Origin of the sequence: Isoptericola sp. NPDC057653, from assembly GCF_042799955.1 — a bacterium.
Taxonomy (GTDB): Bacteria; Actinomycetota; Actinomycetes; order Actinomycetales; family Cellulomonadaceae; genus Isoptericola.
In genome coordinates this window covers 171,229-228,899 of record NZ_JBHVHP010000002.1, presented here as the reverse complement: position 1 = coordinate 228,899, position 57,671 = coordinate 171,229, and the positions used below count along the sequence as shown (strand labels likewise).

Here is a 57,671-nt window from a genome sequence, read left to right as displayed (position 1 = left end):
GGGCGAGCGAGCAGGCGATCATCGCGACGGTGTGCGCGACCATCTCGATCGCGACGCGGCGGTCGGTGGCGACCACCGGGAGCATCGGCACGCCGGCGTTCGCGTAGTCCTTCTTGAACTTCACGGACAGCGGCCAGTAGTGCGGCGGCGTCCAGAAGAAGATCACGCCGAACAGCGCGACGGCGGCCCAGCTCAGCGACTCCGTGACGGCGGCCCAGCCGATGAAGACGGGCATGCAGCCCGCGATGCCGCCCCACACGATGTTCTGCGGCGTGCGCCGCTTGAGGATCATCGTGTAGCCGACCACGTAGATGGCGATGGCGGCGAACGTGAGCCACGCGGACGCCGGGTTGACCAGCAGCGCGAACCAGAGCAGGGACACGGCCCCGAGCACGGTGGCGAACACGAGCGCGGCGCGCGGCGTGATCTCCCCCGTGGCCAGCGGGCGCCGCTTGGTCCGGTTCATCACCTGGTCGATGTCACGGTCCAGGTAGCAGTTGAAGACGTTGGCCGACGCGGCCGCGAGGGTGCCGCCGACCAGTGTCTTGACCACCAGCCACAGCGACGGGAGCCCGCCCTGGGCGAGGATCATCGTGGGCAGCGTGGTGACGAGCAGCAGCTCGATGATGCGCGGCTTGGTCAGCGCGACATAGGCGGCGACGCGGTCGCGCCACCCCTTGCTCGGACCCGCGGGAGCGCCGCGGCGCTCCGCCCGGACGGCATCGGCACGCTCCCGCTCCGCCCGCACCGCGGCACGGGTGGGCGTCGAGGGATGGGGCGTCGTGGTGCTCGTGGTGCTCACGCGCGTGCTTGTCCGTTCTCGGCTGGGGGTCCGGGGAGCTCGGGCGGCGTGGGTCTGCCGCCGCCTCATCGTACGCCGAGGTCACCGGCGGGGCGGCCCGGGCCGGACCCGGGGCGCTGTGAGAAATGCCCGGCTCGTCGTCATGTCCCCGCGCCCTCCCCCGGCGTCCGCCCGCGCGCCCCGCTGTCCACGCGCGCCCACCTGATGGGACGGAGCGGCTCGGGACGGGCGGGGCGGGAATGCTCGGCGCTAGGGTGGTGCTGCACAACGGTGAACAGCGGACCGCCCACCCGGTCGGACCCTCGCCACCGTGCCCCGCCGTCGCACGCAGGACCCGTGCGGTGTCCGACGCGACGGCGCCCCGTACCGGCAGAGCAGCAGCAATCACCCGGGGGCTCGCTCCGGGCAGGAAAGAGGCACATCTGTGAACGCGTTCGACCCCGTCGTCGCCCCGCTCGAGTGGAACTCGCTCGACGACCGCGCGGTGAAGACCATCAAGGCGCTGGCCGCGGACGCCGTCGAGAAGGTCGGCAACGGCCACCCCGGCACCGCGATCTCCCTGGCACCCGCCGCGTACCTGCTCTTCGGCAAGACGATGCGGCACGACCCGTCCGACCCGCACTGGGTCGGCCGTGACCGGTTCGTCCTCTCCGCGGGCCACTCCTCGCTCACGCTGTACCTGCAGCTGTTCCTCTCCGGCTACGGCATGGAGCTCGGCGACCTCGAGGCGCTGCGCACCTGGGGCTCCCAGACCCCCGGCCACCCGGAGTACCGCCACACCGCCGGCGTCGAGATCACGACCGGTCCGCTCGGCCAGGGCCTCGCCTCCGCCGTCGGCATGGCGTTCGCGGCCCGCCGCGAGCGGGGCCTGCTCGACCCCGACGCCGCCCCCGGCGAGTCGCCGTTCGACCACCACGTGTACGTCATCGCCTCCGACGGCGACCTGCAGGAGGGCGTCACCTCCGAGGCCTCGTCGCTCGCCGGCACGCAGAAGCTCGGCAACCTCGTGGTGATCTGGGACGACAACAAGATCTCCATCGAGGACGACACCGACATCGCGTTCACCGAGGACACGCTGGCCCGCTACGCCGCCTACGGCTGGCACACGCAGCGCGTCGACTGGACGCAGGGCGGCACCGGCTACGCGGAGGACGTCGACGCGCTCGCCGCGGCGATCGCCGCCGCCAAGGCCGAGACCGACCGGCCGTCGTTCATCGCGCTGCGCACCATCATCGGCTGGCCCTCGCCCACCAAGCAGAACACCGGTGGCATCCACGGGTCCGCCATGGGCGCCGACGAGGTCGCCGGCCTCAAGGTCGCGCTCGGCCTGGACCCCGAGGCCACGTTCGCGGTGGACGACGAGGTGCTCGAGTACACGCGCGCCGTCGCCGGCCGCCAGGGCGACCAGCGCGCCGCCTGGGACCGCTCGTACGAGGCGTGGCGCACCGCCACCCCGGAGCGTGCCGCGCTGCTCGACCGCCTCGTCGCCCACGAGCTGCCCGCCGGCTGGACCGACGAGCTGCCCGTCTTCGAGGCCTCCGAGAAGGGCGTCGCCACCCGCGCCGCCTCCGGCAAGGTGCTCACCGCGCTCAAGGACGTGCTGCCCGAGCTGTGGGGCGGCTCCGCCGACCTCGCGGGCTCGAACAACACGACGATGGACGGCGAGCCGTCGTTCATCCCGGTCGAGCACGCGACCAAGAAGTTCCCGGGCAACCCGTACGGCCGCACGCTGCACTTCGGGATCCGCGAGCACGGCATGGGCTCGATCCTCAACGGCATCGTGCTGCACGGCCTCACCCGCCCCTACGGCGGCACGTTCCTCCAGTTCGCCGACTACATGCGCGCCTCGGTGCGCCTCGCGGCCCTCATGGAGATCCCCACGACCTTCGTGTGGACCCACGACTCGATCGGCCTCGGCGAGGACGGGCCGACGCACCAGCCGGTCGAGCACCTCGCGGCGCTGCGCGCCATCCCCGGCCTCGACGTCGTGCGCCCCGCGGACGCGAACGAGACCGCCTGGGCCTGGCGAGGGATCCTCGAGAACACGGCGAACCCGGCCGGCATCGTCCTCACCCGCCAGAACGTGCCCACGTTCCCCCGCGGCGCCGAGGGCTTCGCCGGCGCCGAAGGCACCCTCAAGGGCGCCTACACGCTGCTGGACACCGACGGCACCCCCGACGTGATCCTCGTCGGCACGGGCTCCGAGGTGCAGCTCGCCGTGCAGGCCCGCGAGCAGCTCGCGGCCGAGGGCGTGGCCGCCCGCGTCGTGTCCATGCCGAGCCGCGAGTGGTTCGACAAGCAGGACGCCGCGTACCGCGAGTCGGTGCTGCCGGCCGCGGTGAAGGCCCGCGTCTCGGTCGAGGCGGGCATCGCGCAGGGCTGGCGCGACGTGGTCGGCGACGCCGGCCGCAGCGTCTCGCTCGAGCACTACGGGGCGTCGGCGGACTACCAGACGCTCTACCGCGAGTTCGGGATCACCGCGGAGGCCGTCGCGGCCGCCGCGCGGGAGTCGCTCGCCGCCGTGCGCGGCGCTGGCGACGCCGCCTGAGCCCTCGTAGATTCCCCGGTGGGGCGCCGCGCGCCGGCGCCCCACCCGGCTCCCGTCGACACACCGCCGGCGGGGGCCTCCGACCTCGGAAGGACGTCCGATGACGCAGAGCACCGTCCCCGCACCGATCACCGACCTGACCGGAGCCGGGGTGTCCATCTGGCTCGACGACCTCTCGCGGGAGCGACTGCGCAGCGGCAACCTCGCGGCCCTCGTCGCCGAGCGCGGCGTCGTCGGCGTCACGACCAACCCGACCATCTTCGCCAAGGCGCTCTCGAGCGGGGACGCCTACGACGCCCAGCTGGCCGAGCTCGCGGGCAGCGACGTGGACGCCGCGGTCGAGACCATCACGACCGACGACGTGCGCGCGGCCGCCGACCTGCTGCGCCCCGTCTACGACGCCACGGACGGCGTGGACGGCCGCGTGTCGATCGAGGTGGACCCCCGCCTCGCGTACGACGCCGACAAAACCGTCGTGGTCGCGGAGCGCCTGTGGCGCACCGTGGACCGGCCGAACGTCTTCATCAAGATCCCCGCCACGGTCCCCGGGCTCGACGCGATCTCGCGCACCCTCGCCCAGGGGATCAGCGTCAACGTGACCCTCATCTTCTCCATCGAGCGCTACCGGTCCGTGATGGAGGCGTTCGCGATCGGCCTCGAGCAGGCCCGCGCCGACGGCATCGACCTCGGCCCGATCGGTTCCGTGGCCTCCTTCTTCGTCTCGCGCGTGGACTCCTCGGTCGACGCGGCGCTCGAGAAGATCGGCTCCCCGGAGGCGCTCGACCTGCGCGGGCAGGCCGCCGTCGCCAACGCGCGCCTCGCGTTCGAGGCGTACGAGCAGTTCGTCGGCACCGACGAGTGGCGCTCGCTCGTCGCGTCCGGCGCCCACCCGCAGCGGCCCCTGTGGGCCTCGACCGGCGTGAAGAACCCGGAGTACCCCGACACGCTCTACGTCTCCGAGCTGGTCACCGACGGCGTCGTCAACACGATGCCCGAGCCCACGCTCCAGGCGTTCGCCGACCACGGCACCGTCACGGGCGACACGGTCCGCGGCACCGCGGGCGCCGCGCGGCGCACCGTCGAGGCCATCGAGTCGCTCGGCGTCTCGCTGCGCGAGGTCACCGACCACCTCGAGACCGACGGGGTCCGCAAGTTCGAGGACTCCTGGACCGAGCTCCTGGACACCGCCACCGCCGGCCTCAAGGCCCAGGGCGCCTGACCTCCGCCCCGGCCCGGGGCGCGCGCCGCGCCCCGGGCCCGCACCATCCCCCGCCCGCACGACGAAGAACGGTGCCCACCTCGTGAGACCGGCCAAGATCACCGCCGAGCACAACCCGCTCCGCGACCCGCTCGACCTGCGCCTCCCCCGCATCGCCGGCCCCTGCGGGCTCGTGATCTTCGGGGTCACCGGCGACCTGTCGCGCAAGAAGCTCATGCCCGCCGTCTACGACCTGGCGAACCGCGGCCTCCTGCCGCCCGGCTTCGCGCTGACGGGCTTCGCCCGCCGCGACTGGGAGGACCAGGACTTCGCGCAGGTCGTGCACGACGCGGTCAAGGAGCACGCCCGCACCCCGTTCCGCGAGGCCACGTGGCGCCAGCTCGCCGAGGGCATCCGGTTCGTGCAGGGCTCGTTCGACGACGAGGACGCCTTCGAGCGGCTGCGCCAGACGGTGGAGCAGCTCGACGCCGAGCGCGGCACCGGCGGCAACCACGCCTTCTACCTGTCCGTGCCGCCCAGCGCCTTCCCGGTCGTGTGCCGGCAGCTGTCGGAGTCCGGCCTGTCGAAGTCGTCCGCGGACGCCTGGCGCCGCGTCGTCATCGAGAAGCCGTTCGGGCACGACCTGGAGAGCGCCCGCGAGCTCGACGCGGTCGTCTCCCAGGTCTTCGACCCCGAGTCGGTCTTCCGCATCGACCACTACCTGGGCAAGGAGACGGTCCAGAACCTCCTGGCCCTGCGGTTCGCGAACCAGATGTTCGAGCCGCTGTGGAACAACAACTACGTCGACCACGTGCAGATCACGATGGCCGAGGACATCGGCATCGGCGGCCGCGCCAGCTACTACGACGGCATCGGCGCCGCCCGCGACGTCATCCAGAACCACCTGATGCAGCTCCTGGCGCTGGTCGCCATGGAGGAGCCGGTGAACTTCGACGCCGAGGCCCTGCGGTCGGAGAAGATCAAGGCGCTGTCGTCCGTGCGCCTGCCCCGCGACCTCGGCCGCCACACCGCGCGCGGCCAGTACGCCGCCGCCTGGCAGGGCGGCGAGAAGGTCGTCGGCTTCCTCGAGGAGGAGGGGTTCAACCCCGACTCCACGACGGAGACGTTCGCGGCGGTCAAGCTCGAGATCGACAACCGCCGCTGGGCGGGCGTGCCGTTCTACCTGCGCACGGGCAAGCGGCTGGGCCGGCGCGTGACGGAGGTCGCCGTCGTCTTCAAGAAGGCGCCGCACCTGCCGTTCGAGTCGTCGCTGACCTCCGACCTCGGCAGCAACGCCCTGGTCATCCGCGTGCAGCCGGACGAGGGCGTCACGCTGCGGTTCGGCGCCAAGGTGCCGGGCACCGCGATGGAGGTGCGCGACGTGACGATGGACTTCGGCTACGGCCACTCGTTCACCGAGTCGTCGCCGGAGGCCTACGAGCGGCTCATCCTCGACGTGCTGCTCGGCGACCCGCCGCTGTTCCCGACCCGCGAGGAGGTCGAGCTCTCCTGGAAGATCCTCGACCCGATCACGTCCTACTGGGCCGGCAAGGGCAAGCCCGAGTCCTACCCGTCGGGCACCTGGGGCCCGCCGTCGGCGGACGCGATGATGGCCCGCGACGGCCGGTCGTGGCGGCGGCCGTGACGGCCCGCCCGGCCCGTCCCCCGCACGACGCCGCCCGCGCCGCGGCGAGCCGCACCCGCCTGTGCCGCTTCCACCCAGGAGACCCCCGATGATCATCGACATGCCGGACACGACCACCAACGCGGTCGGCAAGCGGCTCGCCCACCTGCGGGACGAGGGCGGCGCCGTGGCGCTCGGCCGCGTCCTGACCCTCGTCGTGGTCGCCGAGGAGGCCGACATCGAGGACTCGGTGCGCGCGGCGAACCAGGCCAGCCACGAGCACCCGTGCCGCGTCGTCGTGATCGCCCCGCTCGCCCAGCGCGGCTCGAGCGCCCCGCGGCTCGACGCCGAGATCCGGGTCGGCGGCGACGCGGGCGCCTCCGAGGTCGTCGTCCTGCGGGCCGCCGGCCCGATGCTCGAGCACCCCGACACCCTCGTCATGCCGCTGCTGCTGCCCGACGCGCCGATCGTGGTGTGGTGGCCGACCGGCGGCCCGGACGACCCGTCGGCCGACCCGATGGGCGCGATGGCGCAGCGCCGCATCACCGACACCACCACCGCGGCCGACCCGGTCGCCATGCTCCACCGCCTGGCGGGCACGTTCAGCCCCGGCGACACCGACCTGGCCTGGGCCCGCGTCACCCTGTGGCGCGGCCTCATCGCCGCGGCCGTCGAGCAGCCCCCGTACGAGCCCGTCACGGCGGTGAGCGTCGAGGGCCAGGAGCAGCACACCTCCCTGGACCTGCTGGCCGCCTGGCTCGGCCAGCGGCTGCGCTGCCCCGCCACCGTGGTGCGCACCGACAGCGACGACGCCATCACGCGCGTCACGCTGGAGCGCAAGAGCGGGCCGATCGTGCTCGACCGGCCGGACGGCCGCGTCGTGTCGATCACGCAGCCCGAGAAGCCCGAGCGGCGGATGGCCCTGCCGATCCGCGCCCTGAGCGAGGCACTCATCGAGGAGCTGCGGCGCCTCGACCCCGACGAGCTGTACGGGGAGGTGCTCACCAAGGGCATCACGCGCGTCGAGACCGTCACGGCGACGTCGAAGGCGAAGGCGTGAGCACGCCCGGCGCCGCACCGCTCGTCGTCGTCCACCCGGACGCCGACGTCCTCGCCGAGGCCACCGCCGCGCGGCTGCTGACGCGCCTCCTCGACGCCCAGTCCGTGCGCACCCCGGTGCACGCCGTCCTCACCGGCGGCACCGTGGGCATCAAGACCCTCGCCGCCGTCGCGGCGAGCCCGCTGTCCGCGGCCGTGGACTGGTCGGGCGTGCACCTGTGGTGGGGCGACGAGCGGTTCCTGCCCGACGGCGACCCGGACCGCAACGAGACCCAGGCCCGGTCCGCCCTCGTGGACGCGCTGGTCGCCGGCTCCGGCCTGCCCGCCGAGCACGTGCACGCGATGCCGGCGCCCGGCGCCGTCGTCGACGGGACCACGATCGGGACGCCCGAGGAGTCCGCCGCGGCCTACGCGGCGGAGCTGGCGCGCTTCGCTCCGCCCGCCGGCGAGGACGACACCCCGGCCGTGCCGGAGTTCGACGTCCTCCTGCTCGGCATGGGGCCGGACGGGCACGTCGCGTCCCTGTTCCCCGGCCACGAGGGCCTCGGGGCCCGCGGCGCCACGGTCGGGGTGCACGCCTCCCCCAAGCCGCCGCCGGAGCGCGTCTCGCTCACGTTCGACGCCCTGCGCCGTGCGCGCGAGGTGTGGGTCGTGGCGGCGGGCGCGGAGAAGGCGGCCCAGGCCGCGGCCGCGCTGGCGGGCGGCCCCGTGACGGACGTCCCGGCCGCCGGCGCGCGAGGCACCGAGCGCACGCTGTGGCTGCTCGACGCCGCGGCGGCGGCGCCGTCCTCCTGAGGCCGCACGCCCGGTCGGGAGACGCACGACGACGGCCCCCTCGCTCTTCGGCGAGGGGGCCGTCGTCGTCCTGGGGACGAGGGGGTCAGCTGGCCGACCGGCGGCGGGCGGCCAGCAGGCGTCCGGGGGTCTCGTCGTCGAACTCGGCGAAGAACTGACCCACCCGCTCGGTCAGCTCGTTCATGCCGTCGCACGCGAAGAGCGTGGGCTGGTAGTGGGAGATGTCGTACTCGACGGTGCCCATCGAGTAGAAGTCGAGCGGCAGGATGGTCGCGCCGCGGAACTCCTCGATCTCGCCGTAGGACGACAGCAGGCCCGCGCCGTAGGCGCGCAGCTCGCCCTCCTCGTACATGACGCCGAACTCGATCGTGAACCAGAAGACGTCCGCGACGAACTGCAGCCCTTCCGCGGTCTCGCACCGCCGCGCCGCCTCGCCGGCCCGCCGTTTCACGTCGGCGATCGCCGGGTTCGCGAGCAGGTTCCCGTGACCCACCACCTCGTGGATGATGTCGGGCTCCGGGGTGTACAGCGGCTGCGAGCCGTGCCGCAGGTACTGCGTGGAGTGGAAGACGCCGTCGGCGAGCGAGCCGTAGAACTGGTCCAGCGGCACGAGACCGGCGGCGGGGTGCAGGCGGAAGCCGCTCAGCGGCTCCAGGCCCGCGCTGACCTCGTCGAGCTGCGGCACGCGGTCGGTGGGCAGACCGAGGGCCTCCTTGCCCTCGAGGTAGCCGCGGATCGCCAGCCGCTCGTGCTTGGGCGCGAGCTCGGTGCACACGGTGCGCCAGATCTCGTTCTCCGCGGGGGTGTAGTCGACCTGAGGCACGGGATCGCCGGGTGACCAGCGCAGCGCGGGGCCGGCGATGGCCTCGCGACGGCGGCGGTACTCCGGGTCGTTCGCGCCGGGGTGGTCGTCCGTGAGGTGCACCGTGACGCCGTTCTCGTCCTCGGTGACGGGGGCGTAGAGCTGTCCTTCCTCGAACATGCCGAAAGACTACGCCCCGTCTCGACAGGTGGACATCCCCCGGTGCCCCGAGGCATCGCCCCGGGGCACCGGTCGAGGTGTCAGCTCGCCTGGCGCAGGGTGGTGCGGCGCGCTCGCAGCGTCGCGAGCGCCTCCTCCAGGAGGGCCGCACCGTCCTCCTCGGACCGGCGTTCCTTCACGTACGCGAGGTGCGTCTTGTACGGCTCGTTGCGCACCGGCGACGGCGGGTTCGCCGCATCCAGGCCGGCGGGGAAGCCGCACCGCGGGCAGTCCCAGAACTCCGGGGCCTCCACGTCGTCGTTCGCCGAGAAGCTCGGCGTCGTCTCGTGCCCGTTCGCGCACCAGTACGACACCCGCACCCGGGGTGCCGCATCGCCGCGCTCGGACTCTCCCAGGGGCCCCGCGCCTACGCGCGAGCCCCGGATCGCATGACCGGCATTAGCCACGTCCTGTCGTCCTCACCTTCGACTCAGTGGGCGTTCGCCCACGGACGATCTTCGTGAACCGTGGTCCGGTGCGTCGTCGCCCGGGCCCGTGCCCCCCGCACCGGCCGGGGCCGGTGACGGTCGTGCCGTGCTGTCAGCTGACCTTCGTGATGAGGCCGAGCAGCACGATCACGACGAACCAGACGAGCGCAAAGCTCACCGTGATCCGGTTGAGGTTGCGCTCGGCGACACCGGAGCTGCCGGCAGCGCTCGAGATCCCCCCGCCGAACATGTCGGACAGACCGCCACCCTTGCCCTTGTGCATCAGGATCAGCAGGGTCAGGAAGGCGCTGGTGATGACCAGGAGAACCTGAAGGATGATCTGCAAAGCGTCCACGGTGTCCTCGGCTGTCCTTCGTTCGTCGTCCGTCCCGCGGGACGGGTTCGGTGCCAGGACGTCGTCCCGGCCGGGTCAAGAGTAAGTGACGGACGCCTCTCGAAGCGAACACCGATGTCTCCATCTGGTGACGATCCCGAGAGGCGTCCGTCCGACGGGCCGGGCCCGCCGTCGTGCGTGTCGTGTCAGCCGACGTGCGACTGGTACCGAGCGATCTTGGCGAACTCGACCGGGTCGAGGCTCGCGCCGCCCACGAGGGCGCCGTCCACGTCCGGCTGCGACATGATCTGCGCGACGTTGCCCGACTTCACGGAACCGCCGTACAGGACGCGCACGCCCGCGGCGAGCTCGGCGTCGTACAGCTCCGCGAGGCGTCCGCGGATCGCGCCGCAGACCTCCTGCGCGTCCTCCGGGGTGGCGACCTCGCCCGTGCCGATGGCCCACACGGGCTCGTAGGCGATGACCACCTGCGCGGCCTGCTCGGCGGTCACGTCGGCGAGCGCGGCGTCGACCTGCGCCAGGGTGTAAGAGACCTGCTCGCCCGCCTTGCGGACGTCCAGGCCCTCCCCCACGCAGAGGATCGGCACGAGGCCGTGCTCGAAGGCGGCGCGCACCTTGGCGTTGACGACGGCGTCGTCCTCGGCGTGGTACTCGCGGCGCTCGGAGTGGCCGACGGCCACGTAGGTGCAGCCGAGGCGGGCGAGCATCGGGCCCGAGATCTCACCGGTGTACGCGCCGGACGCGTGCGTCGACAGGTCCTGGGCGCCGTAGCGCACCTCGAGCTTGTCGGCGTCGACGAGGGTCTGCACCGAGCGCAGGTCCGTGAACGGGGCCAGGACGGCCACCTCGACGGCCTCGTAGTCGTGCTTCGCGTCATTGAGCGTCCACGCGAGCTTCTGCACCGCGGCGATCGCCTCGGTGTGGTCCAGGTTCATCTTCCAGTTGCCCGCCATCAGGGGCGTGCGGGTGGTGGCCACGATGGGCTCCTTGTTCTCTCGTGCGGAAGGGTCGTGAGGGTCAGGCGCCGAGGACCGCGAGCCCCGGGAGCTCCTTGCCCTCGAGGAGCTCGAGGCTCGCGCCGCCGCCCGTGGAGATGTGGCTGAATCCGTCCTCGTCGAACCCGAGCACGCGCACGGCCGCGGCGGAGTCCCCGCCCCCCACGATGGAGAAGGCGCCCGCGGCGGTCGCGTCGACGATGCCCTGCGCGACGGCGCGGGTCCCGGCGGCGAAGGCGGCGAACTCGAACACGCCCATGGGGCCGTTCCAGACGATGGTCCTCGCGTCCGCGAGGCGGGCCGCGAACAGCGCGCCGGACTCCGGGCCGATGTCGAGGCCCATGGTCCCGTCAGGGATCTGGTCGGCCGGCACCGTCCGGTGCGCGGCGTCGGCGGCGAACGAGTCCGCGGCCACGATGTCCGTGGGCAGCACGATCTCGACGCCGCGCTCGGCGGCCTGCGCCAGGTAGCCCTTCACGGTGTCCACCTGGTCCGCCTCGAGCAGCGAGGAGCCCACGGAGTGGCCCTGCGCCGCGAGGAACGTGAAGACCATGCCGCCCCCGATGAGCAGGCGGTCGGCCTTGGTGAGGAGGTTCTCGATGACACCGAGCTTGTCGGAGACCTTCGAGCCGCCGAGGACCACGGCGTACGGGCGCTGCGGGTCGGTCGTGGCGCGCGAGAGCGACTCGACCTCCTTGAGCACCAGGTCGCCGGCGGCCGCGGGGAGCACCTTGGCCACGTCGTAGACCGAGGCCTGCTTGCGGTGCACGACGCCGAAGCCGTCGGAGACGAACGCGTCGGCCAGCGCGGCCAGCTCGCCGGCCAGCTCCTCGCGCTCGGCGTCGACCTTCGACGTCTCCCGGGCGTCGAACCGCACGTTCTCCAGCAGCGCGACCTGGCCGTCGGCCAGCGCGGCGACCGTCTCCTGGGCCGAGGGGCCGGTCACGTCGGTCGCGAGGGAGACGTCCTGGCCGAGCAGCTCGCCGAGGCGGGCGGCCACGGGCGCGAGCGAGTAGGCGGGGTTCGGCTCGCCCTTGGGGCGGCCGAGGTGGGCCGTCACGACGACGCGGGCGCCGGCGTCGACCAGGCGGCGCAGGGTCGGCAGCGCGGCCTTGATGCGGCCGTCGTCCGTGATGGTGGTGCCGTCGAGCGGCACGTTGAAGTCCGAGCGGACGAGGACGCGCTTGCCGCGCAGCTCGCCCAGGGAGTCGATGGTCTTCATGAGGCACACCTGTCCGTCAGGGCCCGGTGCGTGCCGTGCGGCCGTCGGGCGGCCGTGCGTCCCGGGCGGGGGGTGATCTGTTCCGTACATGACGACGTCCGCGTGCGCGGCCGGGGTTCGGCGCGCACGCGGACGTCGTGACTCACGCTCGAGCGATGTCGGGCGCCGGAGTCGTCAGAGCTTCTCGCCGACGTGAACGGTCAGCGCGACGAGCGAGTTGGAGTAGCCCCACTCGTTGTCGTACCAGGAGACGACCTTGACCTGGTTGCCGATCACCTTGGTGAGCTTCGAGTCGAAGATGCTCGTGTGCGGGTTGGTGACGATGTCCGAGGAGACGATCTCGTCCTCGACGTACTCGAGGGTGCCCTTGAGCGGGCCCTCGGCGGCGGCCTTGACCGCGGCGTTGACCTCGTCGACCGTGACCTCGCGCGGCGCCTCGAAGGTGAGGTCCGTGGCCGAGCCGGTGATGACCGGGACGCGGAGGGCGTAGCCGTCCAGCTTGCCCTTCAGCTCCGGGAGCACCAGCGCGACGGCCTTGGCGGCACCCGTCGTGGTGGGCACGATGTTCTGCGCGGCGGCGCGGGCGCGACGGAGGTCCTTGTGCGGGCCGTCCTGCAGGTTCTGGTCACCCGTGTACGCGTGGATCGTGGTCATGAGGCCACGCTCGATGCCGATCGAGTCGTTGAGGGCCTTGGCCAGCGGCGCGAGGCAGTTCGTGGTGCACGACGCGTTCGAGATGATGTGGTGCGCGGCCGGGTCGTACTGGTCGTTGTTCACACCCATGACGAAGGTCGCGTCCTCGTTCTTCGCCGGGGCGGAGATGATGACCTTCTTGGCGCCGGCGTCGATGTGCGCCTTGGCCTTGGTGGCGTCCGTGAAGAAACCGGTGGACTCGATGACGATGTCCGCGCCCAGCTCGCCCCAGGGCAGGTTGGCGGGGTCGCGCTCGGCGAGCGCACGGATCTTGTGGCCGTCGACGATGATGTTGTCGTCGTCGAAGTCGACCGACTTCGGGAAGCGGCCCAGCACCGTGTCGTACTTCAGCAGGTGGGCCAGAGTCTTGTTGTCGGTCAGGTCGTTGACGCCGACGACCTCGATGTCCGCACCCGACTCCACGAGAGCGCGGTAGAAGTTCCGTCCGATCCGACCGAAGCCGTTGATCCCGACGCGGATGGTCACGATTGCCCTCCTCAGGGCGCGCCGGTGGGGGTCCGGCGCACACGGTTGATGCCGACTTCCGCGCGCCACGACGGGCGCGCTGATGATTCACGCCGCGACCCTGGGACTGGGACCCCCGACGTCTTCCTCCGGGCGGTCAGCCTTGGGTCACGTCGTCGTCACCTGACGTCATGAGCCTATACCCGAATCGGCGGTACCGCCGACCCTCGCGACTGCCGTGAGACGTGTGGTCTGACCATATGGACAGGGCGTGCGCCGTGGGCCCGCGGAGCGGCGGGCACGGTCCGCGCCGCCCCCGCCCCCCGCCCTCAGAGGTCGAGCAGGTCCGGGCTCAGCCCGGCCTCCGTGTCGGGGATGCCCACCTCGATCGCGCGCTTGTCGGCCGTCGACAGCAGCCGGCGGATCCGGCCAGCCACGGCGTCCTTCGACAGCGGCGGGTCCGCCAGCTGGCCCAGCTCCTCGAGGGAGGCCTGCTTGTGCGCCAGGCGCAGCTCCCCCGCCTGCCGCAGGTGGTCCGGCACCTCCTCGCCGAGGATCTCGAACGCCCGCTGCACGCGGGCGCCCGCCGCCACCGCCGCCCGGGCCGACCGGCGCAGGTTCGCGTCGTCGAAGTTCGCCAGGCGGTTCGCGGTGCCGCGCACCTCGCGCCGCGCGCGTCGTTCCTCCCAGACCTCCCGGGTCCTGACGGCGCCCATCCGGCGCAGGATCTCGCCGATCGCCTCCCCGTCGCGCACCACCACGCGGTCCACGCCGCGCACCTCGCGCGACTTCGCCTGCACGCCGAGCCGGCGGGCGGCGCCGACCAGCGCCAGTGCCGCCTCCGGCCCCGGGCACGTGACCTCCAGCGCCATCGAGCGGCCGGGCTCCGTCAGCGAGCCGTGCGCGAGGAAGGCCCCCCGCCACACGGCCTCCGCCTCGGCGACACCCGCCGACACGACCTCGGGCGCGAGGCCGCGCACCGGGCGCCCGCGCGAGTCCAGCAGCCCGGTCTGACGGGCGAGCGACTCGCCGTCGCGCACCACGCGCACCACGTAGCGGTTGTTCTTCCGCAGGCCGCCGGCCTGCACCACGATGAGGTCGCTGGTGTGCCCGTACAGCTCGGTGATCGACTGCCGCAGCCGCGCCGCGGCCGCCTCGTCGTCCAGCTCCGCCTCGATGACCACGCGGCCCGAGATGATGTGCAGCCCGCCCGAGAACCGCAGCGTCGCCGAGACCTCGGCCTTGCGGCACGACGTCCGGGTCACCTTGATCCGCGTGAGCTCGTCCTTCACCTCTGCCGTGAGCGCCATGGCGTCATCCTGCCACGCGCGGCAAGCACTCTCGGCGCCGGAGGAAGGCGTCAGACGTCGCCGTAGATCCCCTCGAACACGTCGCGGTAGGCAGCGGCCAGACGCAGCGGGTCGTGCCGCGCGCTGCCGTCCCCGCGGCGTACCTGGCGCATGAGCAGCTCCGCCCCCATGATGCGCGCGGCGTCGGCCAGCTCGTCGACGTCCTCCACCGCGGACGGGTCCGCGAGGACCGCGTCCACCCGCAGCCCCGGGGCGTGCCGGTGCAGCGCCTCGAGGTGGCCCGTCGCCGTCAGCCCCTGCGTCTCGCCGAGCTCCGCGGCCAGGTTCAGGGTCACGCAGATGCGCGCGTCCGTCTCGTGCAGCGCCCGGGCGAGCTCGGGGACCAGCAGGTGCACCAGCACCGACGAGTACCAGGACCCCGGTCCCAGCACGATCCAGTCGGCCGACCGCACGGCCTCGACCGCCTCCGGGCACGCCGGGGGGTCCGCGGGGACCAGCCGCAGCTGCTCGATACGGCCCTCCGTCAAGGCCACGCGCGACTGCCCGACGACGGTCTCCAGGCGATCGGCCCCGGCGACGCCGTCGCGCCGCACGTCCGCCTCGACGACCAGGGGCACCGACGCCATGGGCAGCACCCGCCCGCGCGCACCCAGCAGCTTGCCGACCCAGTCCAGCCCGGTCACCGTGTCGCCCAGCAGCTCCCACAGCGCCACGATCATGAGGTTGCCCATGGCGTGCTTGTCGAGGCTCCCGCCCGACACGAACCGGTGCTGCAGCAGGTCGCTCCAGGTGCGCCCCCACTCCGAGTCGTCGCACAGCGCCGCGAGCGCCATGCGCAGGTCGCCCGGCGGGAGCACGTCCAGCTCGTCGCGGAGCCGGCCCGAGGAGCCGCCGTCGTCCGCCACCGTCACGACCGCGGTGAGCCGGTCGGACATCAGCCGCAGCGCCGAGAGGCTCGCGTACAGCCCGTGCCCGCCGCCCAGCGCGGTGACCGCGGGCGCGCCCATGCTCAGGGCCGGCGTCGTCACTCCTTCCCCAGGTCGCGCGCCGTGAGGGTGACGCGCTGCCCGGCGTCGCGCAGCCGCTGGGCGATCTCGCCCGCGATCGCGACCGACCGGTGCTTGCCCCCGGTGCAGCCGACGGCGATCGTCACGTACCGCTTCTCCTCCGCGAGGTACCCGGCCAGCACGGGCTCGAGCGCGGCGACGTACCGGTCCACGAACTCCCGCGCGCCGGGCCGGGCCAGGACGTACTCGCGCACGGGCGCGTCGCGGCCCGTGAGGTGCCGCAGCTCGGTGATCCAGTAGGGGTTCGCCAGGAAGCGCACGTCCACCACGTGGTCGGCGTCCAGCGGGATGCCGTACTTGAAACCGAAGGCGAGCACGTTCACGCGCAGCGCGTCCGGGGCGCCGTCCGCCACCGCGGCCCGCACCTCGCGGGCGAGGTCGTGCACCGACAGCTCGGACGTGTCGATGACCACGTCCGCGCGCTCCTCGATCGAGGCCAGCCGGCGGCGCTCCTCGGCGATGCCGTCCAGGATCCTTCCCTCCCCCTGCAGGGGGTGCGGCCGCCGGACGCTCTCGTACCGGCGCACCAGCGTCTCGTCCCGCGCGTCGAGGAACAGGATGCGGTAGTTCACGCCCGCCTCGCGCAGGTGCAGCAGCGCGCGGGTGAGCTCGGCGAAGTACTCGCGGCCGCGGACGTCGACGACGACGGCGAGCCGCTCGACCGACGAGCCGGCGCGCGTCATGAGGTCCACGAGCGGCACCATCATCAGCGGCGGGAGGTTGTCGACGACGAACCAGTCGAGGTCCTCCAGGACGCCCGCGGCCCGCGACCGCCCGGCGCCCGACATGCCGGTGATGATCAGCACCTCCGGGTCGGACGGCTCCGGTGCGGGGGTCGTCGCCTCGATCTCGGGGATGCCCTGCGGGACGGTGGTGGGCTCCGGCTCGCTCATGCGCCCAGCATGCCAGTGCCCGGACCGTCCTGGGACGACGGCGCGCTGCCCCCGTCGGCGGCGAGCGCCGCGACGACCGCCTCCGCCGTGCGCCGGCCCATGCCCTTGACCTCCGCGATCTCGTCCACGCTCGCCGCGCGCAGCCGCTTCACCGAACCGAACGTGGTCAGCAGCGCCTTGCGCCGGGTGGGGCCGAGCCCCGGGACGTCGTCGAGGACCGACACCGTCATGCCCTTGCTCCGCCGGCGGCGGTGCTGGGTGATGGCGAACCGGTGCGCCTCGTCGCGCACGCGCTGGAGCAGGTAGAGGCCCTCCGACGAGCGCTGCAGGATGACCGGGTAGTCCTCGCCCGGCAGCCAGACCTCCTCGAGGCGCTTCGCGAGGCCGCACAGCGCCACGTCGGTGACGCCGAGCTCGTCCAGCGCCCGCTGCGCCGCCGCGACCTGAGGGGGGCCACCGTCCACGACGACGAGGTTGGGCGGGTACGCGAACCGCTTGCGCTCCCCCGGCTCCTCGGCCGGCACCTCCCCGGACCGCGGCCGCGTGGCTCCCGTCGAGGTCTCGTCCTGGTCCCGGTCCGAGGCGTCGTCGAGCTCGACGTCGCCCGCGGCGAGCCGGTCCGCCAGGTACCGCCGGAACCGGCGCGTGATCACCTCGTGCATCGCCGCGGTGTCGTCGCGCGCCCCGTCGCCCTCGGGGCCGCGCACCGAGAACGTGCGGTACTCGCTCTTGCGCGGCAGGCCGTCCTCGAAGACCACCATCGACGCCGACTGGTACGTGCCCTGGGTGTGGGACACGTCGTAGCACTCGATGCGCAGCGGGGCCGACTCGAGGCCCAGCGCCTCCTGGATCTCGCGCAGCGCCTGGCTGCGGGTCGTGAGGTCGCCGGCACGCCGGGTCCGGTGCAGCGCCAGCGCGTGCTCGGCGTTGGCCCTGACGGTCCCCGCGAGCTCTCGCTTGTCGCCGCGCTGCGGCACCCGCAGCTCCACGCGGGCGCCGCGCAGGCCCGTGAGCCACGCGGTCATCTGGGCCGGGTCGGGCGGCAGCACCGGGACGAGCACCTCGCGCGGGACGGCGTCCCGGGCCTCGCGGCGGGCCGACGCACGCGCCTCGGCGTCGCCCTCGGCCCCGTCCGCCGCCGCACGCGCGTCCTCGACGGCGCCGTAGACCTGCTGGAGGAGGTGCTCCACCAGCTCCTCGTCGGTGACGTCCTCGACCTTCTCCACGACCCAGCCGCGCTGGCCGCGGATGCGCCCGCCGCGCACGTGGAACACCTGGACGGCCGCCTCCAGCTCGTCGCCGGCCAGGGCGAAGACGTCGGCGTCCGTCGCGTCGGGGAGCACCACGGCGTTCTTCTCGGTGGCGCGCCGCAGCGCCTGGATGTCGTCGCGCAGGCGGGCGGCCTGCTCGTACTCCATGGACGCCGCGGCCTCGTTCATCCGCGCGGTGAGGCGGCGCTCGAAGCGCTGCGTGTCGCCGGCCATGAAGTCGCAGAAGTCCTGCGCGAGCTGCTTGTGGTCGTCGACGCTGATCCGCCCGACGCACGGCGCCGAGCACTTGTCGATGTACCCGAGGAGGCAGGGGCGGCCCGTCTGGTGCGCCCGCCGGAAGACGCCGGACGAGCAGGTGCGGATCGGGAACACCCGCAGCAGCAGGTCGAGGGTCTCCCGGATCGCCCAGGCGTGGCCGTAGGGGCCGAAGTACCGCGTGCCCCGGCGCTTGGCACCGCGCATCACCTGGGCCCGCGGCACCTCGTCCGCCATCGTGACCGCGAGGTACGGGTACGACTTGTCGTCCCGGTACTTCACGTTGAAGCGGGGGTCGTACTCCTTGATCCACGAGTACTCGAGGGCGAGCGCCTCGACCTCCGTGCCCACCACCGTCCACTCGACGGACGCGGCCGTCGTGACCATCGTCTGGGTGCGGTGGTGCAGGTGCGCGACGTCCTGGAAGTAGCTCGACAGCCGCGCACGCAGGTTCTTGGCCTTGCCGACGTAGATGACGCGGCCGTGCGGGTCGCGGAACCGGTAGACGCCGGGCGACGTGGGGATCTCCCCCGGCTTCGGGCGGTAGGTCGCAGGGTCGGCCATGCCGTCAGCCTAGGTCAGGCCACCGACGTCTCCCCCTGCCGACCGGCCGCCCGAGGCCGGGGCGCTCCCCTACTTGTTGGTGCCAGCCGTGACCGAGCCCTGGAGCTGTCGCTGGAAGATCACGTAGGCGATCAGCACGGGCACGATGGTCACGACCACGGCCGCGAACATCGCACCGAAGTCCACCGCGTACCCCGCGGAGGACACGAACGCGGCGAGCCGCTGGGAAAGCACGTAGTTGTCCTGCTCCGGGTTCAGCGCGATCGGCAGGATGAACTGGTTCCACAGGCCGAGGAAGTTGAAGATCGCGACCGACGCCATGCCCGGCGTCGCCATCGGGAGCATCACCTGGAAGAAGGTGCGCCAGTTGCCGGCGCCGTCGATCGCGGCGGCCTCCGCGATCTCGTCCGGGAGCCCGCGGAAGAACGAGTACAGGAAGAACACCGTGAACGGCAGCGCGAACGCCACGTACACCACGATCAGCCCGGGCAGCGTCCCGAGCAGCCCGGCGTTCTGCATCACGAAGAACAGCGGGACGATCGCGAGGAACACCGGGAACGTGAGCCCGACGAGCATGAGGTAGTAGATCGCCCGCCGGAACGGGAACTCGAACCGGGCGAGCACGTAGGCGCACATCGCACCGAGGAGCATCACGAGGATCAGTGCCGAGCCGACCACGATGATCGTGTTGACGAACGCCCGACCGATCTCGGCGTCCACCCACGCGTGCTCGTAGTTGATGAACGACCAGTTCGACGGGAGCGAGAACGGAGAGGCGAAGATCTCCGAGCTCGTCTTGAACGAACCGATGAACACCCAGATCATCGGCGCGATCACGAGGACGCACCAGATCACCAGGACGGTGTGCGACACCCCGGCGGCGACCTTGTCGCCCCCGTTGCTGCCCGTGGGCTTGATCCGCGGGGCCGGAGCCGCCGCGTCGCGCGCCACCTGCGTGTTGGCGCTCATCGGCGGCCTCCTTCGTCCCGGCCGCCGGTCAGGCGGTTCACGGTGAACACCAGCGCGGCGAACACCAGGGTGACGATGGCCATCGCCACGCCCATGGCGCTGGCGTAGCCGAACTTCCCCTCCGTGAACGCCGTGCGGAACAGCTGCTGGGACATCACGAGCGTCGAGTTGTCCGGGCCGCCCGTCGGGTTGAGCGCCTGCACGTACACGAACAGGTCGAGGGCGATGATCCCGAGGTAGATGTAGGCGGTCTGCACGTTGTCCCGGATGAGCGGGACGGTGATGGACCACGACGTGCGCCAGCGTCCCGCGCCGTCGATCCGCGCCGCCTCGTAGATCTCCGAGGGGACGCTCTTGATGGCAGCGATGAACAGCAGCATGTAGAACCCCACGAAGCCCCACACGACCACGAACATCGTCACGGGCATCGCCGTGCCGACGTTGCCGAGCCAGGCGAACGACTGGAACTTGTCGAGCCCGAGTCCGGTGAGCACCCCGTTGACCAGCCCGTTGCTCGGGTCGAGGATCAGGCGCCACATGATGCCGACCGCGATACCCGGGATGACGTAGGGGAAGAGCGAGACCACACGGTAGAAGCCCGACCCGCGGACGCCCCGCACCTGCCCCATGCCCGATCCGCCCACCGTGATGAGGATGGCGAACGCCAGCGAGATCACGATGGTGATCAGGGGGATGAAGATGCCGAACATGACGCTGTTGCCGACGGCGTTGATGAACCGCGGGTCCTGCACGAGCGTGGTGAAGTTGGAGAGCCCGATGATGTCGAAGTCGGCGGTGAAGCCCGACCAGTTGGTGAGCGCGTAGAACACCGCCTGGATGAACGGCCAGATCACGAAGACGAGGAAGAGCGCCAGCGGGATGCCGAGGCAGACGACGAAGAAGCTGACGCTGTCGAACGACACCCCACCGGCCCGCCCCCTGCGGGGCCCGTTGCCGGGCCCCGCAAGAGTTCCCTCGTCGGTGGGCAGAACCTGCCCGGCGCCAGGGATGGCGCTCATGACACCTCGATCTTGTCGATGGTGTCGTCGTTGGCGATCCGGTCGGTGATCGCCTGCAGCTCCTTGGTCAGGTCGGCCACCGACTTCTTCCCGTCGAGGAAGGAGTTCCAGATCGGCAGCTGCTCCTGGTTCATGCCGTAGGTGTTGACGAAGTTGAACGTGAAGATGTCCGTCCCGGCCGCGCTGAGCATGTCGGTCTGGGACACCAGCGCCGTGGACCCGAACCCGTCCGCGGGCACGATGTCCTTGACGATGGTCGGAGCGAGCTTCGTCTTGGAGAAGTTCGTCGCCGACTCCTTCGAGAGCATGACGCGGAGCAGCTCCTTGCCGCCCGCGACGCTCTTCGCCTGCGACGGCACGATGAACGGCTCGCCGGCCGTCGAGTGGAGCGCCGTGGCAGGCATCGCCGGGCTCGACGTCACCGAGAAGCTCGGCACGCCCTTCATCTGGAAGTCCGGCGCCGTCTGGTCCTTCATCTCGTTCTCGATCCAGGACCCCGACGGGTAGAGCAGCGCCTCCTCCTTGTTGCTCCACTGCGCCTGGGCGGCCGTGAACTGGGTGCCCGAGCCGCCGGGCTTGAAGTACCCGGCGTCGATGATCTCCTTCATGATCGTGAAGGTCGCCTGGAGCGCGTCCTGCGACCAGCAGTCGGGCTTGAGGTTCTCCAGGGACAGCCGGACCTCGTCGCCGCCCTCCTTGATGGCCGACTCGATGGCGAGCGTCTGGTAGTACGTCGCGGCCTCGGTGCCCCACAGGAAGAGGTACTTGCCGGCCTTCTTCGCCTCCGCGCCGAGGGCCTTGGCCTCCTCCCACGTGGCGGGAGGCGTCCAGCCGTTCTTGTCGAAGAGGCTGCCGGAGTACCAGACCCCGTACACCGTGAGCACGTAGTTGAGGGCGGCGAACTTGTCCCCGTACGTGCCCGGGGCGAGCACGCCCTCGTAGAGGGTGTCGCGGATGGTCGTGCCCTCGACGTTCGGCGCGTCGATGACGTCGGTCAGGTCCTCGAGCTGGTCGAGGATCGTGTTGAAGCCGATCGACTGGGCACCGGAGTTGTCGATGAGGTCCGGCGGGTTGCCGCCGACGAACCGCGGCTGGAGCTCGGTGGCGATCTGCGTGGAGGGCGAGACCTTGACGGTCGAGCCCGCGTGCAGGCCCGCGAGGACCTTCCCCGCGAACTCGACGTAGTCGACGCCGTACCCGCCGTCGAAGATCACGGCGTCGACCGTCGTGTTCTCCGCCATGCCGAACGGGTTCTTCGGGTCGGCGTTGCCCGTGGGCGACGCCGACTTCTCGCCCTCGTTGCTGCCGCCGCCGGTGGCGCAGGCTGCCAGGGGCAGGCCGAACGGCACCGCGGCGGCCGTGAACATGACGGCCCGGAGAACGGACCGACGGCTGGGCTCAGGAGTGGTGTTGGTGCTGGTGGTGAAGTTGCTGGTCATCCTCGTAGATGCCCTTCGTGTCAGGGTGCGCCTCGCGGCGCCCCGTCAACCGGTGCCTGCACTGCCCCGCGCGGGGCGCTTGCGCCGACCTCCTCGTCTCGCGCTCTGTGGGCGTGTGCGGAGGCCCGCAACGCTCACGGAAATATCTCTCCTCCATTGGAGCGATGGAGTGGAAAATATTCACGCGACGGCGCCACGTCAACAGGCAACACGGACCTGTGACCGTACTGGTATAGATCACCCGCTCCAGGGCACCGGCGCGATCAGCCCGCGGGCGCGGAGAGACGCACCGGAGCCGGCTCGATGAGCACCGAGAAGTTCACCGAGCGGGAGATGAAGCACAGGGCGTGGGCACGGTGATGGAGGGCGCTCACCGCCTCGTCCGTGGCCTGGGGTCCGGCGTCGACGGTGACGCGCGGACGCAGGGTGACGTCGGTGAACTGACCCTCGCCGCGGGACTCCACGCGCATCGTGCCCGTGGTGTCGTCCACGTACTCGCGCACGACGAGTCCCGACTCCGCCGCGAGGTGCAGGAACCACAGCATGTGGCACTGCGCCAGGCTCGCGACGAAGAGCTCCTCCGGGTTGTACCGGGAGGGGTCGCCGCGGAACGCGGGGTCGGCGCTGCCCGCCAGCGCGGGCTTGCCGGCCAGCACGACCTGATGGTCGCGCGAGTAGGCGGTGTACGACGTCGTGCCCGCCCCGCCCCCGCCCGGGTCGGGCCAGGACACGGTGACGGCGTAGTTGTGGTGCGCACCCATGGCCCACACGCTAGGGCGTCACGCCGCGCTGCGCCCTCCGGACCCCTTCGTCGTGCCCTTGCCCTTCCCGGGCTCCTTCGCCTTCGTGGTGCCCTTGCCCTTGGCCGTGCCCGCACCCTTCGCGGAGCTGCGGGTCCGGGGTGCCGAGGACGCCGAGGTGGCGGCGGCGCTGCGCGTCGACGTCCGGCCGGCCACGGGCACGGCCGGGTGCTCGTCGAGGATGCGCGCGAGGAACGTGCCGGTGTGGCTCGCCTCGACCCGGGCTACCTCCTCCGGGGTGCCCTCCGCGACGACCGTGCCGCCGCCGGAGCCGCCCTCGGGGCCCATGTCGACGATCCAGTCGGCACTCTTGATGACGTCGAGGTTGTGCTCGATCACCAGGACGGTGTTGCCCTTCTCGACCAGCGACTGCAGCACGCCCAGCAGCTTGCGGATGTCCTCGAAGTGCAGGCCCGTCGTCGGCTCGTCCAGCACGTAGATGGTGCGGCCCGTGGACCGCTTCTGCAGCTCGCTCGCGAGCTTGACGCGCTGCGCCTCGCCACCGGACAGGGTCGGGGCGGGCTGCCCGAGCCGCACGTAGCCGAGGCCGACCTCCACCAGCGTGGTGAGGTAGCGCGAGATCGCCGGGAACGCGGCGAAGAACTCCGCGGCCTCCTCGATCGGCATGTCCAGGACGTCCGCGACGGTCTTGCCCTTGAAGTGCACCTCGAGGGTCTCGCGGTTGTACCGCGCCCCGTGGCAGACCTCGCACGGCACGTAGACGTCCGGCAGGAAGTTCATCTCGATCTTCAGCGTGCCGTCGCCGTTGCACGCCTCGCAGCGCCCGCCCTTGACGTTGAACGAGAAGCGGCCCGGCCCGTACCCGCGGACCTTCGCCTCCTCCGTCTCCGCGAAGATCTTGCGGATCCGGTCCCACACCCCCGTGTAGGTGGCCGGGTTGGACCGCGGCGTGCGCCCGATCGGCCCCTGGTCGACGTGCACCACCTTGTCGAGCTGGTCCACGCCGGTGACCCGGGTGTGCCGGCCGGCCACCTGGCGTGCCCCGTTGAGCTCGTTCGCGAGCACGGTGTGCAGGATCGAGTTCACCAGGGTGGACTTCCCCGAGCCGGAGACGCCCGTCACCGCGGTGAGCACGCCCAGCGGGAACGACACGTCGATGCCGCGCAGGTTGTTCTCGCGCGCGCCGACGACCGTCACCTTGCGGCGGGGGTCCGTCGCACGACGCTCCGCCGGCAGCGCGATCGAGCGCCGGCCGGACAGGTAGGCGCCCGTCATCGAGCCCTCGGCCTCGAGCAGCCCGGCGTAGTCCCCGGAGTGCACGACGCGCCCGCCGTGCTCGCCGGCGCCGGGGCCGACGTCGACGATCCAGTCCGCGGCCCGGATGGTGTCCTCGTCGTGCTCGACGACGATCAGCGTGTTGCCGAGGTCGCGCAGGCGCGTGAGGGTCTCGATCAGACGGCGGTTGTCCCGCTGGTGCAGGCCGATGGACGGCTCGTCGAGCACGTAGAGCACGCCGACGAGACCGGAGCCGATCTGCGTGGCCAGCCGGATGCGCTGGGCCTCGCCGCCCGACAGGGTGCCGGCCGGGCGCTCGAGGGACAGGTAGTGCAGGCCGACGTCGACGAGGAAGCCGAGCCGGGCGTGGATCTCCTTGAGGACCTCGGTCGCGATCGCGCGCTCGCGCTGCCCCAGCTCCAGGCCGTCGAGGAACCGCTTGGCCTCGTCGATCGGCAGCCGGCAGACGTCCCAGATCGACTTGCCGCCGACGGTGACGGCGAGGACCTCGGGCTTGAGCCGCGCGCCCGAGCACACCGGGCACGGGACCTCGCGCATGTAGGCCTCGTACTTCTCCTTGGACCAGTCGGACTCGGTCTCCCGGTGCCGCCGCTCCAGGAAGGTCACCGCGCCCTCGAAGCCCGTGGAGTACTGCCGCTCGCGGCCCCACCGGTTCTTGTAGCGCACGTGCACCTGGTGGTTGCGCCCGAAGAGGATCGCGTCGCGGGCACGCTGCGGCAGCGCACGCCACGGCACGTCCATCGAGAAGCTCATCTCCTCGGCCAGCGCCGTCAGGACACGCTCGAAGTACTCCGACGACGTCAGCGCCCAGGGCACGACGGCGCCCTCGCGCAGCGTCCTCTCCTCGTCGGGCACGACGAGGTCGGGGTCGACCTCGAGCCGGAAGCCGATGCCGGTGCACTCCGGGCACGCGCCGTACGGGGCGTTGAACGAGAAGGTGCGGGGCTCGATCTCGTCCAGCGCCAGCGGGTGGTCGTTGGGGCACGCCCGCTTCTCGGAGAACTTGCGGACGCGGTCGAGGTCGTCGATGTCGGCGTCGACGAGCTCCACCATGACGAGCCCGCCGGCGAGGCGCAGGGCCGTCTCCACCGAGTCCGTCAGCCGCCGCTGCACCCCGTCGCGGGAGACGAGGCGGTCGACCACGACCTCGATGTCGTGCTTGAGCTTCTTCTCCAGCGCCGGCGGGCTCGTCAGCTGCACCACCTCGCCGTCGACCCGCGCGCGGGCGAAGCCCTGCGTCTGCAGCTCGGCGAACAGGTCGGCGTACTCGCCCTTGCGCCCACGGACGACCGGGGCCAGGACCTGGTAGCGGGTGCCCTCGGGCAGCTCCAGCAGCTTGTCGACGATCTGCTGCGGCGTCTGCGAGCGCACCGGCTCGCCGCACACGGGGCAGTGCTGCGTGCCCGCGCGCGCGAACAGCAGGCGGAGGTAGTCGTAGACCTCCGTGATCGTGCCGACCGTGGACCGCGGGTTGCGGTTGGTCGACTTCTGGTCGATCGACACCGCGGGCGACAGGCCCTCGATGAAGTCGACGTCGGGCTTGTCCATCTGCCCGAGGAACTGGCGCGCGTAGGCGGAGAGGGACTCCACGTAGCGGCGCTGCCCCTCGGCGAAGATCGTGTCGAACGCCAGGGAGGACTTGCCGGAGCCCGACAGACCGGTGAAGACGATGAGCTCGTCACGCGGGAGGTCGAGCTCGACGTTGCGCAGATTGTGCTCGCGGGCGCCGGAGATGACGAGGCGGTTGCTCACCCGGGCATCCTACGTCGGCGCGCCGACATTCGTACAGGCGTTCTATGCGAACGGGGGCGTCGATCCGGTCACACCGCGACACCGGGGCCGGGCCCCTGGACGCGGGCCGCTCCCCCGACCGGCGGGTGCTTGGATACGGCCATGCCCGTCTTCGCCGTCACCTACGTCTACGTCACCGACCCCGACCGCCTCGCCGAGGTCCGGCCCGAGCACCGGGAGTTCCTGCGCGGTCTGCACGAGACCGGCGCGCTGCACGTGTCCGGCCCGCTGCCCGCCACCCCCGACGGCGAGCCCGGGGGCGCCCTCCTCGTCGTCGAGGCCGACGACACCACGGCCGCCCTCGAGCTGCTCGGGGCCGACCCGATGCGTCGCGAGGGCCTGGTCGCCCACCGTGCGGCACGAGAGTTCGTGCCGGTGATCGGCGGCTTCGCCGCCTGACCCGACGACGAGGGCCCCGGACGACGTGTCGCCCGGGGCCCTCGTCGTGTGCGCGGCCGCCGTCAGCGGCCGGGCGCCTCCGGACCGGACGGGGTCGTCTCGGCCGTCCCCTCCGGAGCGGTGCCTCCACCCGCCACGTCGGTCGCCGTCGCGCCCTCCGGCGCGCCCGTCGTGGCCTCTGCCGCCACCACGGCGGTGCGGTGCGTCTTCGCGAGGCTCGCGACGGTCGCGATCGCGATCGACCCGAGGATGATCACGAGCGACAGCCAGATCGGGATCTCCGGCGCCCACTCGACCGGCTCGCCGCCGTTGAGGAACGGCAGCGTGTTGGTGTGCAGCGCCTCGAGGATGAGCTTGACGCCGATGAACCCGAGGATGACCGCGAGCGCGATCGGCAGGTACACCAGCCGCTCCAGGAGACCGCCCAGCAGGAAGTACAGCTGCCGCAGGCCCATGAGCGCGAAGATGTTCGCGGTGAAGACGATGAACGGGTCCTTCGTCAGGCCGAAGATCGCCGGGATCGAGTCGAGCGCGAACAGCAGGTCCGTCGAGCCGATCGCGACGAAGACCACGAGCATCGGCGTGAAGAGCTTCTTGCCGTCGACGACGGTGCGCACCTTCGCCCCGTCGTACTTCTCGCTCAGCGGCAGCACGCGCCGCAGCATGCGGATCGCGACGTTCTCCTTGTACTCGTCCTCGTCGTCACCCGCGACCAGCTTGATCGCGGTGTAGATGAGGAACGCCCCGAACAGGTAGAACACCCACACGAACTGCTCGAGGATGGCCGCGCCCGCCAGGATGAACGCCCCCCGCAGCACGAGCGCGATGATGATGCCGACCATGAGCACCATCTGCTGGTGCTGCTTGGGCACGGCGAACCGCGACATGATGATGACGAAGACGAACAGGTTGTCGACGCTCAGCGAGTACTCGGTGAGCCAGCCGGCGTAGAACTCGCCCGCCGGCGCCGCGCCCCCGACCGCGAGCATGACCAGCCCGAACACCAGCGCCAGGCCCACGTAGAAGGCGACCCACAGGCCGCTCTCCTTCATCGACGGGACGTGGGGTCGGCGGCCCACGATCGCGAGGTCGACGGCCAGCAGCAGGATCAGTGCTGCGAGCGACGCCGCCTCGAACCAGAACGGCAGCTCGTGGGTCATGCATCTCCTTCAGGGGTGGAAGCCGGCTCGGCGGCCGCTCGGACCTGCCTGTCCCGCCGGTCGCGCGCGAGGGAGGCGATCGTCGTGACGGCGAGCACCACCACGATGAAGCCGAGGGAGACCGTGGTCGGGATCTCGGGGATCGCCTCCACGTGCTGCCCGCCGTTGACGAACGGCACCTCGTTGGTGTGCAGGGCATGGATCACCAGCTTGACGCCGATGAAGCCGAGGATCGCCGCCAGACCGTAGTTGAGGTAGACGAGCCGGTCGAGCAGGCCGTCGACGAGGAAGTAGAGCTGTCGCAGGCCGAGCAGCGAGAAGGCGTTGGCCGCGAAGACGAGGTACGTCTCCTGCGTGAGGCCGAAGATCGCGGGGATGGAGTCCACGGCGAACAGCAGGTCGGCGCTGCCGATCGCGACCATGACGATGAGCATCGGCGTGATGAACCGCTTGCCGTCGATCTTCGCGATCATCTTGTCGCCGACGTAGGTCTCCGTCGTCGGGAACAGTCGCCGCGTCAGGCGCAGGACGCCGTTCTCGTTCCACTCCTCGTCGTGCCCCGTGCCCGAGCGGGCCTGGACGATCGCGGTCCAGATGAGGAACGCGCCGAAGACGTAGAAGACCCAGGCGAAGTTCGCGATGATCGCGGCACCCGCGGCGATGAAGATCGTGCGCAGCACCAGGGCGATCGTGATGCCGATGAGCAGCACGCGCTGCTGGTACTCCCGGGGCACCCGGAAGCTCGTCATGATGAGGACGAAGACGAACAGGTTGTCGACGCTGAGCGACTTCTCCGTGATGTAGCCGGCGAAGTACTCCCCGCCGTACTCGCCGCCCCACACGATCCAGACGACGACGCCGAACACCAGGGCGACCGCGACGTAGGCGAGGGACCACGTGGCGGACTCGCGGAGCGTCGGGGCGTGCGGGGTGCGCACGTGGCCGACGTAGTCGACGGCGAGCATCGCCAGGATGACGACGACGGTGACGATCCAGACCCACAAGGGCACGTTCATGGACAAACCTCCGGTACGTAGCACTGAGCACCGGAGGTCTTCCCCACCCGGACGGGCTGCGCGCCGTGCGTCCGGGCCGAAGAGGCCGGACCGGCGTCGGTGCCGGACGTGATGACGACCTCATCGTGGGCGGGGTACTCCCCTCCAACCCGCATACCCTACATGACACCCCGGGCGACGAATCCGCGCACGTCAGGGGGCGAATCCGACGCGACGACGCAGGTCCGAGGCCCTCCGGCGCCGCCCCGACGTGACGACCTCGCCTCAGGCCGTGGCCGCCTGCATCTGCCGGAGCTCCTTCTTCAGGCCGCCGATCTCGTCGCGCAGCCGGGCGGCGACCTCGAACTGCAGCTCCGCCGCGGCGGCGTGCATCTGGTCGCTCAGCTCCTGGATCAGCTCCGCGAGCTCGCCCGCGGCCGCGCCGGCGAGGCGGTTGCCCGTCGTCGCGCCCTCCTTCGGCGACCCCGGGACGGGCGCGCGGCCCCGCCCCTGGCCCGAGGCCGGCGCCTTCCGGTACCCGCCGGAGAGCAGCTCCTGGGTGTCGATGTCCTCGCGGGCCAGCATGTCGGTGACGTCGGCGATCTTCTTGCGCAGCGGCTGCGGGTCGATGCCGCGCTCGGTGTTGTACGCGACCTGCTTGGCGCGGCGGCGGTCGGTCTCGTCCAGCGCGTACCGCATGGCGGGCGTGATCTTGTCCGCGTACATGTGCACCTGGCCGGTGACGTTCCGGGCCGCGCGCCCGATCGTCTGGATGAGCGACCGCTCCGACCGCAGGAAGCCCTCCTTGTCCGCGTCGAGGATCGCGACGAGCGACACCTCGGGCAGGTCGAGGCCCTCGCGCAGCAGGTTGATTCCGACCAGCACGTCGTACTCCCCCAGCCGCAGCTCGCGGAGCAGCTCGACGCGCCGCAGCGTGTCCACCTCCGAGTGCAGGTAGCGCACCCGCACGTCCTTCTCGAGGAAGTAGTCCGTGAGGTCCTCGGCCATCTTCTTGGTGAGGGTGGTGACGAGCACGCGCTCGTCCTTGTCGACGCGCTCGCGGATCTCGTGCAGCAGGTCGTCGATCTGGCCCGTGGTCGGCTTGACGATGACCTCGGGGTCGACCAGCCCGGTCGGGCGGATGACCTGCTCGACGACGCCGTCCGACATCGACAGCTCGTAGTCACCGGGCGTCGCGGACAGGTAGACCGTCTGGCCGATCCGCTCGACGAACTCCTCCCAGCGCAGCGGCCGGTTGTCCATCGCGCTCGGCAGGCGGAACCCGTGCTCGACGAGCGACCGCTTGCGGGACATGTCGCCCTCGAACATGGCGCCGATCTGCGGCACCGTCTGGTGCGACTCGTCGATGACGAGCAGGAAGTCCTCGGGGAAGTAGTCGAGCAGCGTGTTCGGCGGCGACCCCTGCTCGCGACCGTCGATGTGCCGCGAGTAGTTCTCGATGCCGCTGCAGGTGCCGATCTGGCGCATCATCTCGATGTCGTACGTGGTGCGCATGCGCAGGCGCTGCGCCTCCAGCAGCTTGTTCTGCCGCTCGAGCTCGGCGAGGCGGTCGGCGAGCTCGGTCTCGATCCCCCCGATCGCGCGCTCCATGCGCTCCGGCCCCGCGACGTAGTGCGTGGCCGGGAAGAGGTACACGCTCTGCTCCGACCGGATCACCTCGCCCGTCAGCGGGTGGAGCGTCTGGATCGACTCGATCTCGTCGCCGAACATCTCGATGCGCACGGCGAGCTCCTCGTACACCGGGATGATCTCGACCGTGTCGCCCCGGACCCGGAAGGTGCCGCGCGTGAAGGCCGTGTCGTTGCGCGTGTACTGCATCTGCACGAAGCGTCGCAGCATGTCGTCGCGGTCGACGAGGTCGCCGACGTCGAGCCGCACCATCCGGTCGACGTACTCCTGCGGTGTGCCGAGGCCGTAGATGCAGGACACGGACGCGACCACGACGACGTCGCGACGGGTCAGCAGCGACGACGTCGCGGAGTGCCGGAGGCGCTCGACCTCGTCGTTGATCGAGGAGTCCTTCTCGATGTAGGTGTCCGTCTGCGCGATGTACGCCTCGGGCTGGTAGTAGTCGTAGTACGAGACGAAGTACTCGACGGCGTTGTTCGGCAGCAGCTCCCGGAACTCCGTGGCGAGCTGCGCGGCGAGGGTCTTGTTCGGCGCCATCACGAGGGTGGGCCGCTGCAGCTTCTCGATGAGCCAAGCCGTCGTCGCGCTCTTGCCGGTACCGGTGGCACCGAGCAGCACGACGTCCTTCTCCCCCGCCTGCACGCGCGCGGTCAGGTCCGCGATCGCCGTGGGCTGGTCACCGGACGGCTGGTACTCGGACACCACCTCGAAAGGGGCCACCGCACGCTGCAGGTCGGTCACGGGTCGCATGCCACCACCGTACGGCGACCCTCCGACAGGCGGCCTGCTCGGACTCCGCCGCTCCGGACGGGCGGGTGAAATATCCGACATCGGTTTTGTCAGGTATCCACGCAAACCCTAGGGTGGCGGCGAGCCCGCGCCCGGGCGGACCCCCTTTCGGCCCGGGCGCGGGACCGACCGTCCGGCCCTGGCCCGAAGACCGTGCGACGGGCCGCCCTCACCCTGGAGACCCATGCGCGCCACCGCCCCTCGCCCTGCCCGTTCCCGGCTCCTGCTCCGCCCGCTCGCGCTGGGCCTGGGGGCGGCCGTCGTCGCCGCCGGGACGGTCGCGGGGAGCGCGACAGCACTCCCCGCGACGGTCGCCACGGCCGGGTCGGGCAACCCTGTCTGCTCGCTCGGGCTCCTCCCCGGGCCCCAGGGCGGCCTCACCTCCACCGACTCGGGCGTCGCGGTGTACGTCGGCGGCGACTACGTGGCCCACCAGGCCGCGGCGGAGAGCGAGGGCCGGCTGGTCGTGGCGGGCAGCACGACGGTCGACGCCGGCCTGCTGAACCTCGGCCGCGTCGGCGTCGGCTCGGGCGTCGTGCCCACCCCGGGCGACGTCCTCGTCTCGGTGGGCGACGTCACCGTGGCCCCGGGCTCCCGGCTGGACGTCAACCACGGCGTGCCCGGCGGCGGTGACGTGCGCACCGGCGGGGCCACCAGCGGCGAGATCGAGCTCAACGGCGGGGCGAGCGTGGAGCGCTCCCCCGACGCCGCCGCGATCGCCGCGCGCGCGGGGGCGGACCTCGACGCGGTCTCGGCCGCACTCACCGACCTCGCGCCCACCGGGCGACTCGACACCTCCGGGCCGTACCCGACGCTCGTCGGGGACGACGTCTCCGACCCGCAGGTCTTCTCGATCACGACCGCCGAGGCCGCGGGCCTCGACACGCTCGTGCTCACCCACGTGGGCGACGCCGGCGTGGTCGTGAACGTGCGCGGCGTCGACGCGCGCCTCGACACGGTCCACGCGGCCGCCGGGACCGTCGGCGACCGGATCGACGACGGCGCGGCGCTCGGCGCCTGGGCGCCGCGGATCGTGTGGAACTTCGGTCAGGCCTCGACGCTCGAGCTCGCCGGGGGCAGCCAGCTCGTCGGCTCGATCCTCGCGCCGCGCGCCGACGTCCGTCAGGGCGCCCACACCAACGGGCGCCTGTGGGTGGGCGGCGACCTCGACCTCGGGACGGGAGGGAGCGGGCTCGAGCACCACAACTACCCGTGGGCCGGCGAGTGCGACACGGTCCCGGGCGAGGGCACCACCACCCCTCCCGGGGAGACGACCACCGACGAGGGCGAGGAGGAGGGCACCACCCCGACGCCGACCCCGACGGAGCCGGCGCCCGGCCCCACCCCGTCGGCGGAGGCCACCACTCCCGCCCCGACGCCGTCGGCCGGCACGCCGTCCGGCACGATCGTGGACGGGGGCGGCGACGCCGGCACCCCCGACGCCGACGTCGCGGCGGATGTCCTGGCGAGCACGGACGCCCCCGCCCCGGTCGCCGGACGACCGGACGAGGTGGCGGAGCTGCCCCGGACCGGCGCGGCGGTCGTCATGACGGCGGCGCTCGGCGCGGCGCTCCTCGGGGCGGGCGCGCTGCTCGTGGCCCTGCGACGCCGCCGGGCGGGGGCCGACGCCGGGGCCTGAGCCGGCGCCCGGCGGCAGGCCCGGAGCGACCGTGTCCGCGCTCCGGGCGCCGTCGCGCGTCAGGCCTCGGCCGCGGCGGCGGACTCCTCGTCGACCTCGGCGCACAGCCGCTGCCACAGCGCGTCGACCTGCTCGCGCAGCCGGCCCTCGGTGCCCGCCCCGTCGAGCGTGACGTCGGCGACCGCGGTCCGCTCCTCGTCCGTCGCCTGGGCCGCGACCCGGGCGCGCGCCGCCGCCTCGTCGAGCCCGCGCCCCTCGACGAGGCGGCGGACCCGCTGCTCGGCCGGGGCGTGCACCACGACGAGCAGGTGGAAGTGGTCCGCCTGCCCCGTCTCGACCAGGAGCGGGATGTCGTGCACGACGACCGCCCGGTCGTCGGCCGCACCGGCCAGCGCCTCCCGCTCGGCGGCGATCCGCCGGATCTCGGGGTGCAGGATGCCCTCGAGGCGTTCCCGGGCCGCCGCGTCGTCGAACACGAGCCGACCGAGCGCCGGCCGGTCCAGCGAGCCGTCGTCGGCGAGCACCCCGTCCCCGAAGGCCGCCACCACCTCCTCCAGCCCCACCGTGCCCGGGGCCACCACCTCGCGCGCGAGGACGTCGTGGTCGATCACGACGGCGCCCAGCTCGGCGAGGCGGCGAGCGACGACGGACTTGCCTGCGGCGATGCCGCCCGTGAGGCCGATGCGAAGCATGGGGACCATCCTGCCCCCGGCGTAGGCTTCCCGCCATGAGCGCCCACGGCACCAGGCCGCGGCGCGAGGGGGAGGTGGCATGGCGGGCGGCGGCATGATGCGCTCGTACCTGAAGGACTCGTCGGTCAAGGACCGGCGGCTGACGGGCTCGACCCTCCGGCGGATCCTCGCCTTCTCCCGGCCGTACCGGGCCCAGCTCAGCGGCTTCGTCGCGCTCCTGGTGCTCAGCGCCGGGGCCGGCGCCGTGACCCCGCTGCTGTTCCGGCGCCTCATCGACGACGGCATCGCGCACGGCGACCGCGCGCTGGTCGTCTCGATGGCGGCGGCGGCCGTCGCCATCGCGCTGGCGTCCGCGGCGCTGGCCGTGGCCGAGCGGTGGCTCTCGTCGCGGGTCGGCGAGGGACTCATCCTCGACCTGCGCACCGCCGTCTTCGACCACGTGCAGCGGATGCCGCTCGCGTTCTTCGCGCGGGCGCGCACCGGCGCCCTCGTGCAGCGCCTCAACGGCGACGTCCTCGGCGCGCAGCAGGCGTTCACCTCCACCCTGCAGACCGTGGTGTCCAACGGCCTGACGATCGCGTTCACCCTCGCCGCCATGTTCGCCATGTCCTGGCGGCTCACCCTGGTGTCCCTCGTCCTGCTGCCCGCGTTCGTGCTCCCCGCGCGCTGGTTCGGCCGCCGGCTCGCCACGCTCGCGCGCACCGGCTACGACCTCAACGCGGACGCGGGCCAGATGATGAACGAGCGCTTCAACGTCGCGGGCGCGCACCTCGTCAAGGTCTTCGGCGACCCCGACCTCGAGAGCGAGCGCTACGCGGCCCAGGTGGGCCACCTGCGCGACCTCGGCGTACGCACGGCGCTGCTCGGCACCTGGTTCCGCGTGGGCCTCACGACGCTGGCCTCCGTCGCCATCGCCCTGGTCTACGGGCTGGGCGGGCTGCAGGCGATCGCCGGCGAGCTCACCGTGGGCACCGTCGTGGCACTCACCGCCTACCTCGGGCGCCTGTACGGCCCGCTCTCCGCGATGTCGAACGTCCAGGTGGACGTCATGACGGCTCTGGTGAGCTTCGAGCGGGTGCTCGAGGTGCTCGACCTCGAGCCCGCCATCGCCGAGAAGCCGGGCGCCGTCGACCTCCGCGAGGCCGTGGCGCGCCGCGGCGCCTCCGTCGAGCTGGACCGGGTCACCTTCCGCTACCCGACCGCCGACGAGGTCTCGCTCGCCTCGCTCGAGTCCGTCGCGACGCTGAGCTCGGACCCCACCGGCGACACCCTGCACGACGTCTCCTTCACCGTGCCCGCGGGCGCCATGGTCGCGCTCGTCGGGCCGTCGGGCGCCGGCAAGACCACCATCTCCCAGCTCGTGTCGCGCATGTACGACCCGACCTCGGGGGCGGTGCGGATCGCCGGGACGGACCTGCGCGACGTCACGGCCGCCTCGCTGCGCGGCACCGTCGGCGTGGTGTCCCAGGAGGCGCACCTCTTCCACGACACCGTCGCGGCCAACCTGCGCTTCGCCCGCCCCGACGCCTCCGACGAGGACCTCGAGCGAGCCCTGCGGCAGGCGCGCATCTGGGACCTCGTCGCCCGGCTCCCGGAGGGGGTCGACACGGTCGTGGGCGACCGCGGCTACCGCCTCTCCGGCGGGGAGCGCCAGCGCCTCGCCATCGCCCGGCTCCTGCTCAGGGCGCCTGACGTCGTCGTGCTCGACGAGGCCACGGCGCACCTCGACTCCGAGTCCGAGGCCGCCGTGCAGGCGGCCCTCGACCAGGCTCTGGCGGACCGGACCTCCCTGGTCATCGCCCACCGGCTCTCGACCGTCCGCGCCGCGGACGCCATCGTCGTGCTGGCCGAGGGCCGCGTCGTCGAGGTCGGCACCCACCCCGAGCTCCTGGCCGCCGGCGGCCTGTACGCCGAGCTCTACGCCACCCAGTTCGCCGACGCCGAGCCGTCCCCGACCGACTAGGCAGGCGCGGAGCCCGGGCCGCGCGCGGACCGGCGGCCCCTGCGCCGTCGGGCGCAGCGGAGCCCCACGCCTCATCCCGCGACCGGTCGTCCGCGGCCGGCGCCACCGCACTCCCCCGCACGCACGACGGCGGCCCGCCACCCCGAGGGGTGACGGGCCGCCGTGGGCGTCCGGTGGGTCGTTGCCGACCCGGCCGGATCAGTTGCCGGTGAGCTTCTCGCGAAGCGCGGCGAGCGCCTCGTCCGAGGCGAGCGTGCCCGCGGCCTCCTGCGCCGGCGGGGCCGACGAGTAGGAGGACGACGAGGAGCTGCTGCTCGACGAGCTGCTGCCGGGGACCGCGTCGTTCACGGCCGCGTCCGCGTCGGCCGTGATGGCCGCACGGACCTGCTCGCGGTGCGACTCCCAGCGGGCGTGCGCCTTGGCGTACTCCGCCTCCCAGGCCTCGCGCTGCGTCTCGAAGCCCTCGAGCCACTCGTTGGTCTCCGGGTCGAAGCCCTCGGGGTACTTGTACTCGCCGTTCTCGTCGTACTCGGCAGCCATGCCGTAGAGCGCGGGGTCGAAGTCCTCGGACTCCGGGTCCATGCCCTCGTTGGCCTGCTTGAGCGAGAGCGAGATGCGGCGACGCTCGAGGTCGATGTCGATGACCTTGACGAACACCTCGGCACCCACGCTGACGACCTGCTCGGGCAGCTCGACGTGGCGCACGGCCAGCTCCGAGATGTGCACGAGACCCTCGATGCCGTCCTCCACGCGGACGAACGCACCGAACGGCACCAGCTTGGTGACCTTGCCGGGCACGACCTGGCCGATGGCGTGCGTGCGGGCGAAGGTCTGCCACGGGTCCTCCTGCGTCGCCTTCAGCGACAGGGAGACACGCTCGCGGTCGAAGTCGACGTCGAGAACCTCGACGGTGACCTCCTGGCCCACCTCGACGACCTCGGACGGGTGGTCGATGTGCTTCCAGGACAGCTCCGAGACGTGCACCAGACCGTCGACGCCGCCGAGGTCCACGAACGCACCGAAGTTGACGATCGAGGAGACGACACCGGGGCGCACCTGGCCCTTCTGCAGGGTCTGCAGGAAGGTGGAGCGAACCTCGGACTGCGTCTGCTCGAGCCAGGCACGGCGCGACAGGACCACGTTGTTGCGGTTCTTGTCGAGCTCGATGATCTTGGCCTCGATCTCCTTGCCGACGTACGGCGCGAGGTCGCGGACACGACGCATCTCCACGAGGGAGGCGGGGAGGAAGCCACGGAGACCGATGTCGAGGATGAGGCCACCCTTGACGACCTCGATGACGGTGCCGGTGACGACGCCGTCCTCCTCCTTGATCTTCTCGATCGTGCCCCAGGCGCGCTCGTACTGGGCGCGCTTCTTGGACAGGATCAGGCGACCCTCCTTGTCCTCCTTCTGGAGGACGAGAGCCTCGACGGCGTCGCCCACGGCGACAACCTCGCCCGGGTCGACGTCGTGCTTGATGGAGAGCTCCCGGGACGGGATCACGCCCTCCGTCTTGTAACCGATGTCGAGGAGGACCTCGTCGCGGTCGACCTTGACGATCGTGCCTTCCACGATGTCACCATCGTTGAAGTACTTGATGGTGGCGTCGACGGCGGCAAGGAAGTCTTCCTCGGTGCCGATGTCGTTGACGGCAACCTGGGGGGCGGACTTCGTGGTGGAGATGGTCATTGAGTAGATGCTCCGATGCGGACAGGACGTAGTGCGGACAGGGTCTGTGGTACGTGCACCGGGAGGCGACGCGACAAGCGATCCGCACGTCTGCGATCCGAAGGTCAAGACGTCCTCGGGCGCACTGCACCGCCGAACATCTTATCGACGGCGCTGCGATGGGTCAACGCGCCGGCCGCGCCGCCGACGTGACCGCCGACCGCCCGTCCGGAGCCCGTGCCACGATGACCGGGTGAGCCACCATCCTCCCGCGCCGGGCCCGATCTCGCACGCGGGTTACCAGGACGTCCCGGACGACGCCGGCAACGCGGCCTCGCGCGGATGGTGGGACGAGAACGCCGCCGAGTACCTCGCCGAGCACGGCGACTTCCTGGGCGACGCGGGCTTCCGCTGGGGCCCCGAGGGACTGACCGAGGCCGAGGCGGGGCTGCTCGGCGACGTGTCGGGCGCCCGCGTCGTCGAGGTGGGTGCCGGCGCGGCGCACTGCGCCCGGTGGCTCGCGACCCGGGGGGCCCGCGTGGTCGCCACCGACGTGTCGGCCCGGATGCTCGCCGGCGCCGCGCGCCTCAACGACGCCACCGGCCTGGCCGTCCCGCTCGTCCAGGCCGACGCCCGCCGTCTGCCGTTCGCCGCCGGCAGCGCGGACGTGGTCTTCACGTCCTACGGGGCGATCCCCTTCGTGGCCGACGCCCGCCGGGTCCACGCCGAGGCCGCGCGCGTGCTCCGCCCCGGCGGCCGGTGGGTGTTCTCCGTGACCCACCCCGTGCGCTGGGCGTTCCCCGACGACCCCACGACCCGCGGACTCACCGCGGACCGGTCGTACTTCGACCGGCGCCCCTACGTGGAGGCCGACGACCGCGGCGAGGTCCGGTACGCGGAGTACCACCGCACCGTCGGCGACCACGTGCGCGACGTCGCCGCCGCCGGGCTGCGGCTCCGCGACGTCGTCGAGCCCGAGTGGCCGACGTGGAACACCGCGACCTGGGGCGGCTGGAGCCCCGAGCGCGGCGCCGTCCTGCCGGGCACCGCGGTGTTCGTCACCACCAAGGACTGACCGGCCCCGTCGGGCGGCCGTGGCGGTCAGTGACCGGCGTCGTGCCAGGTGGGCCCGGCGCCGACCGACACGTCCAGCGGGACGTCGAGCGACACCGCCGACCCCATCTGGGAGCGCAGCACGTCCTCGGCCGCCTCCCGCTCCCCCGGCGCGACCTCGACCACGAGCTCGTCGTGCACCTGCAGCAGCAGGCGCGAGGCCAGGCCGCGCTCGTCCAGCTCGCGCTGGACGCCGAGCATCGCCACCTTGATGATGTCCGCCGCACTGCCCTGGATCGGGGCGTTGAGCGCCATGCGCTCGGCCATCTGGCGGCGCTGCCGGTTGTCGCTGGTGAGGTCCGGCAGGTAGCGCCGACGGCCCAGGATCGTGGCCGTGTACCCGGTGGCGCGCGCCTCCTCCACCACGCCGGTCAGGTAGTCGCGCACGCCGCCGAACCGCGTGAAGTAGTCGTCCATCAGCGACTGCGCCTCGCCCGTGGGGATCGTGAGCTGCTGCGACAGGCCGAACGCGCTCAGCCCGTAGGCGAGGCCGTAGCTCATCGCCTTGATCTTCGAGCGCATCTCGGCGGTGACGTCCTCGGGGGCCACCTCGAAGACGCGCGAGCCCACGTACCGGTGCAGGTCCTCCCCCGAGCGGAACGCCTCGATGAGCCCCTCGTCGCCCGACAGGTGCGCCATGATCCGCATCTCGATCTGGCTGTAGTCGGCGGTGAGCAGCGTCTCGTAGCCCTCCCCGACCCGGAAGGCGCGGCGGATGCGCCGGCCCTCCTCGGTGCGGATCGGGATGTTCTGCAGGTTGGGGTCCGTGGAGCTCAGCCGGCCCGTGGCGGCGATGGTCTGCTGGAAGGTCGTGTGGATCCGCCCGTCGGGGGCGACCGACTTCAGCAGGCCCTCCACCGTGGAGCGCAGGCGGGTGGCGTCCCGGTGCGCCAGGAGGTGCTCGAGGAACGGGTGCTCCGTCTTGACGTACAGGTCCTGCAGCGACGCGGCGTCGGTGGTGTAGCCCGTCTTGATCTTCTTGGTCTTGGGCATCCCGAGCTGGTCGAAGAGCACCTCCTGCAGCTGCTTCGGGCTACCGAGGTTCACCTGCCGCCCGATGACGTCGTAGGCGTCCGCCGCCGCGTCGGCCACCATCGAGGCGAACTGGCGCTCGAGCTCGGTGAGGTACTCGACGTCCGCGGCGATGCCGGTGGACTCCATCCGGCCCAGCACGGCCGTCAGCGGCAGCTCCAGGTCGACGAGCAGGTCGGCCGCCCCGCGGTCGGCGAGCTGCCCCGTGAGGGCCTCGGCGAGCTCCACGACGGCCGCGGCACGGACGGCCGCCTGCCGGGCCCGCGGGTCGTCGGCGTCGTCCCCGCCGTCGAGGGCCAGGTCCAGCGCGCCCTGCCCGGCGGCGTCGGCCGCCTCGCCCGCGGACAGCTCGCGCCCGAGGAGGCGCACCGTGAGGTCGGCGAGGTCGTAGCCGCGCTGGTCCGGGTAGCACAGGTAGGCCGCGAGCTCCGTGTCGAACGTGACGCCGCGCAGGTCGAGCCCTCGGCCGGCGAGCTCGTGCCACGCCGCCTTGGCGCCGTGCACGACCTTGGGCGCGTCGGGGTCCGCGAGCCATGCGGCGAGGACGCGCTCGTCCTCGAGCGTCACGTCCGCGAGGTCGACGACGGCGGCCGCGCCCTGGCCGGCGTCCGAGGGCCCCTCCGCGACCGCCACCTCCCAGGCGTCGCCCGCGCCCGGCGTCGGGGTGCCCGTGACCTCCAGGCCGAGGGCGCGCCCGGCTCGGGCCGCGAGCCAGCCGCCCAGCCCGCCGGGCTCCAGGGCGGCGAGGTCGACCTGGACCCCCGCGACCGCGGCCTGCTCTGCCGGCTCGGTCGCCGGGTCGACGGCGAGCAACCGGTCGCGCAGCGTGCCGAACTGCAGGGTGTCGGAGACCCGGTGCACGGCCTCGCGGTCGAACCCGGCCAGGCTCAGGTCGTCGATCGCGAGGGGCAGCTCCAGGCGGTCGAGGAGCGCGTTCAGCTCGCGGTTGAGGCGCACCTGGTCGATCGCCTCGCGCAGGTTCACCGCGGCCTTGCCCTTGAGCTCGTCCACGTGCTCGAGGAGCGGGTCCAGACCGCCGTAGGTGGTGACCCACTTCGCGGCGGTCTTGGGACCGACGCCGGCCACGCCCGGCAGGTTGTCGCTGGACTCCCCGACCAGCGCGGCGAGGTCGGGGTACTGGTGCGGGGGCACGCCGTACTTCTCCTCGACCGCCTCCGGCGTCATGCGGGCGAGGTCCGAGACCCCGCGCTTCGGGTAGAGCACGGTCACGCGCTCGTTCACGAGCTGCAGCGAGTCGCGGTCCCCCGAGCAGACCAGCACGTCCAGGCCCGCCTCGGCGCCCTCGCGGGCGAGCGTCGCCAGGATGTCGTCGGCCTCGATGCCCTCGCGCTGGAGCGCCGGGATGCGCAGCGCCTCGAGGACCTCCTTGATGAGCGGCACCTGGCCGCGGAAGACCTCGGGCGTCGCGTCGCGGTTGCCCTTGTACTCCGGGAAGCGCTCCGTGCGGAACGTCACGCGGCCGGCGTCGAACGCCACGGCCGCGTGCGTCGGCTGCTCGTCGCGCAGCAGGTTGGTGAGCATCGACGTGAACCCGTAGACGGCGTTCGTCACCTGGCCGCTGGAGGTCACCAGCGTGTCCGGCAGCGCGAAGAACGCGCGGTAGGCCATGGAGTGGCCGTCGATCAGGAGGAGGCGTGGGCGGGTCCCGGTTCGCGCGGAGGTCGTCACGGGTGCCAACCTATCGCCCATGTCTGACACCTCCACCGGCACGCCCGAGTTCCCCAGCACCCTGGACCAGTGGGCGGCCGCCAGCCGCGGCACGCTCATCGAGCGCCTCGGTATCGAGCTCACCGGCGTCGCCGCCGACCTCACCACGGGCACCATGCCGGTGGCCGGCAACACGCAGCCCGCGGGCCTGCTGCACGGCGGGGCGACGGCGTCCCTCGCGGAGACGCTCGCGTCGGTCGCCGCCCAGCAGCATGCCGGGCCGGGACGCGCCGCCGTCGGGCTGGAGCTCAACGCCACGCACCACCGCGGGGTGCGGTCGGGGACCGTGCACGGGGAGGCCAGCGCCCTGCACCTGGGGCGGTCGACGGCGGCCTACGAGATCGTCGTCACCGACGACGCCGGCCGGCGCGTGTGCACCGCGCGGCTGACCTGCATGATCCTCGAGGGCCGCTAGGCCGCGTCGACGGAACACGGGACCGGCCGCTCGGCGGCCGTGCGGCCCGGGCGCGCCCGCGGGCTCAGGAGGGGACGGACTCGCTCGTGGCGTCGCGCCGCGGGACGACGCCCAGCTCGCCGAGCACCGCGTCCGCGCCGCCCTCCGAGCCGTCGGCGGCCCGCTCGGCCGCCTCGCGCAGAGCGGCGTCCCGCTCCTCCTGGAAGGCCCGCAGGTCCACGGGGCCGGTCGGCAGCCCCGCGGCGCGGGCGCGCCGGCGGCGCGCCACGAGGTCCTCGATCGCGGCCCGGGTCGCCTCGCGGCGCCCGACGCGCACGGCGGCGCGCGAGGACCGGGGGTTCTCCTGGGCCAGGCGACGCAGCAGGGTCGCCGTAGCGACCACGCGGTGCCCGGACGTCGGGGCGAACCCGAGGCGGGCGAGGAAGCGGTGCATCCCCCGCGCGCCGGGGGCGGGTGCGCAGTAGACGTTCTCGGCGCCGCGCTCCCCCGCGACGGCCGCGGCCGCGGCGATCAGCGCGTGGCCGACGCCGCGCCGCCGCGCCGCCGGGGAGACGAAGACGGCGTCGACGTACAGGCTCGTGGTCGTCGCGAAGAGCAGGGGGTCGATGACGCGCAGCACGGCGAAGCCGACGATCTCGTCCTCGTGGGTCGCGACGAGGACCTGGCCACCCGCGCCCAGCAGGACGCTCAGGTGCTCCAGCAGCCGCGACGCGTCGGCAGGGGAACCCTGCACCGCCGACGGCGACTCCTCGACCGCACGCTCGGCGAGGTGCGCGACGGCGACCATGTCGTCCTGCTCGGCCAGCCGGACCTCGACCGCTGCACGCATCGGCACCTCCTCGACGAAAAGACCGCGTCCCCTGCCCCCGGCGGGGCGGGAGCACTCCCACCCGACTGCTCGGGAACCGGTCCGGGCGGCGCCCGGACTCACGGTCGTTGAAGCATGAATATCACAGATCGGTTACGACACCCAGGCGACGATAGCGGCCGACAGGACGTCGCACAATGGCCGTGGCCCGGTCGCAGGACGAGTCCTGCGACCGGGCCACGGCCCTGCGAGTCAGGCCCCGACCTGCTCGATGACGGCGTCCGCGACCTCGCGCATGGTGAGGCGGCGGTCCATCGACGTCTTCTGGATCCAGCGGAAGGACTCCGGCTCGCTCAGACCCATCTTGGTCATCAGCAGGCCCTTGGCGCGGTCCACGCGCTTGCGGGTCTCGAAGCGCTCGGTGAGGTCCGCGACCTCCGACTCGAGGGCGCCGATCTGCTGGTACCGGGAGATGGCGATCTCCACGGCCGGCAGCAGGTCCGCCGGGGTGAACGGCTTGACGACGTAGGCCATCGCGCCGGCGTCGCGCGCCCGCTCGACGAGCTCGGTCTGCGAGAACGCGGTGAGCAGCACGACCGGCGCAGCGTGCGCCTTGCCGATCCGCTCGGCCGCCGAGATGCCGTCCAGCTCGGGCATCTTGACGTCCATGACCACGACGTCGGGCTTGAGCTCGGTCGCGAGGCGGACGGCGGTCTCGCCGTCGCCGGCCTCGCCGACGACGTCGAAGCCGGCCTCGCGCAGCGTCTCGACGACGTCCATGCGGATGAGGGCCTCGTCCTCGACGACGACCGCGCGACGCGCGGGGCGCTCCGGCGTCTTCGGGGCCTCGGGCTCCTGGTCGATCAGGGGCGGCAGGTCGAGCGGCACCGTCGCCTCGGGCTTCGCGTCGTGGGGCTTCTCGTCGGTCACGCGTCCCATCCTAGTGGTCGCGACGGGGCGCCGCGTCCCGTGCCGGGTGTGACGAGGGCGACGGGTCGCGCGTCGCCAGCGCGCCCGAGTTGGGCGGTTCGGCCCGCGACCTGCACCTGTGGTTCGATGGGGCTCGCACCGCCCCGGTAGCCCAACCGGCAGAGGCAATCGGCTCAAACCCGATCCAGTGCGGGTTCGAATCCCGCCCGGGGCACCTCACGCACTCCCGGGGACCCGCCCCCGCCGCAGCACCGCTCCCGCACCTCCCCGCCCGGGTCCCTTGCCGCGGCCTCGCGGTGTCGGTAACTTTCAGGAGCACGGCCCTGCGGGGCAACCATTGACGAAGACGCGACGTGTCCGGCGCCGGCGCGTCCCGCGACGAGGCGGGCCGCGACGGCACCATCACGCCGGCGACGACGCCGGCGCTCCTCGCGGGACGACCCGGGCCCGACGACGCCCCGGGACGCCCTGCACGCAGCATGAGGCAGGAAGGACCCCTGACGATGCGCCACCATCCCGACGCCCGCCCACCGGCCGACCGCGGCCCCCGGCTCAACCGCCGCCAGCTCCTGACCGGCACCGCGCTGGGCGCGGCGACCGTCCCCCTCGCCGCGCTCGGCGCACAGGCCCGGCCCGGCACGTCCGCGGGCGCGGGCGTACCGGCCCGGCAGGTCGTCCCGGGTGCCGACCGCGCCCACGCCGACGGCTGGGCCACGCTCCGCGGCGAGCGGGTCGGCATCATCACCAACCCGACCGGCGTGCTGCGCAACCTGCGCAACGTCGTCGACGAGATGCACGCGTCCGGAGCCGTCGACCTCGTCGGCGTGTTCGGGCCCGAGCACGGCTTCCGCGGCACCGCGCAGGCGGGGAGCTCCGAGGGGACGTTCGTCGACGAGCGCACCGGCCTGACCGTCTACGACGCCTACGGCGCCGGGGTCGCGAAGATGACCGAGATGTTCGCCGCCGCCGACGTCGAGACCGTCGTCTTCGACATCCAGGATGTCGGCGCCCGCTTCTACACGTACATCTGGACGATGTGGACCGCGATGCAGGCCGCCGTGGCGACGGGCTCGCGCTTCGTCGTCCTGGACCGCCCCAACCCCGTGGGCGGCACCGCCCGGGGGCCGATGATGACCAGCGCGTTCACCTCGGGCGTGGGCGCCAAGGAGATCGTGCAGGCGCACGGCATGACGGTCGGCGAGCTCGCCCGGTTCTTCGACGGCGAGTTCCTGCCCGACGTCGTCGGGGACCGCCTCGCCCGCCTCGACGTGGTCGAGGTCGCGGGCTGGCGTCGCGACGTCACGTTCGCCGGGACCGGCCTCGACTTCGTCATGCCGAGCCCCAACATGCCCACCCCGGACACCGCGCTCGCCTACCCGGGCACGTGCATGTTCGAGGGCACGAACCTCTCCGAGGGGCGCGGCACGACCCGGCCGTTCGAGCTCATCGGCGCGCCGTTCGTCGACCACCGCTGGGCGGAGGCGCTCACGGACGCGGGCCTGCCCGGCGTCCTCTTCCGCGAGGCCTACTTCAACCCGACGTTCAACAAGCACGCCAACACCGTGTGCGGGGGCGTCCAGGTCACCGTCGACGACCCGGCCCGCTTCGACCCCGTCCGCACGGGCGTCGCGATGCTCGTCGCCGCCGCGGAGCTGTACCCCGAGTTCGAGTGGCGGCAGGACGCGTGGGACACCGCGCGGCCCTTCTGGATCGACAAGCTCACCGGCTCCCCGCGGCTGCGCCAGCAGATCGACGGCGGCGCCACCACCGACGAGGTCGTCGCCGCCTGGCACGACGAGCTGGCCGACTTCGACCGCCGGCGCCGGCAGTACCTCCTCTACCGCGGGCCGCGGTCGTGAGCCGCCAGGTGGGGTCGGGACGAGCTCGGCGAGGGCGCGCGATGATCGCGGCGGGGCTGGCGGCCGGCCTCCTCGTCGTGCCGCTCGTGCACGCCACGACCACGAGCGCCGCGGCCGGCGGCGGGCCCGCCGTGAAGTTCATGCCGCCGTCGACCACGCTCGGCACGGCCTCCCCCACGGACGTCGGGCTGGACCCGGCGCCCATCGAGGCCGCCGTCGCCCAGGTGCGCTCGCACGAGCAGCCGGTCGGCAGCGCCCGGTACCCCCTCTATCCCGGGGCCGTCGGACTCATGGGGTACGAGGGCAAGGTCGTGCGCACCGACGCCAGCGGCTGGGCGGTCGCGTACGGCGACCAGGGTGTGGCACTGCCCGCCGACCAGCGCGTCCCCATGCGCGAGGACACGATCTTCGACCTCGCGTCCGTGTCGAAGCTCTTCACGTCGATCGCCGTGGTGCAGCTGATCCAGGAGGGGAAGGTCGGGCTCGAGGAGCCGGTCGCGACCTATCTGCCGGAGTTCGCCGCCGGCGGCAAGGAGCAGGTCACGGTGCGGCAGCTGCTCACCCACACCTCCGGCTTCGTGGCGTGGCTGCCGCTCTGGAGCGCCTACCCCGACCGCGAGTCACGGATCGCGGCCGTCATGGCGCAGCCGCTCGACGCACCACCCGGCACCCGCTACCTGTACAGCGACCTCAACCTCATCACCCTCGGCGTCCTCGTCGAGAAGCTGCGGGGCGAGCCGCTCGACCAGGTCGTCGCGCACCGGATCACCGGCCCGCTCGGCATGACCGACACCGGGTACAACCCGACCGCCGTGGACCGCACGGCGGCGACCGAGTACCAGTCGAGCCCGCCGCGCGGCGTCGTCCGGGGCGAGGTCCACGACGAGAACGCCTGGTCCCTCGGCGGGGTCGCCGGTCACGCGGGCGTGTTCTCGACCGCCGGCGACATGGCCGTCCTGTCCCAGGCCCTGCTCAACGGCGGCCGGTACGGCAAGGCCCGCATCCTGTCCCCCGCGTCGGTGCGCCTCATGGTCACCGACTTCAACACCGCGTTCCCGGGGGACAACCACGGGCTCGGCTTCGAGCTGGACCAGCGGTGGTACATGGACGCGATGTCCGGCCCGCACACGGCCGGGCACACCGGGTACACGGGCACGTCGATCGTCATCGACTTCGACACGCACTCGTTCGCGATCCTGCTGACCAACCGCGTGCACCCGTCGCGCGACTCGGGCAGCGTCAACGGCGCGCGGCGCGAGTGGGCGCACGGCCTCGCCTACGCCCAGGGGATCGACGCCAGCCGCGGCGACGACGCCTGGTTCTCCGGCGACGCGAACGCCACCACGTCGACCCTCACCACCGCCCTCGACGTCCCCGCGAAGGGGGGACGCCTCGCGTTCGACCTCTACCTCGACACCGAGGAGAGCGACCTGCTGCACCTGGAGACCTCCGCCGACGGCGGGGCCACCTGGGCGCCGCTGCCGTTCGTCGTGCGCGACCGCGGCCCGGTCGACCACCCCGACGGCGTCACGTCCGGCTCCGGCACCCGCCGGTGGACGCAGGCGCGCGCCGACCTCGCGCCGGGCTCGCAGCTGGTGCGCTGGCGCGTCGTGACCGACCCGCTCTACCTCGGCCGTGGCGTCCTCGTGGACGACGTCGTCGCGCGGGCCCAGGGCGGGCTGCTGCTCGACGGCGAGGCGGACCCGGGAGCGTTCCAGGCCGTCGGCTGGAGGCTCGTGGCCCGCTGACCGGCCTCCACCGGACGGAACGACGCCGGGGGCGTGGGGGGGGGGGGGGGGGGGGCGCGCCCCCCCCCCCCCCCCCGGGCCCCCCCCCCCCCCCGGGCCCGCACCACCCGACGCGAGGCCGCGGGGGGCGCCGCCGGGGGCACCGGCGAGGGGGGGGGCGCGGGGGGGCCCCGCCCCCCCGCCCCCCCCCCCCCCCCCGGGGGGGGGGGGCGGCCGCCCCCCCCCCCCCCCCCCACGCCCCCGGCGTCGTCGCGGAACGCTCCGCGTCAGGTCACTCCGCCATCGCGGACAGGTCGCCGTGGCTGCCGACCTTGTGCACCAGGATCGAGTTCGTCGTGCCCGGCACGCCCACCGGGGCGCCCGAGACGATCACGACGCGGTCGCCCGGCTCGGCGAGCCCGTTGGCGCGCAGCGTCGAGTCCACCTGGCCGACCATCGCGTCGACGCTGTCGACCTTCGGCACCTGGTACGTGGTGGTGCCCCAGGTGAGCGCGAGCACGCTGCGCACGCTCTCCTCCGGCGTGAACGCGAGCAGCGGGATGCCCGAGCGCAGGCGCGACATGCGCTTGGCCGAGTCGCCCGACTGCGTGAACGTCACGAGGTACTTCACGCCGAGCGTCTCGCCGATCTCGGCGGCCGCGCGGGTGATGACGCCACCGCGGGTGTGCGGCGAGGAGCCCAGGGGGGCGATGCGCTCGCGGCCCATCTCCTCGGTCGCCTCGATGATCCGGGCCATCGTCTGGACCGTGATGATCGGGTAGTCGCCCACGCTGGTCTCGCCCGAGAGCATGACCGCGTCGGCGCCGTCGAGCACCGCGTTGGCGCAGTCGGAGGCCTCGGCGCGCGTCGGCGTCGGGCTGGTGGTCATCGACTCCAGCACCTGCGTGGCGACGATGACCGGCTTCGCGTTCCGACGGGCCAGCTCGACGATGCGCTTCTGCACCAGCGGGACCTGCTCCAGCGGCATCTCCACGGCGAGGTCGCCGCGCGCCACCATGAAGCCGTCGAAGGCCGCGACGACCTCCTCCAGGTTCTCCACCGCCTGCGGCTTCTCGATCTTGGCGACGACGGGGACCGTGCGGCCCTCCTCCGCCATGATCGCCGCGACGTCGTCGTAGTCCTTGGCGGACCGCACGAACGACAGGGCGATGATGTCCGCGCCCATGCGCAGCGCCCAGCGCAGGTCGTCGGTGTCCTTCTCCGACAGCGCCGGCACGGAGACCGCGACGCCGGGGAGGTTGATGCCCTTGTTGTTCGAGACCGGGCCGGCGACCTCGACGGTCGTCACGACGCGCGGGCCCTCGACCGCGGTGACGCGCACGCGCACCTTGCCGTCGTCGATGAGGAGCGGGTCGCCGACGCGGGCGTCGCTCGCCAGGCCCTTGTGGGTCGTCGAGACGAGCTCCTTCGTGCCCTCCACGTCCTCCGTGGTGATGGTGAAGGTGTCGCCCTCGTTGAGGAAGTGCTTCTGGTCGCCCGCGAACCGGCCGAGCCGGATCTTCGGGCCCTGGAGGTCGACGAGGACTGCGACGTTGCGGCCGGACTCCTTCGCCGCCTCTCGTACACCGTGGTAGACGGCCTCGTGCTCCGCCTGCTCCCCGTGGCTCCGGTTGATCCGGGCCACGTCCATGCCCGCGTCGACCAGCTCACGGAGCTTGGTCTTGGACGCCGTCGCGGGTCCGATGGTGCACACGATCTTCGCTCTGCGCATGTCTCCAGCCTCGTCGTCGATCCGCCCCGACGCGAGCCGGGGCGACGCCCGGGTGCCGGTCCGGCACCCGGGTCCTGCTACTTCCTTCTACTTCTTATCCTCGCAGCGCGACCGTCCGCGGGCCCACCGGCGCGGGCAGCTCGCTGCTGCCCTGCAGGTAGGCGTCGACCGCGGCAGCCGTCGCGCGGCCCTCCGCGATCGCCCAGACGATCAGGGACTGACCCCGCCCCGCGTCGCCCGTCGCGTACACGCCGGGCAGGCTCGTGGCGTAGTCGTCGCCGCGCCGGACCAGCCCGCGGGTGGTCAGCTCGGCCCCCGTCTGGGTCACCAGCTCGTCCGTCTCCGGACCGGTGAAGCCCATGGCGATCAGGACCAGGTCGGCCGGGATCTCCCGCTCGGTGCCCGCCTGGGGCACCCGGCGGCCGTCCGGCAGGTACTCCGTCTCCGCGACCCGCAGGGCCCGGACGTTCCCGTCCTCGCCGCCCACGAATTCTACCGTCGAGGCCAGGTAGCTCCGCTCCCCGCCCTCCTCGTGAGACGTGGAGACCTCGAAGAGGATCGGGTCGGTGGGCCACGGCTGGCCCGCCGGGCGCTCCACCGGCGGCTTCTTGCCGATCGCCAGCGTCGTCACGCTCGCGGCGCCCTGGCGCAGCGAGGTGCCGAGGCAGTCCGACCCGGTGTCGCCGCCGCCGATGATGATGACGTGCTTGCCCTCGGCCGACGGCGCGCCCTCGACCGGGTTCCCGGCAGCGGCCTTGTTCGCCGGCGTCAGGAAGTCCATGGCGAAGTGGATGCCCGCCAGGTCGCGGCCCGGCAGCGCCAGGTCGCGCGGCACGGTCGCGCCCGTGGCCACCACGACCGCGTCGAACCGGCGGCGCAGCGCGTCCCAGCTGATGTCGCGGCCGATGGCGACGCCCGGGCGGAACCGCGTGCCCTCGGCCTCCATCTGCTCCAGCCGGCGCTCGATGTGGAGCTTCTCCAGCTTGAAGTCCGGGATGCCGTAGCGCAGCAGGCCGCCGATGGCGTCGTCCCGCTCGTACACGACGACCGTGTGGCCCGCCCGGGTCAGCTGCTGGGCGGCGGCCAGGCCCGCGGGGCCGGAGCCCACCACGGCCACGGTCGAGCCCGTGAGCCGCTGCGGCACCTGGGGCGTGACCAGGCCGCGCGCGAACGCCTCGTCGATGATCGAGACCTCGACGTTCTTGATCGTCACCGCGGGCTGGTTGATGCCGAGCACGCAGCTCGTCTCGCACGGCGCCGGGCAGACGCGGCCGGTGAACTCCGGGAAGTTGTTGGTCGCGTGCAGACGCTCGATCGCGTCGGCCCACTGGTCGCGCCACACGAGGTCGTTCCACTCGGGGATGAGGTTGCCCAGCGGGCAGCCCTGGTGGCAGAACGGGATGCCGCAGTCCATGCAGCGTCCCGCCTGCTCCTTGAGGAACGGCTGGCCCTCCTCGCGGTGGGCGTGCGTGTCCTTCCAGTCACGCAGCCGCACCTCGACCGGGCGGTTCGGCGGGAGCTCGCGCTCCCGCACCTTCAGGAATCCGCGGGGGTCAGCCACGCGCCACCTCCATGATCTGCTCCCACATCGCGGGGTCGAAGTCGTCGCCCTCGCCCAGCGTCTTCCCGGCGGCCTCGGCATCGGCCAGTGCGGCCCGCACGCGGGCCCAGCCCGCGGGCAGCACCCGCGAGAAGCGCGCCCGGGAGCCGGCGTCCTCGAGGAGCTCGGCCGCCACCGGCGAGCCCGTCTCCGCGAGGTGTCGCTCCAGCAGGCCGCGCACGCGGTCCCAGTCCTCGTCCTCGAGCGGGCCCACCTGGAGCTCGCCGCCGGACACGGACTGGGCGTTCATCGCGACGTCGCGCAGGTTGAGCACGTACGCCACGCCGCCCGACATGCCCGCGCCGAAGTTGCGGCCCGTGGGGCCGAGCACCAGCACGGTGCCGCCGGTCATGTACTCGCAGCCGTGGTCGCCCACGCCCTCCACGACCAGCGTGGCGCCGGAGTTGCGCACGCCGAAGCGCTCGCCCACCCGGCCGCGCAGCAGGATCTCGCCCGACGTCGCGCCGTAGCCGATGACGTTGCCCGCCACGACGTTCGCGGCGCCGTCGAGCACGGCCGAGCGGTCCGGGCGCACGACGATCCGGCCGCCCGAGAGGCCCTTGCCGACGTAGTCGTTGGCGTCGCCGAAGAGCCGCAGCGTGACGCCACGGGGAAGGAACGCGCCGAGCGACTGGCCGGCGGAGCCCGTGAGGGTCACGTCGATCGTGTCGTCGGGCAGCCCCGCACCGCGGTACCGCTTGGTCACCTCGTGGCCGAGCATCGTGCCGACCGTGCGGTTGACGTTGCGCACGGGCAGCTCGATCTGCACGGGCAGCGCGTCCTCGAGCGCGGGGCGCGCCTTCTCGACGAGCTGGTTGTCGAGCGCCTTGGCGAGCCCGTGGTCCTGCGTGACCGCCTGGTGCAGCGGGGCACCCTCCGCGGCCGCCGGCGCGGCGAGCACGGGGGCCAGGTCCAGCCCCTCCGCCTTCCAGTGGTCCACGGCCTTGCGGGTGTCGAGGGCGTCGACGTGGCCGACGGCCTCCTCGATCGAGCGGAAGCCGAGCGACGCCAGGTGCTCGCGCACCTCCTGCGCGATGAACTCGAAGAAGTTCACGACGAACTCGGGCTTGCCCGTGAACCGCTTGCGCAGCTCCGGGTTCTGCGTCGCGACGCCCACCGGACAGGTGTCCAGGTGGCAGACGCGCATCATGACGCAGCCCGAGACCACCATCGGGGCCGTCGCGAAGCCGAACTCCTCGGCGCCCAGCAGCGCGGCCACGACGACGTCGCGGCCCGTCTTCATCTGGCCGTCGACCTGCACGACGATGCGGTCGCGCAGGTTGTTGAGCACCAGGGTCTGCTGGGTCTCGGCCAGGCCGATCTCCCACGGCGTGCCCGCGTGCTTGAGCGACGTCAGGGGGCTCGCGCCCGTGCCGCCGTCGTGGCCCGAGATGAGCACGACGTCCGCGTGCGCCTTGGACACACCCGTGGCCACGGTGCCGACGCCGAACTCGCTGACGAGCTTGACGTGGACGCGCGCGCTCGGGTTCGCGTTCTTGGCGTCGTGGATGAGCTGAGCCAGGTCCTCGATCGAGTAGATGTCGTGGTGCGGCGGGGGCGAGATGAGGCCCACGCCCGGCGTCGAGTGCCGGGTCCGCGCGACCCACGGGTACACCTTGGGCCCGGGCAGCTGGCCGCCCTCGCCGGGCTTGGCGCCCTGCGCGAGCTTGATCTGGATGTCGTCGGCCTGCGTCAGGTACTCGCTCGTGACGCCGAAGCGGCCCGACGCGATCTGCTTGACCCGGGAGCGGCGCTCCGGGTCGTACAGGCGCTCCGGGTCCTCGCCGCCCTCGCCGGTGTTCGACCGGCCGCCGAGGCGGTTCATCGCGATCGCGAGGGTCTCGTGCGCCTCGGCCGAGATGGAGCCGTAGGACATCGCGCCGGTGTTGAACCGCTTGACGATCTCGCTGACCGGCTCGACCTCGTCGATCGGCACCGGCTCACGGTCGGGGGTGAACCGCAGCAGGCCGCGCAGCGTCATGAGGCGACGGGACTGCTCGTCCACGCGCCGCGTGTACTGGCGGAAGATGTCCATCCGGCCCGTGCGCGTGGCGTGCTGGAGGCGGAAGACCGTCTCCGGGTCGAAGAGGTGCTCCTCGCCGTCCCGGCGCCACTGGTACTCGCCGCCGCTCGTGAGCCGCTGGTGCGGCTTGTGGTTGCCGGACGCCGGGTACGCCTCGGCGTGCCGGGCCGCGACCTCGGCCGCGATGACGTCCAGGCCCACGCCCGCGAGGCGGCTCGTGGTGCCCGTGAAGTAGTCCGCCACCAGCTCGTGCGAGAGCCCGACGGCCTCGAAGATCTGCGCACCGCGGTACGACATGATCGTCGAGATGCCCATCTTGCTCATCACCTTGAGCACGCCCTTGCCGAGCGCCTTGATGAGGTTCGCCACCGACTGCTCGGGCGTGACGTCGAGGTAGCCGCGCAGCGCGAGGTCCTCGACCGTCTCCATCGCGAGGTACGGGTTGACCGCGGCCGCGCCGTACCCGATGAGCAGCGCGACGTGGTGCACCTCGCGCACGTCGCCCGCCTCGACGACGAGCGAGATCCGGGTGCGGGTGCCGCGGCGCAGCAGGTGGTGGTGCACGGCGCTGGTCAGGAGCAGCGACGGGATCGGCGCGAGCTCCGAGTCCGAGTCGCGGTCCGACAGCACGATGTGCGTCACGCCGTCCTCGAGGTCGGCGTCGACCTGCGCGAAGATCTCCTCGAGCCGGGCCTGCAGGGCCCGGCCGCCGCCGGACACCTCGTACAGACCGCGCACGATGCCGGCGCGGAACTCGCCCTCCAGGCGCGGGTCGCGGTCGATGCGCACGATCTTGGCGAGCTCGTCGTTGTCCAGCACCGGGAACGGCAGGTCGAGCTTGCGGGCGTGCTGCGCGACCTCCTCCAGGAGGTTGGGCTCCGGCCCGATGGTGCTGTCGATCGCCGTGACGAGCTGCTCGCGGATCGAGTCCAGCGGCGGGTTCGTCACCTGCGCGAACATCTGCGTGAAGTAGTCGAACAGCAGCCGCGGCCGGCTCGAGAGCACGGCGATGGGAGTGTCCGACCCCATGGCCCCGAGCGGCTCCGCGCCGGTGTCGGCCATCGGCGTCAGGATGATCTTGAGCTCTTCGGTGGTGTACCCGAAGGCGCGCTGACGGCGCTGGACCGACGCCGGCGAGTGCGCGACGTGCTCGCGCTCCGGCAGCGAGTCCAGGGTGATCGTGTTGTCGGCGACCCACTCGGCGTAGGGGCGCTGGCTGGCGAGCTGCGACTTGAGCTCGTCGTCCTCCACGATCCGCCCCTGGGCGGTGTCGACCAGGAACATGCGGCCCGGCTCCAGGCGGCCCTTGCGGACGATGGTCGCCGGGTCGAGGTCCAGGACCCCGGCCTCCGACGCCAGCACGACGAGGCCGTCCTCGGTGACCCAGTAGCGCCCCGGGCGCAGCCCGTTGCGGTCGAGGACCGCGCCGATCAGCGTGCCGTCGGTGAAGGTGAGGCAGGCGGGCCCGTCCCACGGCTCCATGAGGTTCGCGTGGTACTGGTAGAACGCGCGCCGCGCCGGGTCCATCTCGGCGTGGTTCTCCCACGCCTCGGGGACCATCATCAGCACCGCGTGCGGGAGCGAGCGGCCCGAGAGGTGCAGCAGCTCGAGCACCTCGTCGAAGCTCGCCGAGTCGCTCGACCCCTCGGTGCACACCGGCAGCAGCGGGGCGAGGTCGCCCAGCGCCTCGCTGGCCATCGTGCTCTCGCGAGCGGCCATCCAGTTGCGGTTGCCGCGCACCGTGTTGATCTCGCCGTTGTGCGCCACGAGGCGGAACGGCTGGGCCAGCGGCCACGACGGGAACGTGTTCGTCGAGAAGCGCGAGTGCACCAGGGCGATCTCCGACGCGTACCGCGGGTCGGAGAGGTCCGGGAAGAACGGCTCCAGCTGGGCCGTCGTGAGCATGCCCTTGTACGTCAGCGTGCGGCTCGAGAGCGACGCGAGGAACAGGTCCAGCTCGTGCTGCGCCCGCTTGCGCAGGCGGTAGGTGCGCCGGTCGAGCTCGAGGCCCGACAGCTCGCGCGCCGGGTCGGCGACGACGACCTGCCGGAACAGCGGCATGGACGCGCGCGCCGTCGGGCCGACCAGGTCGGCCGTCACGGGCACGTCGCGCCAGGCGAGGACGTCGAGCTTCTCCTCGGCGGCGACGGCCTCGAACCGGCGCGCGACCGCGTCGGCCTCGGCCGCGTCCTGCGGCAGGAACGCCATGCCGATCGCGTAGTGGCCGGCGGGCGGGAGCTCCGCCGCCACCACGTCCCGGACGAAGGCGTCCGGGATCTGCGTGAGGATCCCGGCCCCGTCACCGCTGTTCTCCTCGGCGCCCACCGCCCCGCGGTGGTCGAGGTTCAGCAGGGCGGTCAGGCCCGCGTCCACGATGTCGCGTCCGGGCGTCCCGCGAAGGGTCGCGACGAACGCGACACCGCACGCGTCGTGCTCGGCCGACGGGTCGTAGAGGCCCTGGGCCGAGGGCCGCGCGACCCGATGCTGCGGCGTGGTCATCAACACCGTCCTCCTGCACGCCCGCACGCGGGCGCGTCATGCTCAAAGGTGGTCGGGACATCGTCGGCCCGTCGGAAACATCAGGCGTCCCTCCCCGGGTGGTGCCCCGGGTGGGAGACGCCTCAGGCGCGGTCCGCCGGCCCCTGGTCGGGTCCGGCGGCGTCCGCGTCCGCACGGTGCGGTCCGCTGCCGTTGTCTCGGCCGTCGTCCCGGCCGGGGGCGCCTGCGGCGGCCCCGGCGTGCGCGGTGCTCGTGGTGTCAAGCTCGGTGTCCTGCTGACCGTCCGCCGCGGCCTCGGCCCCGGCGTCGTCGGTGTGCTGCGTGGTGTGCTGCTCCCCCGCGTGCGCGCGCCGCGTGCGGCCCGGCAGCTCGACCCCGTCCTCGCGTCCCGGGTAGCGCCTGCCGATGACGTAGAAGGCGATCAGGGCACCGAGGCCCACGATGATCGACGTCCACACGTTCAGACGCAGCCCGAGCACGTGCTCGGCGGTGTCGATGCGGAGCATCTCGATCCACACCCTGCCGAGAGTGTAGAGCGCGACGTAGGCCCAGAATACCCGCCCATGACCGAGCCTGTACCGGCGGTCGAGCCAGACCAGGAACGCCGCCGCGGCGAGGTTCCAGATCATCTCGTACAGGAACGTCGGGTGGAAGAGCGTCCCCTCGGCGTACGCCGCGCCCGTGGCCGGGTCGACCGGGAGGTACTGCGGGTCGATGCGCAGGCCCCACGGGAGGGTCGTCGGCGCGCCGAAGAGCTCCTGGTTGAACCAGTTGCCGAGGCGTCCGACCGCCTGCGCGACGAGCAGTCCGGGGGCGAGCGCGTCGGCGAACGACGACAGGCGGACACCCTTGCGGCGGCAGCCGATGTACGCGCCGACGCCGCCGAGCGCGACGGCGCCCCAGATCCCCAGGCCGCCCTCCCACACGTACAGGGCACGCACGGGATCGCCGCCCGGGCCCCAGTAGGGGTCGGGCGTGCTGAACACGTGGTACAGCCGTCCTCCGACGATGCCGAACGGCACCGCCCAGAACGCGATGTCGAGCACGTCGTCCGCGACGCCGCCGCGCGCCACCCAGCGCTTCGTCGTGATCCAGATGGCCACCGCGATCCCCGCGAGGATGGCGAGCGCGTAGGCCCTGATCGGCAGCGGGCCGAGGTACCAGGTGTGCTGCGGCGGGCTCGGGATGGCGGCCTGCACGGCCACCATCGGGGCCGACGCGAGGATCGTGGGGGTCACGGACGCTCCTCCGCGGTCGTGGGGGCAGGTTCCCGGCGCGACCGGCGCACGCCGTCGGCGAGCTCCGCCACCGTGGCGCGCAGGTCGTCGAGCCGCTGCGTCCACGGCCGGTCGGCGAGCAGGGGCCGGACGAGGGCGGAGCCGACGATGACGCCGTCGGCGTACCGACCGACCTCCGCGGCCTGGTCCCCCGTCGAGACGCCGAGGCCGACGCAGACGTTCTCGGCGCCGGCGGCGCGGGTGTCCGCGACAAGCCGCTCGGCGCGCGGGCCCACCTGGGTCCGGGCGCCCGTCACGCCCATCGTCGACGCCGCGTACACGAAGCCGCGCGAGGCGCGGGCCGTCAGCGCCAGGCGCTCGGGCGTCGAGCTCGGGGCGACGAGGAAGACCCGGTCGAGGCCGTGGGCCTCCGAGGCCGCGACCCAGTCGGCGCCCTCGTCGGGGATCAGGTCGGGCGTGATGAGCCCGGCGCCGCCGGCGCCCGCGAGGTCACGCGCGAACGCGTCCACCCCGTAGCGCAGCACCGGGTTCCAGTACGTCATCACGAGGGCGGGCACGCGCCCGCCCGAGCTCTCCGCCACGGCCTGCACGACCCGGAAGACGTCGCGCACGCGGGCGCCGCCCGCCAGCGCCGTCTCCGCGGCGCGCTGGATCACGGGCCCGTCCATCACGGGGTCGGTGTACGGGACGCCGATCTCCACGACGTCGACGCCGGCCTCGACCATCGCGAGGACGGCCTCGATCGAGCGGTCCACGTCGGGGAAGCCGACGGGCAGGTAGCCGACGAGGGCCGCGCGGCCGTCGGCGCGCAGGGCTCCCAGCAGCGCGCCCGTGGGCGACACGGCGGTCGGCGCGGCGTCGGTGCTGGTGCTCACTGTTCCCCCTCCGGCGGCTGCGGGGCGTCGGCGTCGGCCTGCTCGTCGAGCAGCCCGAACCAGCGCGCCGCGGTGGCCACGTCCTTGTCGCCGCGGCCCGACAGGTTCACCAGGACGATCTCGTCCGTGCGGCCGGCCTCGGCGGCCGCCTTCCCGACGCGCAGCGCGCCGGCGAGGGCGTGCGCGGACTCGATCGCCGGGATGATCCCCTCGGTGCGGCACAGGAGGCGGAAGGCCTCCATGGCCTCGTCGTCGGTCACGGGCTCGTAGGTGGCGCGGCCCAGGTCGTGCAGCCAGGAGTGCGCCGGGCCGACGCTCGGGTAGTCCAGGCCGGCCGAGACCGAGTGGCTCGGCAGCGTCTGGCCGTCGTCGTCCTGCAGCAGGTACGAGCGCGCGCCGTGCAGCACGCCCGGGGCGCCGCCGGAGAAGCGCGCGGCGTGCCGTCCGGACTCGACGCCCTCGCCGCCCGCCTCGAAGCCGTAGAGGGCGACGCCCTCGTCGTCGAGGAACGCGTTGAAGATGCCCAGGGCGTTGGAGCCGCCGCCCACGCAGGCCGCCACGACGTCGGGCAGGCGGCCCGCGCGCTCCAGGACCTGCGCGCGCGCCTCCTCGCCGATGATGCGGTGGAACTCGCGCACCATCTCCGGGAACGGGTGCGGCCCCGTGACCGTGCCGAGCAGGTAGTGCGTGGTCTCGACGTTGGCGACCCAGTCGCGCAGCGCCTCGTTGATGGCGTCCTTGAGCGTGCGCGAGCCGATCCTCACCGGGATCACCTCGGCACCGAGCAGGCGCATCCGGGCCACGTTCAGCGCCTGGCGACGCGTGTCCTCCTCGCCCATGTACACGACGCACTCGAGGTCGAGCAGGGCGGCGGCGGTGGCCGTCGCGACACCGTGCTGGCCGGCGCCGGTCTCCGCGATGACGCGGGTCTTGCCCATCCGCTTCACCAGCAGGGCCTGGCCGAGCACGTTGTTGATCTTGTGCGACCCGGTGTGGTTGAGGTCCTCGCGCTTGAGGAAGACCCGCTGCCCGCCGGCGTGCTCCGCGAAGCGGGGCACCTCCGTGAGCGGCGACGGGCGGCCGGTGTAGTCCCGGTGCAGCCGCGCCAGCTCGTCGGTGAACGCCGGGTCGCCCAGCGCCTTGCGGTACTCCGTCTCGAGCTCGTCGAGCGCGGCGATCAGGGCCTCGGGCACGAAACGGCCGCCGAACTGCCCGAAGTACGGGCCCTCGACGTCCGCGAGCCGCCCGAGCACCTGGTGCGCCAGGTTCTCGGTCAGCGCATCCCGTACGGGCTGGT

The 57,671-nt window shown here is 72.7% G+C and carries 42 protein-coding genes and 1 tRNA gene (2 of these 43 only partly in view); 13 read left to right on the top strand and 30 right to left on the bottom strand.

Going from position 1 to position 57,671, the window contains the following annotated elements; translation table 11 throughout:
• Window positions 1-802, bottom strand: partial view of a heme o synthase gene (locus tag ACFU9A_RS12245; protein ID WP_430575557.1) — the 5' portion only. 209 nt of this gene lie to the left of the window's left edge; only the first 802 of its 1,011 coding nucleotides appear in the window; its start codon is at window positions 800-802; its stop codon lies beyond the left edge, outside the window.
• Window positions 803-1,226: 424 nt separating this feature from the next.
• Here ACFU9A_RS12245 and tkt point away from each other — a divergent pair, with 424 nt between their 5' ends.
• From tkt to pgl, 5 genes are all read left to right on the top strand, one after another.
• Window positions 1,227-3,350 carry a transketolase gene (gene tkt, locus ACFU9A_RS12240; RefSeq protein WP_430575556.1) on the top strand — a complete coding sequence of 708 codons (2,124 nt, stop codon included), beginning with the start codon at window positions 1,227-1,229 and terminating at the stop codon, window positions 3,348-3,350.
• 100 nt (window positions 3,351-3,450) lie between these two features.
• A complete protein-coding gene (gene tal, locus ACFU9A_RS12235) occupies window positions 3,451-4,569 on the top strand; it encodes a transaldolase (protein WP_430575555.1) in 1,119 nt (372 codons plus the stop codon).
• An 82-nt stretch (window positions 4,570-4,651) separates the two neighbouring features.
• Window positions 4,652-6,193: a glucose-6-phosphate dehydrogenase gene (gene zwf, locus ACFU9A_RS12230; protein ID WP_430575554.1), complete on the top strand. Its 1,542-nt coding sequence runs from the start codon at window positions 4,652-4,654 to the stop codon at window positions 6,191-6,193.
• A gap of 88 nt (window positions 6,194-6,281) precedes the next feature.
• On the top strand, window positions 6,282-7,232 hold the full coding sequence (opcA, locus tag ACFU9A_RS12225) for a glucose-6-phosphate dehydrogenase assembly protein OpcA (protein ID WP_430575553.1): 951 nt from the start codon (window positions 6,282-6,284) through the stop codon (window positions 7,230-7,232).
• Window positions 7,229-8,026 (top strand): 6-phosphogluconolactonase, encoded by a 798-nt coding sequence (pgl, locus tag ACFU9A_RS12220; protein WP_430575552.1) that lies wholly within the window; start codon window positions 7,229-7,231, stop codon window positions 8,024-8,026. Before opcA ends, pgl begins: the two co-directional genes overlap by 4 nt.
• 85 nt (window positions 8,027-8,111) lie before the next feature.
• Here pgl and ACFU9A_RS12215 read toward each other — a convergent pair whose 3' ends face one another.
• The 15 genes from ACFU9A_RS12215 to uvrA all read right to left on the bottom strand — a co-directional run bounded on the left by ACFU9A_RS12215 (window position 8,112) and on the right by uvrA (window position 25,801).
• Window positions 8,112-9,008: a phenylalanine 4-monooxygenase gene (locus ACFU9A_RS12215; RefSeq protein WP_430575551.1), complete on the bottom strand. Its 897-nt coding sequence runs from the start codon at window positions 9,006-9,008 to the stop codon at window positions 8,112-8,114.
• An 80-nt stretch (window positions 9,009-9,088) separates the two neighbouring features.
• Window positions 9,089-9,454, bottom strand: a complete 366-nt coding sequence (locus ACFU9A_RS12210) for an RNA polymerase-binding protein RbpA (RefSeq protein WP_430575550.1) — start codon at window positions 9,452-9,454, stop codon at window positions 9,089-9,091.
• A gap of 133 nt (window positions 9,455-9,587) precedes the next feature.
• Window positions 9,588-9,830 carry a preprotein translocase subunit SecG gene (gene secG, locus ACFU9A_RS12205; RefSeq protein ID WP_430575549.1) on the bottom strand — a complete coding sequence of 81 codons (243 nt, stop codon included), beginning with the start codon at window positions 9,828-9,830 and terminating at the stop codon, window positions 9,588-9,590.
• A 185-nt stretch (window positions 9,831-10,015) separates the two neighbouring features.
• A complete protein-coding gene (gene tpiA / locus ACFU9A_RS12200; RefSeq protein WP_430576460.1) occupies window positions 10,016-10,783 on the bottom strand; it encodes a triose-phosphate isomerase in 768 nt (255 codons plus the stop codon).
• A gap of 64 nt (window positions 10,784-10,847) precedes the next feature.
• Window positions 10,848-12,047 (bottom strand): phosphoglycerate kinase, encoded by a 1,200-nt coding sequence (locus ACFU9A_RS12195; RefSeq protein WP_430575548.1) that lies wholly within the window; start codon window positions 12,045-12,047, stop codon window positions 10,848-10,850.
• A gap of 174 nt (window positions 12,048-12,221) precedes the next feature.
• Window positions 12,222-13,226 carry a type I glyceraldehyde-3-phosphate dehydrogenase gene (gap, locus tag ACFU9A_RS12190; RefSeq protein WP_430575547.1) on the bottom strand — a complete coding sequence of 335 codons (1,005 nt, stop codon included), beginning with the start codon at window positions 13,224-13,226 and terminating at the stop codon, window positions 12,222-12,224.
• A 308-nt stretch (window positions 13,227-13,534) separates the two neighbouring features.
• Window positions 13,535-14,515 (bottom strand): DNA-binding protein WhiA, encoded by a 981-nt coding sequence (gene whiA / locus ACFU9A_RS12185; RefSeq protein WP_430575546.1) that lies wholly within the window; start codon window positions 14,513-14,515, stop codon window positions 13,535-13,537.
• A gap of 50 nt (window positions 14,516-14,565) precedes the next feature.
• Window positions 14,566-15,522 (bottom strand): uridine diphosphate-N-acetylglucosamine-binding protein YvcK, encoded by a 957-nt coding sequence (gene yvcK / locus ACFU9A_RS12180; protein ID WP_430576459.1) that lies wholly within the window; start codon window positions 15,520-15,522, stop codon window positions 14,566-14,568.
• 17 nt (window positions 15,523-15,539) lie between these two features.
• A complete protein-coding gene (gene rapZ / locus ACFU9A_RS12175) occupies window positions 15,540-16,475 on the bottom strand; it encodes an RNase adapter RapZ (RefSeq protein WP_430575545.1) in 936 nt (311 codons plus the stop codon).
• Window positions 16,472-18,565 (bottom strand): excinuclease ABC subunit UvrC, encoded by a 2,094-nt coding sequence (uvrC, locus tag ACFU9A_RS12170; protein ID WP_430575544.1) that lies wholly within the window; start codon window positions 18,563-18,565, stop codon window positions 16,472-16,474. Before uvrC ends, rapZ begins: the two co-directional genes overlap by 4 nt.
• A 69-nt stretch (window positions 18,566-18,634) precedes the next feature.
• Window positions 18,635-19,534 (bottom strand): carbohydrate ABC transporter permease, encoded by a 900-nt coding sequence (locus ACFU9A_RS12165; RefSeq protein WP_430575543.1) that lies wholly within the window; start codon window positions 19,532-19,534, stop codon window positions 18,635-18,637.
• The gene (locus ACFU9A_RS12160; RefSeq protein WP_430575542.1) at window positions 19,531-20,553 is read right to left on the bottom strand and encodes a carbohydrate ABC transporter permease; all 1,023 of its coding nucleotides are present in this window, start codon (window positions 20,551-20,553) and stop codon (window positions 19,531-19,533) included. The genes ACFU9A_RS12165 and ACFU9A_RS12160 overlap by 4 nt, the downstream gene beginning before the upstream one ends.
• Complete coding sequence (gene ngcE, locus ACFU9A_RS12155; RefSeq protein ID WP_430575541.1) at window positions 20,550-21,992, bottom strand: N-acetylglucosamine/diacetylchitobiose ABC transporter substrate-binding protein; 1,443 nt, start codon at window positions 21,990-21,992, stop codon at window positions 20,550-20,552. Before ngcE ends, ACFU9A_RS12160 begins: the two co-directional genes overlap by 4 nt.
• A gap of 263 nt (window positions 21,993-22,255) precedes the next feature.
• Window positions 22,256-22,753: an OsmC family protein gene (locus ACFU9A_RS12150; RefSeq protein ID WP_430575540.1), complete on the bottom strand. Its 498-nt coding sequence runs from the start codon at window positions 22,751-22,753 to the stop codon at window positions 22,256-22,258.
• Between the two features lie 18 nt (window positions 22,754-22,771).
• Window positions 22,772-25,801 carry an excinuclease ABC subunit UvrA gene (gene uvrA / locus ACFU9A_RS12145; RefSeq protein ID WP_430575539.1) on the bottom strand — a complete coding sequence of 1,010 codons (3,030 nt, stop codon included), beginning with the start codon at window positions 25,799-25,801 and terminating at the stop codon, window positions 22,772-22,774.
• A 141-nt stretch (window positions 25,802-25,942) separates the two neighbouring features.
• On the opposite strand from uvrA, the gene ACFU9A_RS12140 reads away from it, so the two are divergent.
• On the top strand, window positions 25,943-26,239 hold the full coding sequence (locus ACFU9A_RS12140) for a YciI family protein (RefSeq protein WP_430575538.1): 297 nt from the start codon (window positions 25,943-25,945) through the stop codon (window positions 26,237-26,239).
• A 62-nt stretch (window positions 26,240-26,301) separates the two neighbouring features.
• Here ACFU9A_RS12140 and ACFU9A_RS12135 read toward each other — a convergent pair whose 3' ends face one another.
• The 3 genes from ACFU9A_RS12135 to uvrB form a co-directional block, all read right to left on the bottom strand.
• Window positions 26,302-27,399: a TerC family protein gene (locus tag ACFU9A_RS12135; RefSeq protein WP_430575537.1), complete on the bottom strand. Its 1,098-nt coding sequence runs from the start codon at window positions 27,397-27,399 to the stop codon at window positions 26,302-26,304.
• Window positions 27,396-28,415: a TerC family protein gene (locus ACFU9A_RS12130; RefSeq protein ID WP_430575536.1), complete on the bottom strand. Its 1,020-nt coding sequence runs from the start codon at window positions 28,413-28,415 to the stop codon at window positions 27,396-27,398. The genes ACFU9A_RS12135 and ACFU9A_RS12130 overlap by 4 nt, the downstream gene beginning before the upstream one ends.
• Before the next feature lie 264 nt (window positions 28,416-28,679).
• Window positions 28,680-30,794, bottom strand: a complete 2,115-nt coding sequence (gene uvrB, locus ACFU9A_RS12125) for an excinuclease ABC subunit UvrB (RefSeq protein ID WP_430575535.1) — start codon at window positions 30,792-30,794, stop codon at window positions 28,680-28,682.
• Between the two features lie 223 nt (window positions 30,795-31,017).
• Between uvrB and ACFU9A_RS12120 the strand changes: the two genes are divergently transcribed.
• A complete protein-coding gene (locus tag ACFU9A_RS12120) occupies window positions 31,018-32,472 on the top strand; it encodes a choice-of-anchor A family protein (protein ID WP_430575534.1) in 1,455 nt (484 codons plus the stop codon).
• A gap of 59 nt (window positions 32,473-32,531) precedes the next feature.
• On the opposite strand, the gene coaE is transcribed toward ACFU9A_RS12120, so the two are convergent.
• A complete protein-coding gene (gene coaE / locus ACFU9A_RS12115) occupies window positions 32,532-33,164 on the bottom strand; it encodes a dephospho-CoA kinase (protein ID WP_430575533.1) in 633 nt (210 codons plus the stop codon).
• Window positions 33,165-33,243: 79 nt separating this feature from the next.
• On the opposite strand from coaE, the gene ACFU9A_RS12110 reads away from it, so the two are divergent.
• A complete protein-coding gene (locus ACFU9A_RS12110; protein WP_430575532.1) occupies window positions 33,244-35,127 on the top strand; it encodes an ABC transporter ATP-binding protein in 1,884 nt (627 codons plus the stop codon).
• A 198-nt stretch (window positions 35,128-35,325) separates the two neighbouring features.
• Here the strand turns inward: ACFU9A_RS12110 and rpsA are convergent, their stop codons facing one another.
• On the bottom strand, window positions 35,326-36,816 hold the full coding sequence (rpsA, locus tag ACFU9A_RS12105) for a 30S ribosomal protein S1 (protein WP_430575531.1): 1,491 nt from the start codon (window positions 36,814-36,816) through the stop codon (window positions 35,326-35,328).
• Window positions 36,817-37,048: 232 nt separating this feature from the next.
• Here rpsA and ACFU9A_RS12100 point away from each other — a divergent pair, with 232 nt between their 5' ends.
• Window positions 37,049-37,870, top strand: a complete 822-nt coding sequence (locus ACFU9A_RS12100; protein WP_430575530.1) for a class I SAM-dependent methyltransferase — start codon at window positions 37,049-37,051, stop codon at window positions 37,868-37,870.
• Between the two features lie 26 nt (window positions 37,871-37,896).
• Here the strand turns inward: ACFU9A_RS12100 and polA are convergent, their stop codons facing one another.
• Window positions 37,897-40,650 carry a DNA polymerase I gene (polA, locus tag ACFU9A_RS12095; RefSeq protein ID WP_430575529.1) on the bottom strand — a complete coding sequence of 918 codons (2,754 nt, stop codon included), beginning with the start codon at window positions 40,648-40,650 and terminating at the stop codon, window positions 37,897-37,899.
• On the opposite strand from polA, the gene ACFU9A_RS12090 reads away from it, so the two are divergent.
• Window positions 40,649-41,083, top strand: coding sequence for a hotdog fold thioesterase (locus ACFU9A_RS12090; RefSeq protein WP_430575528.1), 435 nt, complete (start codon window positions 40,649-40,651; stop codon window positions 41,081-41,083). The genes polA and ACFU9A_RS12090 overlap by 2 nt on opposite strands.
• A gap of 64 nt (window positions 41,084-41,147) precedes the next feature.
• Here ACFU9A_RS12090 and ACFU9A_RS12085 read toward each other — a convergent pair whose 3' ends face one another.
• Window positions 41,148-41,912, bottom strand: a complete 765-nt coding sequence (locus ACFU9A_RS12085) for a GNAT family N-acetyltransferase (protein ID WP_430575527.1) — start codon at window positions 41,910-41,912, stop codon at window positions 41,148-41,150.
• Window positions 41,913-42,143: 231 nt separating this feature from the next.
• A complete protein-coding gene (locus ACFU9A_RS12080; RefSeq protein WP_380244664.1) occupies window positions 42,144-42,830 on the bottom strand; it encodes an ANTAR domain-containing response regulator in 687 nt (228 codons plus the stop codon).
• Between the two features lie 131 nt (window positions 42,831-42,961).
• On the opposite strand from ACFU9A_RS12080, the gene ACFU9A_RS12075 reads away from it, so the two are divergent.
• From ACFU9A_RS12075 to ACFU9A_RS12065, 3 genes are all read left to right on the top strand, one after another.
• Window positions 42,962-43,035 (top strand) — tRNA-Leu (locus tag ACFU9A_RS12075).
• A gap of 289 nt (window positions 43,036-43,324) precedes the next feature.
• Window positions 43,325-44,680 (top strand): exo-beta-N-acetylmuramidase NamZ domain-containing protein, encoded by a 1,356-nt coding sequence (locus ACFU9A_RS12070; RefSeq protein WP_430575526.1) that lies wholly within the window; start codon window positions 43,325-43,327, stop codon window positions 44,678-44,680.
• 41 nt (window positions 44,681-44,721) lie between these two features.
• Window positions 44,722-46,428: a serine hydrolase gene (locus ACFU9A_RS12065; RefSeq protein WP_430575525.1), complete on the top strand. Its 1,707-nt coding sequence runs from the start codon at window positions 44,722-44,724 to the stop codon at window positions 46,426-46,428.
• A gap of 271 nt (window positions 46,429-46,699) precedes the next feature.
• Here ACFU9A_RS12065 and pyk read toward each other — a convergent pair whose 3' ends face one another.
• The 6 genes from pyk to trpB all read right to left on the bottom strand — a co-directional run.
• Window positions 46,700-48,139 carry a pyruvate kinase gene (pyk, locus tag ACFU9A_RS12060; RefSeq protein WP_430575524.1) on the bottom strand — a complete coding sequence of 480 codons (1,440 nt, stop codon included), beginning with the start codon at window positions 48,137-48,139 and terminating at the stop codon, window positions 46,700-46,702.
• Between the two features lie 94 nt (window positions 48,140-48,233).
• Entirely contained in the window at window positions 48,234-49,700 is a 1,467-nt protein-coding gene (locus tag ACFU9A_RS12055; protein ID WP_430575523.1) for a glutamate synthase subunit beta, read from the bottom strand.
• Window positions 49,693-54,261 (bottom strand): glutamate synthase large subunit, encoded by a 4,569-nt coding sequence (gene gltB / locus ACFU9A_RS12050; protein ID WP_430575522.1) that lies wholly within the window; start codon window positions 54,259-54,261, stop codon window positions 49,693-49,695. The genes ACFU9A_RS12055 and gltB overlap by 8 nt, the downstream gene beginning before the upstream one ends.
• Before the next feature lie 122 nt (window positions 54,262-54,383).
• Window positions 54,384-55,469, bottom strand: a complete 1,086-nt coding sequence (gene lgt / locus ACFU9A_RS12045) for a prolipoprotein diacylglyceryl transferase (RefSeq protein WP_430576458.1) — start codon at window positions 55,467-55,469, stop codon at window positions 54,384-54,386.
• Between the two features lie 26 nt (window positions 55,470-55,495).
• Window positions 55,496-56,374, bottom strand: coding sequence for a tryptophan synthase subunit alpha (trpA, locus tag ACFU9A_RS12040; protein WP_430575521.1), 879 nt, complete (start codon window positions 56,372-56,374; stop codon window positions 55,496-55,498).
• Window positions 56,371-57,671, bottom strand: the 3' portion of a protein-coding gene (gene trpB / locus ACFU9A_RS12035; RefSeq protein ID WP_430575520.1) for a tryptophan synthase subunit beta. 7 nt of this gene lie beyond the right edge of the window; 1,301 of the gene's 1,308 nt are visible here — the last part of the coding sequence; its start codon lies off the right edge, out of view; the stop codon is at window positions 56,371-56,373. Before trpB ends, trpA begins: the two co-directional genes overlap by 4 nt.

Coding starts and splice junctions, on each gene's coding strand:
- ACFU9A_RS12065 (WP_430575525.1), top strand. CDS start 44,722: ATGATCGCGGCGGGGCTGGCGGCCGGCCTCCTCGTCGTGCCGCTCGTG.
- opcA (WP_430575553.1), top strand. CDS start 6,282: ATGATCATCGACATGCCGGACACGACCACCAACGCGGTCGGCAAGCGG.
- whiA (WP_430575546.1), bottom strand. CDS start 14,515: ATGGCGCTCACGGCAGAGGTGAAGGACGAGCTCACGCGGATCAAGGTG.
- ACFU9A_RS12150 (WP_430575540.1), bottom strand. CDS start 22,753: ATGGGTGCGCACCACAACTACGCCGTCACCGTGTCCTGGCCCGACCCG.
- coaE (WP_430575533.1), bottom strand. CDS start 33,164: ATGCTTCGCATCGGCCTCACGGGCGGCATCGCCGCAGGCAAGTCCGTC.
- ACFU9A_RS12160 (WP_430575542.1), bottom strand. CDS start 20,553: ATGAGCGCCATCCCTGGCGCCGGGCAGGTTCTGCCCACCGACGAGGGA.
- tal (WP_430575555.1), top strand. CDS start 3,451: ATGACGCAGAGCACCGTCCCCGCACCGATCACCGACCTGACCGGAGCC.
- ACFU9A_RS12110 (WP_430575532.1), top strand. CDS start 33,244: ATGGCGGGCGGCGGCATGATGCGCTCGTACCTGAAGGACTCGTCGGTC.
- yvcK (WP_430576459.1), bottom strand. CDS start 15,522: ATGGGCGCGCCCGCGGTCACCGCGCTGGGCGGCGGGCACGGGCTGTAC.
- tpiA (WP_430576460.1), bottom strand. CDS start 10,783: ATGGCGGGCAACTGGAAGATGAACCTGGACCACACCGAGGCGATCGCC.
- ACFU9A_RS12080 (WP_380244664.1), bottom strand. CDS start 42,830: ATGGGACGCGTGACCGACGAGAAGCCCCACGACGCGAAGCCCGAGGCG.
- pyk (WP_430575524.1), bottom strand. CDS start 48,139: ATGCGCAGAGCGAAGATCGTGTGCACCATCGGACCCGCGACGGCGTCC.
- ACFU9A_RS12215 (WP_430575551.1), bottom strand. CDS start 9,008: ATGTTCGAGGAAGGACAGCTCTACGCCCCCGTCACCGAGGACGAGAAC.
- ACFU9A_RS12135 (WP_430575537.1), bottom strand. CDS start 27,399: ATGACCCACGAGCTGCCGTTCTGGTTCGAGGCGGCGTCGCTCGCAGCA.
- ACFU9A_RS12090 (WP_430575528.1), top strand. CDS start 40,649: ATGTCTGACACCTCCACCGGCACGCCCGAGTTCCCCAGCACCCTGGAC.
- ngcE (WP_430575541.1), bottom strand. CDS start 21,992: ATGACCAGCAACTTCACCACCAGCACCAACACCACTCCTGAGCCCAGC.
- rapZ (WP_430575545.1), bottom strand. CDS start 16,475: ATGAGCGAGCCGGAGCCCACCACCGTCCCGCAGGGCATCCCCGAGATC.
- uvrC (WP_430575544.1), bottom strand. CDS start 18,565: ATGGCCGACCCTGCGACCTACCGCCCGAAGCCGGGGGAGATCCCCACG.
- ACFU9A_RS12130 (WP_430575536.1), bottom strand. CDS start 28,415: ATGAACGTGCCCTTGTGGGTCTGGATCGTCACCGTCGTCGTCATCCTG.
- ACFU9A_RS12120 (WP_430575534.1), top strand. CDS start 31,018: ATGCGCGCCACCGCCCCTCGCCCTGCCCGTTCCCGGCTCCTGCTCCGC.
- polA (WP_430575529.1), bottom strand. CDS start 40,650: ATGGGCGATAGGTTGGCACCCGTGACGACCTCCGCGCGAACCGGGACC.
- ACFU9A_RS12140 (WP_430575538.1), top strand. CDS start 25,943: ATGCCCGTCTTCGCCGTCACCTACGTCTACGTCACCGACCCCGACCGC.
- rpsA (WP_430575531.1), bottom strand. CDS start 36,816: ATGACCATCTCCACCACGAAGTCCGCCCCCCAGGTTGCCGTCAACGAC.
- ACFU9A_RS12165 (WP_430575543.1), bottom strand. CDS start 19,534: ATGAGCGCCAACACGCAGGTGGCGCGCGACGCGGCGGCTCCGGCCCCG.
- ACFU9A_RS12085 (WP_430575527.1), bottom strand. CDS start 41,912: ATGCGTGCAGCGGTCGAGGTCCGGCTGGCCGAGCAGGACGACATGGTC.
- ACFU9A_RS12195 (WP_430575548.1), bottom strand. CDS start 12,047: ATGAAGACCATCGACTCCCTGGGCGAGCTGCGCGGCAAGCGCGTCCTC.
- gltB (WP_430575522.1), bottom strand. CDS start 54,261: ATGACCACGCCGCAGCATCGGGTCGCGCGGCCCTCGGCCCAGGGCCTC.
- ACFU9A_RS12070 (WP_430575526.1), top strand. CDS start 43,325: ATGCGCCACCATCCCGACGCCCGCCCACCGGCCGACCGCGGCCCCCGG.
- uvrB (WP_430575535.1), bottom strand. CDS start 30,794: ATGCGACCCGTGACCGACCTGCAGCGTGCGGTGGCCCCTTTCGAGGTG.
- lgt (WP_430576458.1), bottom strand. CDS start 55,469: ATGGTGGCCGTGCAGGCCGCCATCCCGAGCCCGCCGCAGCACACCTGG.